Source organism: Nigerium sp., assembly GCF_039811905.1.
GTDB lineage: Bacteria > Actinomycetota > Actinomycetes > Propionibacteriales > Propionibacteriaceae > Propioniciclava.
In genome coordinates, this window is the sequence record NZ_JBDHZL010000015.1 from 1 (window position 1) to 45,381 (window position 45,381).

At 70.6% G+C, this 45,381-nt stretch carries 34 protein-coding genes and 1 riboswitch; of the genes, 12 read left to right on the forward strand and 22 right to left on the reverse strand.

The window, feature by feature from the left end:
- From WMJ97_RS04850 to WMJ97_RS04875, 6 genes are all read right to left on the reverse strand, one after another.
- Positions 1–447 (reverse strand): hydroxyethylthiazole kinase (locus tag WMJ97_RS04850; protein ID WP_347347842.1); only part of this gene is annotated, 447 nt, incomplete at its 3' end.
- A complete protein-coding gene (locus tag WMJ97_RS04855; protein WP_347347843.1) occupies positions 444–1,883 on the reverse strand; it encodes an MFS transporter in 1,440 nt (479 codons plus the stop codon). The genes WMJ97_RS04855 and WMJ97_RS04850, both read right to left, overlap by 4 nt.
- Positions 1,876–1,984: riboswitch (TPP riboswitch) on the reverse strand. (Overlaps the previous gene by 8 nt.)
- 18 nt (positions 1,985–2,002) lie before the next feature.
- Positions 2,003–2,404 carry a hypothetical protein gene (locus tag WMJ97_RS04860; protein WP_347347844.1) on the reverse strand — a complete coding sequence of 134 codons (402 nt, stop codon included), beginning with the start codon at positions 2,402–2,404 and terminating at the stop codon, positions 2,003–2,005.
- Positions 2,405–2,432: 28 nt separating this feature from the next.
- Positions 2,433–3,065, reverse strand: a complete 633-nt coding sequence (gene pdxH, locus WMJ97_RS04865; RefSeq protein WP_347347845.1) for a pyridoxamine 5'-phosphate oxidase — start codon at positions 3,063–3,065, stop codon at positions 2,433–2,435.
- A gap of 78 nt (positions 3,066–3,143) precedes the next feature.
- Positions 3,144–4,493 (reverse strand): hypothetical protein, encoded by a 1,350-nt coding sequence (locus WMJ97_RS04870; protein ID WP_347347846.1) that lies wholly within the window; start codon positions 4,491–4,493, stop codon positions 3,144–3,146.
- The gene (locus WMJ97_RS04875; RefSeq protein ID WP_347347847.1) at positions 4,490–5,011 is read right to left on the reverse strand and encodes a SigE family RNA polymerase sigma factor; all 522 of its coding nucleotides are present in this window, start codon (positions 5,009–5,011) and stop codon (positions 4,490–4,492) included. The genes WMJ97_RS04870 and WMJ97_RS04875 overlap by 4 nt, the downstream gene beginning before the upstream one ends.
- Positions 5,012–5,239: 228 nt before the next feature.
- Here WMJ97_RS04875 and WMJ97_RS04880 point away from each other — a divergent pair, with 228 nt between their 5' ends.
- Positions 5,240–6,748 carry a DUF2252 domain-containing protein gene (locus tag WMJ97_RS04880; protein WP_347347848.1) on the forward strand — a complete coding sequence of 503 codons (1,509 nt, stop codon included), beginning with the start codon at positions 5,240–5,242 and terminating at the stop codon, positions 6,746–6,748.
- Between the two features lie 877 nt (positions 6,749–7,625).
- Here the strand turns inward: WMJ97_RS04880 and WMJ97_RS04885 are convergent.
- Positions 7,626–9,119: an aldehyde dehydrogenase family protein gene (locus WMJ97_RS04885; protein ID WP_347347849.1), complete on the reverse strand. Its 1,494-nt coding sequence runs from the start codon at positions 9,117–9,119 to the stop codon at positions 7,626–7,628.
- A 197-nt stretch (positions 9,120–9,316) separates the two neighbouring features.
- Here WMJ97_RS04885 and WMJ97_RS04890 point away from each other — a divergent pair, with 197 nt between their 5' ends.
- The 6 genes from WMJ97_RS04890 (at position 9,317) to WMJ97_RS04915 (ending at position 19,629) form a co-directional block, all read left to right on the forward strand.
- Positions 9,317–12,040, forward strand: coding sequence for a PEP/pyruvate-binding domain-containing protein (locus WMJ97_RS04890; RefSeq protein ID WP_347347850.1), 2,724 nt, complete (start codon positions 9,317–9,319; stop codon positions 12,038–12,040).
- Between the two features lie 382 nt (positions 12,041–12,422).
- Entirely contained in the window at positions 12,423–16,373 is a 3,951-nt protein-coding gene (locus WMJ97_RS04895) for a Pls/PosA family non-ribosomal peptide synthetase (protein WP_347347851.1), read from the forward strand.
- Positions 16,370–17,689: a heparan-alpha-glucosaminide N-acetyltransferase domain-containing protein gene (locus tag WMJ97_RS04900; protein WP_347347852.1), complete on the forward strand. Its 1,320-nt coding sequence runs from the start codon at positions 16,370–16,372 to the stop codon at positions 17,687–17,689. Before WMJ97_RS04895 ends, WMJ97_RS04900 begins: the two co-directional genes overlap by 4 nt.
- Entirely contained in the window at positions 17,686–18,327 is a 642-nt protein-coding gene (locus WMJ97_RS04905; RefSeq protein WP_347347853.1) for a BPL-N domain-containing protein, read from the forward strand. Before WMJ97_RS04900 ends, WMJ97_RS04905 begins: the two co-directional genes overlap by 4 nt.
- Positions 18,324–19,076: a hypothetical protein gene (locus WMJ97_RS04910; protein WP_347347854.1), complete on the forward strand. Its 753-nt coding sequence runs from the start codon at positions 18,324–18,326 to the stop codon at positions 19,074–19,076. Before WMJ97_RS04905 ends, WMJ97_RS04910 begins: the two co-directional genes overlap by 4 nt.
- Positions 18,970–19,629: a hypothetical protein gene (locus WMJ97_RS04915; RefSeq protein ID WP_347347855.1), complete on the forward strand. Its 660-nt coding sequence runs from the start codon at positions 18,970–18,972 to the stop codon at positions 19,627–19,629. The genes WMJ97_RS04910 and WMJ97_RS04915 overlap by 107 nt, the downstream gene beginning before the upstream one ends.
- A gap of 12 nt (positions 19,630–19,641) precedes the next feature.
- Here the strand turns inward: WMJ97_RS04915 and WMJ97_RS04920 are convergent, their stop codons facing one another.
- A complete protein-coding gene (locus tag WMJ97_RS04920) occupies positions 19,642–20,262 on the reverse strand; it encodes a hypothetical protein (protein ID WP_347347856.1) in 621 nt (206 codons plus the stop codon).
- Positions 20,263–20,522: 260 nt separating this feature from the next.
- On the opposite strand from WMJ97_RS04920, the gene WMJ97_RS04925 reads away from it, so the two are divergent.
- The gene (locus WMJ97_RS04925; protein ID WP_347347857.1) at positions 20,523–21,929 is read left to right on the forward strand and encodes a sugar porter family MFS transporter; all 1,407 of its coding nucleotides are present in this window, start codon (positions 20,523–20,525) and stop codon (positions 21,927–21,929) included.
- A 115-nt stretch (positions 21,930–22,044) separates the two neighbouring features.
- Here the strand turns inward: WMJ97_RS04925 and WMJ97_RS04930 are convergent, their stop codons facing one another.
- From WMJ97_RS04930 to WMJ97_RS04970, 9 genes are all read right to left on the reverse strand, one after another.
- Entirely contained in the window at positions 22,045–22,836 is a 792-nt protein-coding gene (locus tag WMJ97_RS04930) for a phosphatase PAP2 family protein (protein WP_347347858.1), read from the reverse strand.
- Between the two features lie 187 nt (positions 22,837–23,023).
- Positions 23,024–26,401, reverse strand: a complete 3,378-nt coding sequence (locus WMJ97_RS04935; RefSeq protein ID WP_347347859.1) for a pyruvate carboxylase — start codon at positions 26,399–26,401, stop codon at positions 23,024–23,026.
- A 190-nt stretch (positions 26,402–26,591) separates the two neighbouring features.
- Entirely contained in the window at positions 26,592–27,935 is a 1,344-nt protein-coding gene (locus WMJ97_RS04940; RefSeq protein ID WP_347347860.1) for a sn-glycerol-1-phosphate dehydrogenase, read from the reverse strand.
- Positions 27,932–28,210 (reverse strand): HPr family phosphocarrier protein, encoded by a 279-nt coding sequence (locus tag WMJ97_RS04945; RefSeq protein WP_347347861.1) that lies wholly within the window; start codon positions 28,208–28,210, stop codon positions 27,932–27,934. Before WMJ97_RS04945 ends, WMJ97_RS04940 begins: the two co-directional genes overlap by 4 nt.
- A gap of 14 nt (positions 28,211–28,224) precedes the next feature.
- Positions 28,225–28,593, reverse strand: coding sequence for a PTS glucitol/sorbitol transporter subunit IIA (locus WMJ97_RS04950; RefSeq protein WP_347347862.1), 369 nt, complete (start codon positions 28,591–28,593; stop codon positions 28,225–28,227).
- Between the two features lie 18 nt (positions 28,594–28,611).
- Positions 28,612–29,655, reverse strand: a complete 1,044-nt coding sequence (locus WMJ97_RS04955) for a glucitol/sorbitol-specific PTS transporter subunit IIBC (RefSeq protein WP_347347863.1) — start codon at positions 29,653–29,655, stop codon at positions 28,612–28,614.
- Positions 29,652–30,209 (reverse strand): PTS glucitol/sorbitol transporter subunit IIC, encoded by a 558-nt coding sequence (locus WMJ97_RS04960; protein ID WP_347347864.1) that lies wholly within the window; start codon positions 30,207–30,209, stop codon positions 29,652–29,654. The genes WMJ97_RS04955 and WMJ97_RS04960 overlap by 4 nt, the downstream gene beginning before the upstream one ends.
- 42 nt (positions 30,210–30,251) lie before the next feature.
- Complete coding sequence (locus WMJ97_RS04965; RefSeq protein WP_347347865.1) at positions 30,252–30,704, reverse strand: transcriptional regulator GutM; 453 nt, start codon at positions 30,702–30,704, stop codon at positions 30,252–30,254.
- Between the two features lie 9 nt (positions 30,705–30,713).
- Complete coding sequence (locus WMJ97_RS04970; RefSeq protein WP_347347866.1) at positions 30,714–32,603, reverse strand: PRD domain-containing protein; 1,890 nt, start codon at positions 32,601–32,603, stop codon at positions 30,714–30,716.
- Between the two features lie 165 nt (positions 32,604–32,768).
- Here WMJ97_RS04970 and WMJ97_RS04975 point away from each other — a divergent pair, with 165 nt between their 5' ends.
- The gene (locus WMJ97_RS04975) at positions 32,769–33,533 is read left to right on the forward strand and encodes an SDR family oxidoreductase (RefSeq protein ID WP_347347867.1); all 765 of its coding nucleotides are present in this window, start codon (positions 32,769–32,771) and stop codon (positions 33,531–33,533) included.
- A gap of 98 nt (positions 33,534–33,631) precedes the next feature.
- On the opposite strand, the gene WMJ97_RS04980 is transcribed toward WMJ97_RS04975, so the two are convergent.
- The 4 genes from WMJ97_RS04980 to WMJ97_RS04995 all read right to left on the reverse strand — a co-directional run bounded on the left by WMJ97_RS04980 (position 33,632) and on the right by WMJ97_RS04995 (position 37,171).
- Positions 33,632–34,255, reverse strand: a complete 624-nt coding sequence (locus WMJ97_RS04980; RefSeq protein ID WP_347347868.1) for a DUF3618 domain-containing protein — start codon at positions 34,253–34,255, stop codon at positions 33,632–33,634.
- On the reverse strand, positions 34,252–34,770 hold the full coding sequence (locus WMJ97_RS04985; RefSeq protein WP_347347869.1) for a phage holin family protein: 519 nt from the start codon (positions 34,768–34,770) through the stop codon (positions 34,252–34,254). The genes WMJ97_RS04980 and WMJ97_RS04985 overlap by 4 nt, the downstream gene beginning before the upstream one ends.
- Entirely contained in the window at positions 34,757–35,644 is an 888-nt protein-coding gene (locus WMJ97_RS04990; RefSeq protein WP_347347870.1) for a hypothetical protein, read from the reverse strand. Before WMJ97_RS04990 ends, WMJ97_RS04985 begins: the two co-directional genes overlap by 14 nt.
- 282 nt (positions 35,645–35,926) lie before the next feature.
- Positions 35,927–37,171 carry a TIGR04053 family radical SAM/SPASM domain-containing protein gene (locus WMJ97_RS04995; protein WP_347347871.1) on the reverse strand — a complete coding sequence of 415 codons (1,245 nt, stop codon included), beginning with the start codon at positions 37,169–37,171 and terminating at the stop codon, positions 35,927–35,929.
- Positions 37,172–37,268: 97 nt separating this feature from the next.
- Here WMJ97_RS04995 and WMJ97_RS05000 point away from each other — a divergent pair, with 97 nt between their 5' ends.
- Entirely contained in the window at positions 37,269–38,027 is a 759-nt protein-coding gene (locus tag WMJ97_RS05000) for a D-alanyl-D-alanine carboxypeptidase family protein (RefSeq protein WP_347347872.1), read from the forward strand.
- Positions 38,028–38,093: 66 nt separating this feature from the next.
- On the opposite strand, the gene WMJ97_RS05005 is transcribed toward WMJ97_RS05000, so the two are convergent.
- Complete coding sequence (locus tag WMJ97_RS05005) at positions 38,094–39,296, reverse strand: amino acid aminotransferase (protein WP_347347873.1); 1,203 nt, start codon at positions 39,294–39,296, stop codon at positions 38,094–38,096.
- Between the two features lie 122 nt (positions 39,297–39,418).
- Here WMJ97_RS05005 and WMJ97_RS05010 point away from each other — a divergent pair, with 122 nt between their 5' ends.
- Both WMJ97_RS05010 and WMJ97_RS05015 read left to right on the forward strand, forming a co-directional pair.
- Entirely contained in the window at positions 39,419–42,757 is a 3,339-nt protein-coding gene (locus WMJ97_RS05010; RefSeq protein WP_347347874.1) for a transglutaminase family protein, read from the forward strand.
- 18 nt (positions 42,758–42,775) lie between these two features.
- A complete protein-coding gene (locus WMJ97_RS05015) occupies positions 42,776–45,310 on the forward strand; it encodes a circularly permuted type 2 ATP-grasp protein (protein WP_347347875.1) in 2,535 nt (844 codons plus the stop codon).
- The last annotated feature ends 71 nt before the right edge of the window (positions 45,311–45,381 follow it).

Genomic DNA, 45,381 nt, shown 5'->3' on the forward strand with positions numbered 1-45,381 from the left:
GGCGGCCGCCGCGTCCTCGGGCCGGGCCGTCGAATCGGCCCCGCGGCCGCCCTCGCCCGCGCGCGCCAGCACGAGGATCTCGGACGCGTTCCCCCTGATCACCGCGGGGCCGCGCCCGGCCAGCTCGTGGGCGAGCGGCGTCCGGACGGGCCCACGCCCGATCGCGGCCGGGTCGAGCACCCACGGGGCTCCCCGGTCGCGCGCCGCCGCGACCGTCGGCGGGATGCCCGCCGCCCCGTCGGCCGACAGCGTGCCGAGGTTGATCAGCAGGACGTCCGCGACGGCGTCCACGACGGGCGCCTCCGCCTCCGTCTCGGTCATCATGGGCCGCGCGGCGGCGGCCAGCAGGGCGTCGGCCACGAGGTTCATCGACACGGTCGCCGTGATGCAGTGCACCAGCGGGGCCGCGGAGCGCACGGCGTCCACCACCGACGCGACCCCGCTCACCGCGCGCCTCCGTCGGCACGCTCGCCGCGCCCCGACCCGGCCTCAACCGACCCGGCCGGGACGCCTCCGCGCACGTCCGCGCGGGCGGCGACGGCCTCGAGGTCGTCGTCGATCTCGGCCGGGGACAGCCGCGGCCCGAGCGCCCCGCCCACGGCGACGAGCAGCGCGCCGAGCACGATCAGGGCCGCGGGCGCGCCCTGGTGGCCGAGTACCCGCTCGAGCGCGGGCAGATAGTACGGGTACAGCGCCGGGATCACGATCGACAGCGAGTACGCCGTGCCGTAGCCGGTCGCGCGCACGTGCGTCGGGAAGCGCTCGTTGATGTAGGCCCCGACCGGGCCGTAGGCGCACACGGTGACGACCTGCAGCAGCGCGGCGCCCACGCCGGCCACGAGCGCCGGACGCGGGCCCGCGGTGATCCAGAGCCACAGCGGCGCACCGGCGCCCACGGCGAGCAGGCCCCAGCCGATGAAGAAGCGGCGGCGTCCCGTGCCGGTGGAGAGGTGCCCCGCGAGCGCCATCACGATCGCCTGGGCGATCGAGGCGAGGGCCATCGCGACGGACGCCCCCCGCGCGTCGAGCCCGACGTCGCTCACCATGCGCTGCGTCAGGACGATGACGGTCATGTTCGTCAGGAACCACAGCCCGCTCATCAGGGCGAACACCTGCCAGAACTGGCCGGCGTACCGCCCGGCGAGCACCTGCGCGAGCCGGGGGGCGCCGGTCGTCTTGGCCGGGTGCCGCCGGAAGATCGGGGCGTCCGCGACGTGCCGCGTGTAGTAGATCAGCATGAGCACCGACGCCGTCCCGCCCGCCGCGAACGACGCGCGCCAGCCCCAGGCGGCGTAGGCGTCCGGCCCCAAGACGGTCAGCAAACCCACCGTGACCAGGGCGATCGTCGCCTGCGCCCAGGCGGCCATCGACATGATCAACCCGGACGCCAGCCCCCGCCGCGTCGGCTCCGACCACTCCATCGCCAGCGGGATCGCCGACGTGTACTCGCCGGCCAGGAACACCCCACCGAGGAACCGCAGGCCGATCACGATGCCGATCGACAGCAGCCCGATCGACTCCGCCGGCGGGACGGCCGCGATGCCGAACGTGCACGCCGCCGTCCCCGCGATCGCGACGCGGGTGGTCGTGGTGCGACCGACGGCGTCCGAGATGCGGCCGAAGATCATCGCGCCCAGCGGGCGCCCGATGAGGGTCGCCATCACCACGAACGCGACCGTGGACGCCACCGCGTCGCGCCCCGCGATCGTCGGCAGCGCCGGCGCCAGCGCGGTGACGGGCAGAAAGATGTTGAGCTGATCGACGTAATTGCCCCAGACGCCCCCGGTGACGGCGGCGCGGCCGGGCGCGGGCAGGTCCGCGGCGAGCAGGTGCTGCCGGGACGCCGCTCCCCCGGACGCCCGCGTGCGTGACTGAGTGGGCATGGACTTCACTTCCTTCGCCGGCATGACCCGGACAGGTTCGACGGTCCAGACGGCGTCAGCCTGATCTCAGCCTCCTGCCGGAGGCTCCCGTGGGATTTCGGCGCCCAGCCTAGCCTTCCCTACCGCGCGACCCGCCCGGGTTTGCGGTAGACGAGGGTGACGAGCGCCACGGCGTCCAGCAAGAACAGCAGCCCGACGACGATGTGGATCATCGTGACGCCCAGCTCGCCCAGCGCCCACTGGGCGACAGCGAGCAGCGGAAGGCTGACCGCGTGGCCGGCGAGCCCGCGGTTGCCGCTCGCGCGGGCCCACCGTCCGGCGGCCACCGCGGCCACGACGGACGCGACGAGCGCGATGCCGGCGACGGCGGTGTGCGCGTGGAACGCGGGGCTGGTGCGCAGGTACAGGCCCAGGATGGCCTGGATCGCGGCCGCGACGGCCGTGATGACCGCCATCGCGCGCAACAGGGTCAGCGCGCGCGGGGTCGCGGAGGTCTTCGGGGACGTGTTCGAGCTAGCCACGCGGCCAGCCTAGTCGACGCCCGGACGCCTACGGCGCAAGCCGCCGACGCACCCACCGGCCGTCCTCGCGGGTATACCGCAGCCGGTCGTGGAGGCGGCTGCGGCGTCCCTGCCAGAACTCGATCGCGTCGGGAACGAGCCGGTAGCCGCCCCAGTGCTCGGGACGCGGCGGCTTCAGCCCGAACTGCGCGGACGCCTTCGCCGCGTTCGCGACGAGCACGGCCCGCGACGAGATCTCCTGCGACTGCGGGGACGCCCACGCTCCGATGCGGCTGTCCAGCGGACGCTGCACGAAGTAGGCGTCCGACTCCTCGGCCGAGACCTTGCCCACCGTGCCCTCGATGCGCACGACCCGCTCCAACTCCACCCAGTGGAACTGCAGGGCCGCGTGCGGGTTGCCCGCCAGCTCGCGCCCCTTGCGGGAGTCGTAGTTCGTGAAGAACACGAAGCCCTGCTCGTCGTAGCCCTTCAGCAGGACGACCCGCGTCGACGGCCGCCCGTCGGGCGCGACCGTCGCCAGCGTCATCGCGCTTGGCTCGGGCACCTTGGCCTTGACGGCGTCGTTCAGCCAGGCGTCGAACTCCTTGAGCGGCTCGGACGCGGCCCCCGCCTCGTCGAGCTCGCCGCGTTCGTAGCTCTTGCGCATCCCGGAGACGTCCATGGCCGCAGTATACGAACGGGCCGCCGGCGCCGGACGCCGGTTCGGACGCCGACCCCGGCGGCCAGCTGGGGACGCGGTTCAGAGGCGTCCGAGGGCCTCGGTCAGCAGCGCGCGGGCCTGGGCGACGGGCGCCTCTCCGCCCGGGTCGGGGCGGTCCACCTGGACGGCCACGATGAGGTCGCCCTTGCGCCCGATCGCCGCGGCCCGGCCCTGGCCGGTCGCGACGAGGACGTCGCCGGAGCCGGTGACCGTCCAGCCCGCGCCGAACGCGCAGTAGCCGATGTCGGCGGAGACGCGCTCGAACTCGGCGCGCGCGTCGCCCCAGCGCGTGACGTTCTGCCAGACCGTCCACTGCGCGGTGTTGCTGTTCTCCTGCGCCCAGCCCCAACTGCGGCCGTCGGTCGGGCGGGCGGCGTCCGGGTTCTTCGGCGGGTCGCACGACATGCCCGTCGACGTTGGCAGGTTGGCGTACTCGCCCAGGTCGGACAGCAGGATCATCCGGACGCCCACCCCGCGGCCGGCCGCGGCGGCGCCGAGCGCCGCCGTCGCCGGGATCGGGGTGGGCGTCGGGGTCGGCTGGGCGGTCGTCGGCGGTGGGGCGGACGGGGTCGACGGGCCCGTCGAACCGGACGCCGTCGGCGTCGGCTCGGACGCCTGCGGCCCCGTCACGCGGAAGCCCCTTGCGGTCGAGGTGAACCCGTTGCCGGACGTCCGGTTCGTGCAGCGGACGCCGCCGGCCGCGGTCGCCGTGCACGAGACGTCGCCGAACCGCAGCGTGGAGCCCTGCGGCAGGACCGCGGCGCGGAGCCCGCCCAGGTCGAGCGTGGGCGTCCCGTACTGCCGCTGCCAGGGTTGATCGGTGACGGCGGCGGGGTCGAGGCGGGACGCCGCGCAGGCGTAGGAGAAGCGGGCGGCGAGCGTCCCCTGGAGAATGTCGCCGCTCGCGGCGTCCGGGCAGGCCTGGGCGACGGGCGGCAGGGCCGAGGCGGGGGCGTCCCGGTGCGGGTCGCAGATGACGGAGCCGTCGCGCAGCAGGCACCGCGCCTTGCCGCCGGCGGTGACGAACCCGGCGGAGGCGACGCCCTGCACGACGAACTGGGTGGCGGAGAGGCGGGCGGACGGCGTCCGGGTGGCCCGGGGCGTGGCGCCCGACATCGTGGGGACGGTCGGCGCCGGGGAGTTCGTCGCCGTCGGCTGGCCCACCCACGGCGCCGGCTCGGGCACGGCGCGGTGGCCGATCGGGCCGAGCGCCTGCCACACCAGGACGCCGACGACGGCCACCGTCAGCGCGACGACCGCGAGGCCGACGCGCAGCCGGCGCAGGTGTTCGCTCCGGCGGACGACCCGTTCGGCCAGGTCGTCGGGAAGGTCGGGCCCCCTGACCGCGCGCAACTCCTCGCGGAGGCGGGTTTCGTTGAACGCGTTCATGCTGTGCTCCATGCTCCGTTGACCGGCGGGCCGGTCAGGTTCCGCCTCATGCGGGCCAGCGCCCGCGAGCAGGTGGACTTCACCGTGCCCACCGAGACGCCGAGGTCGCGGGCCACGTCGGCCTCCGACAGGTCGGCGTAGAACCGCAGCACGACCACCGCGCGCTCCCGTGGCGTCAGGGCGGCCAACTGCCGAACGATGTCGTCGCGCGCCTCGACCGCCTCGTACCCCCGCTGCCCGGACGCCGCGGCCCGCTCGGGCGCCTCGTCGGGTGACTCGAACCGCCGCCGGCGCCACCAGTCGGTGCACTGGTTCGCCATCACCTTCCGGGTGAACGCCAGCGCCCTTCCGGGAGCGATCCGGCCCCAGTTCAGGTACGTCTTCACCAGCGCCTCCTGGACGAGATCGTCCACGCTGCTCGCGCGCCCCGTCAGGAGGTAGCCGTACCGGGACAACGCCGCCCGGTTCTCCTCGACGAACGCGGAGAACTCGGCCTGAACGTCTTCCCGGGTGGGCACACTTCATTAACGCGTCGCCGGGGTCAAAGGTTGAGCGCGCGGCGTCCGATCTTTGGGGACGCGGCGTCCCGCTCGGTGGGCGGCGGATCCGAGCGCCCAAGTGCCTGCCCGGGCGCGCCCCGCGGGCGACGCGACGGAGGCGTCCGTCGGGGTGTGGCGCGGCCGGCCGCGGCCGCGGTTGACTGAGAGATGGTGCAGCGCGCCCGTCCGCTAGGCAATACTGCGGTCATGCCCAGGACCGCCCAGCACACCGTGCTCGCCACGACCGACAGTTCGGCCTTCCGCTCGGTGCGGGAGCAGTCGACGACGCGCGAGGAGCGGTACCAACTCGGCCGGGATCTGCGCAACATCGTGCCCGTCAAGACGCTCGGCCGGTGGAAGGCCACCTCGCACCGCACCGACCCCGTGACGCTCATCGAGCAGTCACACGTGGGGCGGGTGCCCGAGCTGATCGCCGTCCGGGTGGGGCGGATGGCGTCATCCCCGTACGGGTTCTTACGCGGGGCGGCGGTCGTCCAAGCGGCGGACTCGGCGTTTCTCCCGTCGACCGGCATCATGCCGGTCGTCTGCGGCGACAGCCACCTCGGCAACTTCGGCTTCTACCGCTCGCCCGAGGGCGAGCAGGTGATCGACCTCAACGACTTCGACGAGGCGCATCCGGGCTCGTGGGAGTGGGATCTTCGGCGGCTGACGGCGTCCGTGTACGTGGCGGGCCGCGAGAACGGCTACAGCGAGGACGACTGCGCGGACGCCGTCCGGACGTGCGTGCACGCCTACCGCGACGAGATGGTGTACCTCGCCGAGCAGCCGCTGTTCGCGCGCTCGTTCAACCGGCTGGACACCGACCGCATCCGGGAGACCGTCACCGAGAAGGGGCTCCGCGCGGAGATGAAGCGGGCGCTGAAGGCAGCCCGGAAGCGGACGTCCGACCGCGCGCTCCCGAAGTTCACCGATGAAATCGAGGGAAAGCGGAAGATCGTGGAGGATCCTCCGCTCATCACGCGCCTGCCGGAGGCCGAATACGAGGCCGTCGCGGCGTCCCTGGATGGTTACCTAGACACCCTCGCCCCGCACTGGAAGACGGTCGTCGGGGGCTACACCCTGGTGGACATCGCGCACAAGGTCGTCGGCGTCGGGTCGGTCGGGCTACGGGCGTACGTCGCGCTGCTCGAGGGGAGCTCGCCCGACGACGTCCTGTTCCTGCAACTGAAGCAGGCGCGGCGGTCTGTGCTGGCGCGATTCGTGCACGGCGAGCACGCGCTGCACGACCACCAGGGGCACCGGGTCGTGGAGTACCAGCAGGCGCTGCAGACCGTGTCGGATCCGCTGCTCGGCTGGACGTCGATCACCCTGCCGCAGGGCGCCGAGCTGCTGGGCCTCGACGGGCAGGTGAGCACGGAGCCGGTGACGATGGACTTCTACGTGCGGCAGTTCCGCAACATGAAGGGGACCGTGCCGCTGGACTCGATCAACGCCCAGGGCCTCACCGACTACGCGGGGATCGTCGGGCATCTGCTCGCGAAGGGGCACGCGCGGACGTCCGGGGCGTCCATGGTCGCCGGCTACCTCGGCAAGGCCAACGCCGCAGCGGACGCCTTCGCGCACTTCGCCCGGCTCTACGCCGACCAGACCGAGGCCGATCACGCCGAGTTCGTGGACGCCGCCCGGTCCGGACGCCTCCCCATCGAGCCGTCCGCCCTGGAGAACATGGGTTCCGCGTTTCGCCCGGGGGGATAAGCCGGAGTGGTCTGCGTCTGCGGGCCGGACCGTCATCCGACGGGCGCTCCCTCCACGGCGCCCCCCACGGACGCTCCCCCGCGCACAGGCCGTCCGCCCACGGACGTTCCCCTCGCGCACAGGCCGTCCACCCACGGCCCCCTCACGCAGGGCCCTCACTCACACGCGGCCCCTCACACGCGGGCCCGTCCCCCACGCCACGGGCCCGCGAAGCTGTGCGCACTCGATCCCGGCCGATCCAGTGAGAACAGTGTCATCGCGCATCCATTGCGCACCCGTTCGCGGACGCCGCGTCCGGCGACCGGCGCCGGCGGCGTCCAAGACGAACGTCCGTTCGCTGTGGTTTGCCCACGGGGTGTGAGCAAACCACAGCGCCGGGCACACGAACCCCGTCGCCAGCGCGCGACGGCATCCACCCCACTCGGGGATCTGGGTGTGATGAGCCCGCCCATGCTGCAACTCGTGCAGCCGACGGGGGGCGAGGCGGGGCAGACCGTGGCCGGGGTGCGAACCGGTGCGCGCCGGATCCACGATGACGCCGTTCTCACTGGGACGTGCCTGAACGACATCACCCCCGTTCGCGCGCGGCCGCACCCTTGCGGCTGTCTCGAGACGGGGCCTCCTCGAGACGGTCGTGATCCGGTCACCCACGGTGACCTCGACCCACCGAGCCAGCGGCAGCGTTGCTCCGAGGCGGGGGCCGCTGGGCCCGTCACGCGCGTCCGGGGCCGTGTGACGTTGTCCACCTCAGAGTGTGGAGAACGTCAGGTAGAAACGCACCACCGGGAGAAATGCACCACGGGGTGGAAGAGGACGCCCACGGCGCCGAGAGACCACCCCAGGGCGCGCGACAGCCACGCGCCCCGGGGTCGTCACGTCACTTCGCGAACGGCAACCCCGCGGGCGACCCGGAGAGGTTCACAAGAATGTTCTTGGTCTGCTGGTAGGCGTCCAGGATCATCTTGTGGGTTTCGCGTCCGATGCCGGATTCCTTGTAGCCGCCGAACGGCGCCCCCGCCGGGAAGGCGTTGTACTGGTTGACCCAGATGCGCCCGGTCCGGACGCGGGTGGCGACGCGAATCGCCCGCTCGAGGCTCCGGCTGAAGACGCCGCCGCCCAGCCCGTAGGGCGAGTTGTTGGCCATCTCGACGACCTCGTCCTCGTCCTTGAACGGGATCACGACGCCCACCGGCCCGAAGATCTCCTCCTGCGCGACGCGCATGTCGTTCGTGCCGACCATCAGCGTCGGCTCCATGAACGCGCCCTTCGCCAGCGCACCCTCGGTGGCCCGCTTGCCGCCGACGGCGATACGGGCGCCCTCCTCGCGGCCGACGTCGACGTAGCCGACGATCTTCTCCAACTGCGACACGTTGATCTGCGCGCCCATCTCGGTGGCCGGGTCGAGCGGGTCGCCCATCTTCACGGCGGCGAACGACTCGGTCAGGCGGTTCATGAAGTCGTCGAGCACCTTCTGCTGGATGAAGATGCGCGAGCCCGCCGAACACACCTGACCCTGGTTGAACAGGATGCCCATCTGGACGCCGTTCACCGCGACCTCGGGGTCGGCGTCGTCGAAGAACACGTTCGCGCTCTTGCCGCCGAGCTCCAGCGTGGCCGGGATGATCTTCTCGGCCGCCGCCAGCGCGATCTGTCGGCCGACCTCGGTCGAGCCGGTGAACGCGAGCTTGTCGACGTCGGCCTTCTGCAGGTAGTCGCCGGCGCGGCTGCCCGAGCCGGTGACCACGTTGAGCACGCCCTTCGGCAGGATGCCGGCCTCGTCGATCAGCCGCGCCAACTCCAGGATCGACAGCGACGTCGCGCTGGAGGGCTTGAACACCACCGTGTTGCCGGCCACGAGCGCCGGCGCGAGCTTCCAGGCGCCCATCAGGAACGGGAAGTTCCATGGCACGATCTGCCCGATCACGCCCAGCGGCTCGCGCAGGATGATGTTCAGCGTGTTCGGGTCGAGCATCGTCGCCGCGCCCTCGTCGGCCCGCATGCAGCCCGCGAAGTAGCGGAAGTGGTCGACGGCCAGCGGGACGTCCGCCGCGCTCGTCTCCCGGATCGGTTTGCCGTTGTCGAGCGACTCGACCGTGGCGAGGTACTGCAGGTTCTCCTCGATGAGGTCGGCGATGTCGAGCATCGCCTGCGAGCGCTCGGCGACCGGCTTCTCGGCCCAGCCGGCGAACGCGGCGCGGGCGGCCGCGGCGGCGGCGTCCACATCCTCCTTCGTCGCGTCGGCGATCTGCGCGAGCGGATCGCCCGTCGCCGGATTCTCGGCGTCGAGCGTCTGGCCGCCGGACGCCTCCCGCCATTCGCCGCCGATGTACAACCCGAAGTGGTCCCTCGACAGTTCGTGCTTCTCGGACATGCGTGCTCCTTCATTGGATCGTCCGGGGGACGCGGCCGACGCGGAGCGCTCCCGGCCCGGACGACCATGCCCGGGCGGGGACGACGGCGTCGCAGCGTCCCGATGGTTGCCCTCCACGGTAACCCAGAGCGGGCACGGACGGGAGTGGCAGGATGGGGCGGTGGGTGACGAAGCCCCTTGTCGAGATCGGAGTTTCCATGGCCGACAGCATCGCTCGCAGCCTCGCCGAGGACGATCCGTGGGGGCTCGCCACGCTGGGCGGGAAGGGTGCGAACCTCGTCCGGCTCGCCGACGCGGAGCTGCCGGTGCCGCCGTTCGTGATCGTCCCGACGGCGGAGTACGACGCGTTCGTCGCCGACCATCCGGGCGTCCGGGAGACGCTGGACGCCGCCGTCGCCGCCCACGCGGCCGGCGAGATCACCCCCGAGGACGCCTCCGCGCGCATCCGGTCCGCCTTCCGCGCCCAGCCGCCCACCGACGCCCAGCGGGCGCGGTTGGCCGGCGTTCTGGAGCGGCTGAACCTGGACGCCCACGCCGTCGCGGTCCGGTCGTCGGCGACCGCGGAGGACCTCCCCGACCTCTCGTTCGCCGGCCAGCAGGACACCTACCTCGAGGTCCGCGGCCTCGACGACGTCGTCGCGCGCATCGTGGACGCCTGGGCCAGCCTGTGGACCGAACGGGCCATCGCCTACCGGGCCCGCAACGACGTCGGCGGGACGCTGAGCCTGGCCGTCGTCGTCCAGCGCATGGTGGACGCCGACGTCTCCGGCGTCCTCTTCACCGCCGACCCGCTCACCGGGCAGCGGTCCGTCACGACGATCGACGCCGTCGAGGGTCTCGGCGAGCAGCTCGTGTCGGGCCAGGTCACGCCCGAGAACCTGCGCGTCGACACGGCGTCCGGACGCCTGCTCTCCCGCACCCCCGCGCCCGGGCGCGACCGCATCCTCAGCCCGGCCGAGGCGTCCGCCCTCACCGCGCTGGGGCGGCGGGTGGCCGAGCTCGACGGCGTCCCGCAAGACATCGAGTGGGCCATCGACGGCGACCGCGCGTGGCTGCTGCAGGCCCGGCCGATCACGAGCCTGTTCCCGATCCCCGACGGCCCCGCGACCGCCGTCTGGATGAGCTTCGGCGCCGTCCAGGGCATGCTGGAGCCGATCACGACCCTCGGCCGGGACATCCTCGTGCGCCTGCTGTCGAGCGTGCCTCGGCTCGGCGGGATCGAGGTCGACGCGGCGACCAATCCCTACCTGCGACCCGCGGCCGAGCGGCTCTGGCTTCGGCTGGACCGCGTGCTCGACGGGCCCCTGCGTCCGCTCGCCGCGCGTTTCCTGCCCCTGGTCGAGCCGACCGCGGCGGCCATCGTCGGCACGCTGCTGACCGAGCGCCGCCCCGCCGGCCGGCGCCTGCCGCGTCCGGGCGTGCGCGTGGCGGCCGCGATGGCGGGCCGCGTCCTGCCGCGCGTGCCGGTGAGCCTGGCTCGCCCCGAGCTGACCCGCGCGAACCTGGACGCCGCCGTCACCGCCTACCTCGACGGCCTCGACACCCGCCTGGACGCCGCCGCCCGCCCGGACGACCCCGACGCCCGCCTGCTGGCCCGCGTGGCGGCCGCGCGCGAGTTCGCCCGGTCGGCGTTCCCGATGTTGCTGCCGCGGTTCGGACCCGTGATCGTGCCCGCGCTCGCGATGCTGCGCCGGCTCCAGGCGCTGGCCGCGCGCTCCCCTCTCCCGGACGCCTCCGCCCTGACCCTCACCATCCTGCGCGCCGTCCCGGGCAACGTGACCACCACGATGGACCTTGACCTGTGGCGCGCCGCCCAGACCATCCGCCGCGACCCGGACGCCCGCGACGCCCTCGCCGGAGCCGAACCCGCCCAGCTCGCCGCCCGGTTCCGCGCCGGGACGCTGCCGCCGGTCGCCCAGGACGCCGTCGCCGGATTCCTCGCCGACTACGGCATGCGCGGCGTCGCGGAGATCGATCTGGGCACCCCGCGCTGGCGCGAGCAGCCGGACGCCGTCTTCGCCACCCTCGCCTCCTACAACGCCCTCGACGACCCGTCGCGCGCCCCCGACGCCGTCTTCGCGCGCGGCGAGGCCGCCGCCGGGCGCGCGATCGAGACGCTCGCGTCCTCGCTCGGACGCCGGGACGCCGCCCAGCTCCGCTTCCTCGCCGGACGCCTCCGGCGCCTGATCGGCGCGCGCGAGACCCCGAAGTTCGCGTTCGTGCGGGGGCTCGGGGCCGTCCGGGAGGCGCTGCTCGCCTCCGGGGACGACCTCGTCGCCGCCGGCGTCCTGGGCGAGCGCACCGACGTCGTCCACCTGACCCTCGACGAGCTCGCCGCGCTCGCCCGCGGCTGGCGGGCGGCGTCCACCGATCCGGCGGCGACCAGGGCCCTCGTGGACGCCCGCGCGGCCGCCCGGGCGCGCGAGGCGCGGCGCGTCCGCGTCCCCGTGGTGCTCGCCGGGGACGGCCGCGCCTTCTTCGAAGGCGCCACGGGGGCGCCCCTCGGCTCCCCCGCCGGCGGGAGCACTCGGGGCGCCCCAGATGCCCCAGATGCCCCAGGCGCCGACACCGCCGGCGCGACGCTCCACGGCACCGGCGTCTCACCCGGCGCGGCCGAGGGCCGGGTGCGGATCGTGCGCGATCCCCGATTGGCCCGCCTTGAGCCCGGGGACATCCTCGTCTGCGCCGGCACCGACCCGGCGTGGACGCCCCTCTTCCTCACCGCCGGCGGGCTCGTCACCGAGGTCGGCGGGCTCATGACGCACGGATCCGTGGTCGCTCGCGAATATGGGATCCCCGCGGTGGTCGGAATCCCACACGTGACGCGGATCCTGAAAGATGGTGAGCCGATTCGCATCGACGGGACTGCGGGTGTCATCCTGCGCGCCGCCCCGCAGAACGGGCCCGACCCCGTTTCCTGAGGGCTTCGTCAGGGTTTTCTCAGCTTTGTTGCCATGTTGCCATCCCGAAGGAAACCGGAAACCTCCCGGCGGAACCCCTCCCAAACCACCGGAAGAACGGAATATTTCAACTTCGTTACACGCGTGTCGCCAAAGATTTTCGTGTTTCGGGGGCAGTCCCCCTGCAGGGTGACTGTTGTGGGCCCCTCGTCCTGATATATTTCCTGTTGTTCGTTCTGGGGGGAACAAACCGCGCACTGACCATGCGCACCGACCAATGACCATGCCCCCCAGCGAAATTTGCTGAGGGGGAATCACGGTGGCAGCACCGCCAATTAACTCGCTGGCGCCTGCGAGCACGCAGACGCCGCAGTCGCTTGACCACGATCGCCATGCGTCGTGGATGCCCGGGGAACCGCCCCGCCGGCTCTTCTACTTCCTGGAGCGCATCGCCGACACGGCGCCCGGCTCCACCGCGCTCGAGTGCAACGGCGTCGTCCGCTCCTATGCGGAGTTCGACGCCGACGGCAACCGGGTCGCCCACTACCTGTACAGCCTGGGCGTCCGGCCCGGCGACACCGTCGGCATCCTGATCGACCGCTCGCTCCCCATGTACCAGGCGATCCTGGGCGCGCTCAAGAGCGGCGCCACCTACGTGCCGATCGATCCGAACGCCCCGCACGACCGCGTCGAGTACATCGCGACGGACGCCGGCGTGAAGGTGCTGCTCACCACGAGCGACAAGGCGTCCTCGTCGGAGGGGCTCGACCTGCAGCCCGTCTTCATGGACGAGGTGGCCGCCGAGCTCACGCAGCAGCCGTCGAGCCGCCTGCCGATCGACGACTCCGACGACCCGGTCGCCTACATCATCTACACGTCCGGCTCCACGGGCCGCCCGAAGGGTGTCGCGGTCGCTCACTCGAGCATCTGCAACTTCATCAAGGTGGCGTCCGAGATCTACGGCGTGAAGGCGACCGACCGCGTCTACCAGGGCATGTCGGTCTCGTTCGACTTCTCGATGGAGGAGCTCTGGACGACCTGGGCCACCGGCGCCGCGCTCATCGCCGGCCCGACGGACGGCCGCAAGGTCGGCACCGGCCTCGCGGACTTCCTCGAGGAGAACCGCATCACGTTCATGCACGCGGTTCCGACCGTGCTGTCCACGATGGACCGGACGCTGCCGCGCATCCACACGCTCAACCTGGGCGGCGAGGCCTGCCCGCCCGAGCTGGTGGAGCGCTGGGGCTCGCACGGCCGCCGCATCCTGAACACCTACGGCCCCACCGAGTGCACCGCGTCGTGCACCTGGGCCGAGCTGCACCCGGGCGAGCCGGTCACGATCGGCAAGGCGCTGCCCACCTACGGGGCGACGCTGCGCGACCCGGAGACCTTCGAGATCGTTCCCGACGGCATGCCCGGCGAGCTGTGCATCACCGGCGTCGGCGTGGCCGTGGGCTACGTCGGCCGTCCCGACCTGACCGCCGAGAAGTTCGTGCTCGACGAGGAGGGCCGCCGCACCTACAAGACCGGCGACCTGGGCCGGTTCGACGAGAACGGCAACATCGTCTACCTCGGCCGCAAGGACGCCGAGGTCAAGGTCCGCGGTCACCGCGTCGACCTGGGCGAGATCGAGGGCGTCCTGCTCGAGAACGACATCGTCTCGACGGCCGTGCTCAACAAGATCGACAGCGAGGCCGGCGGCGAGCTGGCGGCCTACCTGCTGCTCAGCAAGGGCGTGGAGGGCAAGCGCGAGTTCGCGACGTCCCTGCACGATCACGCCCGCAAGCGGCTGCCGCCGTACATGGTCCCGGACTACATCGAGTTCGTGGACGACATCCCGCTCATGCCGTCCGGCAAGCCGGATCGCAAGGCGCTGCCGCTGCCCGCTCACCCTCGCCTCATCGGCGGCGGTGACGCCTACCGTGCGCCCGAGACCGAGACCGAGCAGTCGATCGTCGAGGTCTGGGCCCAGGTCATGAAGCTTCCGGCCGACCAGTTGTCGACCGAGGCTGACCTGTTCACCGACCTGGGTGGTCACTCGCTCATCGCGGCGACCCTCGTGTCGAAACTCCGTGCTTCCGGCCTGCCCGGGACCGAAGACCTGTCCATCCCCGATCTCTACGGACACCCGACGATCCGGGGCCTTTCCTCCTTCCTGGACGACAGCGGTGCCGTCGGTCATGAAGAGGTCGAGGATGCGGAACGGGTTCGGTACCCGGGGGGCCGGATTTTCCTGTTCGGCCTCGCGCAGTTCGCCTACCTGTACTTCATCGTGCTGGTGTCGATGCTGCCGATCGGCATTCTGTACTCGCTGCACGACGGGCGTCCGTCGATGGAGATGCTGTTCCAGTTGGCCGCCACGCTTCCGTTCAGCTACCTGTTCGGACGCTGGGTGCTCCCGCTGTGGACCGCGCGCTTCTTCGGCGACGGCATCGCCGAGGGCGAGTACCCGCTGTACGGCAAGGAGCACCTGCGGGTGTGGGTCGTCCAGCGCTCGATCTCGCTGTCGCCGCTGCCGAACCTGGCGGGCTCCCACTGGATGGCCGGGTACCTGCGGGCGCTCGGCGCGACGGTGGGCGAGGGCTCGCACATCGGCACCGCGCAGATCCCGCTGCCGACGATGGTCACCATCGGTGACAACGTGACGGTGGGTTACGAGACGCACCTGCGCGGCTTCGAGATCGCCGACGGACGCCTCCGCATCGGTCGCGTCACGCTGGAGAACGATGCCACGGTCGGCGCGAACGCCGTCCTGGCCGGCCCCTGCACCGTGGAGCACCACGCCGTCCTCCGCGCGCAGTCGCTGCTCGCCGAGGGCCAGACGGTGCCCGCCCGCGAGGTGTGGTCCGGTTCTCCGTCCGCCAAGATCAAGACGGCCAACGACCCGGCGCTCGAGACGATGATGGAGTGCGACAAGGCTCCGCGCGAGTGGTCCTACGACCTGCGCCGCAAGTTCGCCTTCGGCATCGCGTTCCTCGAGTTCCTGCCGATGCTGGCCATGCTGCCGATCGTCGCGCTCGTCTGGCTGGTCATGCTGGCCTACGAGGACGGCACGGCGCTCATCGTCACGCTGTTCACCGGCCCGGCCTTCGTCCTCACGGCGTGCGCGCTGATCCTCTGGTTCCGCCGCTTCGCGCTGCAGAAGACGCCGGTCGGCGTCCACCACCTTCGCTCCGAGCTGGGCGTCGAGAAGTGGTTCGGCGACAAGCTGCTGGAGGCGTCCCTCGGGCTCACCAACCAGCTCTACGGCACGATGTACACCGCCCACTGGCTGCGCGCCCTCGGTGCGCACGTGGGCAAGGACTCCGAGATCGCGACCATCGCGAACATCGATCCCGACCTGCTCACGCTCGGCGACGGCACGTTCGTCGCGGACATGGCGTCCATCGGCTCGGCGACCTACTCCAACGGCCACGTGGCCTTCCGCCGGACGGTCGTGGAGGACCGCGCCTTCGTCGGCAACGCCTCCTTCGTCCCGTCGGGCACGCGGATGGGCGGCGACTCGCTGCTCGGCGTCCTCTCGACCCCGCCGGTGCGCGGCGTCGGCAAGGGCACCTCGTGGCTCGGCAACCCGGCGATCTTCCTGCCCAAGCGTGAGGTCTTCGAGGAGTTCACCGAGGAGACGACGTTCGCGCCGCCGCGCTGGAAGGTGACGCTGCGCTACTTCGTGGAGTTCTTCCGCGTCGTGCTGCCGCCGACCATCCTCGGCCTGTCGACCTTCGGCACCCTGTGGGTGATCGCGATGCTGTCGCGCACCTGGCCGATGTGGGCCATCATCCTCATCTCCGCCGTCGTCGCGCTGGCCGGCAGCCTGGCCGTGACGCTCGTCGTGGCGCTCATGAAGTGGATGCTCCTCGGTCGCTACAAGACCCGCGTCGAGCCGCTGTGGGGCAACTTCGTCCGCCGCACCGAGTTCATGACCGGCGTCTTCGAGACCACCGCCGTCCCCGCGCTGCTGTCGCTCGTCAGCGGCACGCCGATGCTCGGCCCGCTCCTGCGCCTCTTCGGCGCCAAGGTCGGCCGGCGCACCCTGATCGACACGACCTACCTCACCGAGTTCGACCTCGTCCGCATCGGCGACGACGTCACGGTCGGGACGGACGTCTCGCTTCAGACCCACCTGTTCGAGGACCGCGTCATGAAGATGGGCGAGGTTCACCTGGAGTCCGGCTCGAGCGTCTCCAGCCGCGCGGTCGTGCTCTACGGAGCCACCGTCGGCGAGGACACCCGCGTCCAGCCGCTGACGCTGATCATGAAGGGCGAGTCGCTGCCCGCCAACACCCGCTGGGTCGGCATTCCCGCCCGGCGCGACCGCGGCACCGTGACCCAGCCCGTTGAAGGAGTTTCCGCATGAGTTCCGTCGCCCTGACCAACGCGACTGCTCTCCGCGCGAGTTCGACCTCGCGTCGCAGTGCCACCACGACCGAGCCGCGCCGTGCGGCCACCGACGGTGTCGACCTCGCCGAGGTTCCGCACATCTGTGAAGACCCGACCGAGTTCGAGCCGTCGACCCGGACCGCCAACCGCATCGTCGGCATCGACGTCGCCCGCGGCGTCGCCCTGTTCGGCATGATGATCGTCCACATCATCAGCGGCGAGACCGAGGACGGGCTCATGCCCTTCTCCTGGCGCATCAGCTCGGGCACCGCGTCCGCGCTGTTCGCCACGCTCGCCGGCGTCGGCATCGCGCTGAGCTCCGGCCGGCGCCGCCTTCCGACCGGACGCCGCTGGTTCGCCTCGGCCGCGTCCCTGGTCGTCCGCGCGATCATGATCGCGCTGATCGGCCTGACGCTCGGCATGGTGATCCCGACCGACATGGCGAACGTGATCCTGCCGTACTACGCGGTGCTGTTCATCCTCGCCATTCCGTTCCTGCGGATTCCCGCCCGGCTGCTCGGGGCGCTCGCCCTGGTCGTGGCCGTCGCGGTCCCGTTCTGGAGCTACGCGGCGCGCATGGTGTTGCCGGGCGGTGACGCGGTGAACCTCAACTTCATCAACGTCGCGGCCGACCCGGTGTTCGCCGTCCAGCGGCTGTTCCTGACCGGCGTCTTCCCGGCGCTGCCGTGGATCGCCTACGTGATGGTCGGCATGGCCATCGGACGCCTCAACATCCGTCGCTGGACGGCCCTGACCCTGACGCTCGCGGGCTCCGCGCTCGCCTTCGTCACGGCCGTGGCCAACTGGCTCCTGATGAACCCGCTCGGCGGGCTGCAGAACCTCGCCGACGTGGCGAGCCAGTCGATGGCGCTCGACGACTTCACGACCTGGCTCGTCTGGGGCGGCGACGGCACCGTGCCCACCACGTCCCTGTGGTGGCTCGGCATCCTGGCCCCGCACACGGGCACTCCGTTCGACATGCTGCTCACGATCGGCGTCGCCACCGCGGTGCTCGGTCTATGCATGATGCTCGGCGTGGTGGCCCCGAAGCTGGTCCGTCCGATCGCCGTCATGGGCTCGATGCCCCTGACCATGTACACGTTCCACCTGCTCATGACGATGATCCAGCCGGACACCGACTGGGAGTGGACGAAGTACATGATCGAGGTCGCCCTCCTGCTGACGTTCGCCCTGCTGTGGAGCCGCAAGTTCACGCGCGGCCCGCTGGAGGAGCTCATCAACGGGCCGGCGAAGTTCACCCGGGACCTCGTGATGGGGAAGAAGGCCCGATGAACCGCGCACTCGTCTACCGCGGGAAGGCGTCCACCGAGGGTTGCCCGGAGGCGGTCGCCCGCCTGCTGCGCGACGCCGGCTTCGACGTGGCCTACGTGGGCGAACGCGAAGACCTGCCGCTCACCGCCGAAACGCTGGCCGGGGCGTCCGTGTACGCCCAGCCGGGCGGCGGGGACCTCGACAAGGCCTGGAAGAAGATCCGCAAGAACGCGGACGCCGTGACCGACTACGTAGCAGGCGGTGGCCGATACCTCGGCTTCTGCCTCGGGGGATACCTCGCCGGTCACACGCCCGGGTTCGGGCTGCTGGACGGAGACACCGACTCCTACATCAGCTCCAAGGGCGCCGACGTCCACGACGAGGACGCCGCAATCGTCCAGCTCGACTGGAACGGTCAGCGCCGTCACGTCTACTTCCAGGACGGTTGCCGCTTCATCACCGGGAAGAACACCCAGGTGCTGGCGCGCTACACCAACGGCGAGCCGGCCGCGGTGCTCAACCGCTTCGGCGCCGGCTGGGTGGCGGCCGTGGGGCCCCACCCGGAGGCGACCGACGACTGGTACATCGACGACGGTCTGCCGGCCGTCCGCAACGACGACCTGGCGCTCGACCTCGTCCGGCGGTTGGTGTCGGCATGATCGACGTGTGGTTCGCCCACGCGACCGTCGTGCGCGAGGCCGACCTGGCGCTCTTGGACGCCGACGAGCTGGCCCACCTGGGCTCGCTCCGGCGCTCCGATGAGCGGGCGTCCTACGTGGCGGGGCACGCGCTGCTCCGCCGCGCGGTGGGCGCCGCCCTGGGCGCCGACCCGGCCGGCATCGAGTTCGGTCGCAGCTGCCTGACCTGCGGCTCGACCGACCACGGCAAACCGTTCGCGACCGCGGACGCCGCCCTGGCGTTCAGCATTTCGCGGACCCGAACCATGGTGGGCGTCGCCGTCGGCGGCGACCATCCGCTCGGGCTCGACCTGGAGGCGTTCGACGCCGTCCCGGTCGGGGCCGCCGAGCTCGTCGGCCTCCCAGCCGACTCGTCCACCGAGGACGTCGCGCGCCAGTGGGTGCGCGTCGAGGCCGTCCTCAAGGCGTCCGGTGCGGGCCTGTCCATCCCGCCCGACGCCGTCCGACTGACCGGGCCGGGCGCAGCCCCCCGGCTGCTCTCCTGGCCCTTCCCGGACGCCGCAGGCGTCCACGTCGCCGATCTCGCTTCCCCCAGCGGATTCGCGGCAGCCCTCGCCGTCATCGGCGGGAACCGACCGACCATCGCTATCCACAGGGGGAATCATGAAGAAGAAGACCTTTGCCATTCTGGCGCTGCTCGCGCTGATGTTCGGGGTGCTGACCGGCTGCACGGTCGACCCGGATCAGGCCGTGCCCACCAAGTACGTTGAGCGCGTCAATGTGACGCCGGAGGCCAAGGCCTCCGTCGGCGAGCAGCGTGCTCGCCAGGCCGCCAAGGTCGCCAGCGACTTCACGCTGGCCCACGGCACCAACCCGAAGCTGCTCGACCCGCAGAAGTCCCACTACACGGCCGACGAGCTGACGAAGGGCGTCGAAGGCTCGCTGACAACGGGCGCGCTGAACAGCTGGCGCAACCGCGTCAACAAGGCGCTGGCCGGCGACGAGGACGCCGTCGACGCGCTCGACGGCCTGCAGCTCTACTCGATCAAGGAGCCGACGTGGCAGGTGCCGACGAACGGCAAGCTGATCGTGAGCCAGCTGCTGACCAACGTCGAGGTCGACGCCGAGAACGACACGAAGAACGTGATCGTGACGATGCACCACCGCACCGTCGCCCACTACGAGACCGACAAGAGCCCGGTCGAGGTCACCTTCGACCGCGACCTCACCTACACCATGGCGCCCAGCGCCGATGGCAAGACCTGGCTGATCAGCGAGTACACCGGCCCGTACCGCCTCGATTCCGAGGCGCTGCTGCGCTGAGCTGAACCGTTGTCAGCCGAGTAACGCCCGAGCAGTTCCCCAGACCGACTCGGGAGAACCGGTGGCCGGCATCCCGCCCGCCCGCATCGACCAGGCCGTCAGGTCTGCGGTGAGGGCAACCTTGCGGGTGCCGGCCTCCGTGAATTTGGCGACCTCCACGACGAAGGGCAGCGGGATGGCCTCGCTGGACGCCATGCCCGACACCACGTCGAAGATGAGCGCCAGGATGTCCTGCCCCGGTTCGAGCGGCTGCGCCGCGTGGACGCCGAACTCGGTCATGTCGAGCAGGAACGCACCCTCGGGGGCCGTGATGAACACCGTGCGGACCGCCGGCTCGGAATCCTTCGTGATCACCAGCCGGACGACCTCGGTGCACTCCCCCATGATCGCCGCCACCGCGTTCGCGAAGTGCTGCGCGACGATGAGCTCGCCCTCGATGCCCGCCAGGTCGCGGACGAGCAGCGTGGCGTACCCCGCCCGCAGGGACGGTTCGTCGTCCAGCATCGGGAGGATGCCGATCGCGTCGAGGGCCCGGCGGCCCCCGTCGGTGGGGCCCATGTCGACCAACGCGACCAGTTCGTGGTCGGTGATGCCGACGGGGCCTTCGGCCTCGTCCTCGATGTTCTCGCTCATGCTGCTCCCTTGGTCGTCCTGCAGGTCTCTCCGAGCCTAACGGAGCGTTTCTACCTGACGTTGTCCACACTCGGGTGTGGGTTTTGTCACACACCCCGAGATGACGCCGCCGGTGCGGCGTCCCTGGACTCAGAACGGCAGAAGCGTCTCACCGAAACCTCTCCCGGCGTCCACGGGTGGAGCGATCTCCCCGGGGGCGTCCGGACGACGTACAGTCGCCCCGGCGGCCCAACGTGGGGCCCTGGCCGCTGGAGGCGTCCATGAACACTGAGAGCCCGAGCGACGAGCGGGTCCGTCCGCTGCCCGTGCGCGTGGTGGCCCTCATCGCCACGCTCGGCGGGCTGCTGTTCGGCTTCGACACCGGCGTCATCTCGGGCGCGCTGCCCTTCCTCAAACACCCAACGGACGCCGGCGGCCTCGGCCTGACCGACGCCGAAGAAGGCCTGGTCACGTCCGCATTGCCGGCCGGCGCAGCGATCGGCGCGCTCATCGTCGGCGGCCTCGCCGACCGCCTCGGACGCCGCACCATGCTGCTGTGGCTCGCGGCGCTTTTCCTGGTCGGCGCGCTGGGCACCGCGTTCGCCCCCGACCTGACGGTGCTCGTCGCAATGCGGTTCGTGCTGGGCCTGGCGGTCGGCGGAGCGTCCGCGACCGTCCCGATCTACCTGGCCGAGATGGCCCCCGCCGACCGCCGCGGGTCGATCGTCGCCATCGACCAGGTGATGATCGTGACGGGGCAACTGCTCGCCTACACCTCGAACGCGGCCATCGCGGAGCTGACCCATCACGCGGCGTCGTGGCGGCTGATGCTGGCGCTGGCGTCACTCCCGGCGGTCGCCCTCTGGATCGGCATGCGCGCCATGCCCGATTCGCCGCGCTGGTACGTCGCGCGCGGACGCGAACCCGAGGCTCGGCACGTCCTGCTGCGCCTGCAGACCGACGACGTCGAGCACCAGTTGGACGCCGTCCGCGCGACCCTGCGCGCGGAGCGCGCGGCCGGGAGCGCCAAACTGGCCGAGCTGCGGCGTCCGTGGGTTTTGAAGATCGTGGTGATGGGCTTCTCGCTGTCGCTGATCCAGCAGATCACCGGCGTGAACGCGATCATGTATTACGCGCCGACGATCCTGGCGTCCACGGGGCTCGGGACGAACGCGGCGCTCACCGCCACGATCGCGAACGGCGTCGTGAGCGTGCTGGCGTCCCTGCTGGGACTCGTGCTGGTCGGAGTCCTCGCGCGCAAGCGCCTGCTGCTGCTCGGCCATTGCCTGATCGTGGCGTCGCTGGCCGGGATCGGCGTCCTGTCGGTCGTGACGCAAGGCACGGGCGCGACGTGGCTCGTGCTCGCGCTGATGTTGGTGTTCCTGGTCGGGCAGCAGGGGTCTGTGTCGCCGGTGACGTGGGTGATGCTGTCGGAGATCTTCCCGCTACGCATCCGCGGGCTCGGCGTCGGGTTCTCGGTGCTGGGCAACTGGGTGACGAACACGCTGATCAGCTTCAGCTTCCCCATTCTGCTCGGCACCGTCGGGCTGGGCCCGGTCTTCGCGGCGTTCGCCGTGATCAACGTCGTCGCGATGGTGCTGGCGCAGCGGTTCCTTCCGGAGACGTCCACACAGACCCTCGAGGAGATCGAGGAGGCTCTCCGCGAGCCCGTGGGCGTTTCTACCTGACGTAATCCACCGTCTGAGGTGGATTTCGTCACACACCCCGTGTGGCGTTTCTACCTGACGTTTCCCACCTCCCAGGGTGGAGAACGTCAGGTAGAAACGCCCACAGGCACGTCCCTCACCCGGACGCCGGCCCCGGTCGCAGGGCCGGTGCCGCGCGCTCTTCTTCGATCGGACGCCCCTCCTCGCGATGCCGGACGGCCCGCCAGATGCGGTGCAGCGCGATCACCACGGCGACCCACGCGAAGCCGAGCAGCCACCCCGCGAATACGTCGGTCAGCCAGTGGTGCCCGAGGTAGACGCGCGTCAGCCCCATCGTCAGGGCATACAGCCCGAAGAACGCGACCCAGAACAGCCGCACGCCCCACCCGTACGGTTTCGTGTGCCGCAGGATCAGGTAACACAGAATCCCCGCGATCACCGTCGCGTTCAACGTGTGCCCGGACGGGAAGCTCGGCGAATACTCGTACGGCGGGATCGCCTCGGCCAGCGGCGGCCGGACGCGTCCCACCGCCCGCTTCCCGAAGTACGTGATCGCCAGGGCGCCGCCCGCGGCGACGGCGGTGAGGACGAAGGGCGTCGCGTCCCGCCAGCGCCAGCACAGGAACGCGACGACGATCACGCTCACGATCGGCTGCCACAGTGGCCCGCCGGTGTTGGAGTACCAGGCGATGACCCCGTTCAGCGTCGGCGTCCGGACGGATTCGGCCCAGGTGAGCACCGGCCGATCCCACAGCGCGATGCCGTTGCCCTGGCTGACCGATTCGAGGACCTCCTCCGCGCCGTGCGTCAGCCAGATGGCCAGGCCGAGGCAGACCACGAGGGCAGTCGCCAGGATGACCGCGGCCGACCGCCGATCGGGAGGACGCCGGGCGAGGCGGGCGTCCGGGCGGGGTGCAGGAGTGCTCACGCCCCCAGCCTGCCACTGGTGACAAGGGAGGACGCCCCTCCTCGGGCCGTTTTGGTGGAGCACTTCGTCGGCCCGTAGGGGGATGCGGCGCGAGGTCGCGACCCAGAGGGGCAGCGGCGTCCCACCGCCTGTGTGACAAAACCCACCTCAGGGTGTGGAGAACGTCAGGTAGAAACGCCCCACGGGGCTACTCGACCACCACCAACAGATCGCCGCCCTCGACGGCCTGGGCGTGTCCGATGGCGAGGCGCTGGACAGTCCCGCCGACGGGGGTCGTGATGGCGGCCTCCATCTTCATGGCCTCGATGGTCGCGACCTGCTCGCCGGCCGCCACCTCCTGGCCCTGCTCGACCACGAGCGTCACCACGCCGGCGAACGGGGCGGCGACCTGGCCGGCCACCGAGGCGTCCGCGCGCTCGCGCGTGGCTACGGTCGACTCGATCGCGTGGTCGCGGACCGCCACCTGACGCATCTGGCCGTTGATAGTGGCCATGACGCTCCGGAACCCGCGCTCGTCGGGCTCCCCGATCGCCTGCAGGTTCACCAGCAGGGTCTTGCCGCGCTCGATCGGCACCTCGTGCTCGACGCCGAGCTCCAGCCCGTGCAGGAACTGCCGCGTGGTCAGCACCGACAGGTCGGAGTACTCCTCGGACGCCTCCTCGAAGTCCTTGGTCGGGCCGGGGAACAGCAGCCGGTTCAGCGTGGCCCGGGGGTCGCTGCCGAGGGCGGCGGCGTCCTCGTCGGCGAGTTCGGTGACCACCGGACGCGTGCGGCGTCCGGCGAGCGCCTTCGTCCGGAAGGGCTCCGGCCAGCCGCCGGGCGGGTCGCCCAGGTCGCCGTTCAAGAACCCGATCACCGAATCCGGGATGTCGTAGCGCTGCGGGTCGGCCTCGAAGGCGTCCGGGTCGATGCCCTGCCCGACGAGCGCGAGCGCGAGGTCGCCCACCACCTTCGAGCTCGGCGTGACCTTCACGATGTTGCCCAGGATGCGGTTGGCGGCCGTGTACATGTCTTCGATCGCCTCGAACCGCTCCCCCAGCCCGAGCGCGATGGCCTGCTGCCGCAGGTTCGACAACTGGCCGCCGGGGATCTCATGGGCGTAGACGCGTCCGGTCGGGCCGGGCAGGCCCGACTCGAACGGTCCGTACAACAGCCGGACGGCCTCGAAGTACGGCTCCAGGGACGTCGCGGCATCCAGCGACAGGCCCGTGCTCCGCTCGGTGTCGTCGGTCGCCGCGATGAGCGCCGACATCGACACCTGCGAGGTCGTGCCCGCCCAGGCCGCCGAGGCGACGTCCACGGCGTCCACCCCCGCGTCGATCGCGGCGAGCAGCGTGCCGAGCTGCCCGCCGGCCGTGTCGTGGGTGTGCAGGTGCACCGGCACGTCGAAGTTCTGCCGCAGCGAGGCGACGAGTTTCGCGGCCGCCGGGGCGCGCAGCAGCCCCGCCATGTCTTTGATCGCGAGGATGTGGGCGCCCGCGTCGACGAGTTGTTCCGCCAGCCGCAGGTAGTAGTCGAGCGTGTACAGCTTCTCGCCGGGGCTCGTCATGTTGCCCGTGTAACACAGCGCAGCCTCGGCGACGGCGTGGTCGGTTTCGAGGACGGCCTCAATGGCCGGGCGGATCTGCTCGACGTTGTTGAGGGCGTCGAAGATCCGGAAGATGTCGATGCCGGAGCGAGCCGCCTCCGCGACGAACGCGTTCGTCACGGCCAGCGGGTACGGGGTGTACCCGACCGTGTTGCGGCCGCGCAGCAGCATCTGGATCGGCAGGTTCGGCATGAGCTCGTGCAGCGTGTCGAGCCGCTCCCACGGGTCCTCTTTCAGGAACCGCAGCGCCACGTCGTACGTCGCCCCGCCCCACGCCTCGACCGAGAACAGGCCGGGCAGCATGCGCGCGAGGTGCGGTGCGACGTTCATGAGGTCGCGCGTCCGGACGCGCGTCGCGAGGAGCGACTGGTGGGCGTCCCGGAACGTCGTGTCGGTGACGCCGACGGACGTCCGCCCGCGCAGCTCGGCCGCGAAGCCGGCCGGGCCGAGCGCGAGCAGGCGCTGGCGGGAGCCGTCCGGCACGGGCGCATTCAGGTCGAGGGGCGGCAGTTTCTCGCGGGCGACGATCGGCGTCCGGGGCTCGCCGAACGGCTTGTTGACGGCCGTCTCGGCCAGGTAGGCGAGCAGCTTGGTGGCGCGGTCGGCCGGATCCTTCGCGTGCAGCAGCTCCGGACGCTCGTCGATGAAGGACGTCGTCGCGCGCCCCGCGAGGAACTCCGGGTCGGCCAGGACGCCTTGCAGGAACCCGATGTTCGTCGAGACCCCGCGGATGCGGAACTCGCTCAGCGCGCGGCGCGCCCGTCGGACGGCCGTCGGGAAGTCGCGCCCGCGGCAGGTGAGCTTCACCATCATCGAGTCGAAGTGCGCGCCGATCTCTGCCCCGGCGAACACCGTGCCGCCGTCGAGGCGGATGCCGGCGCCGCCCGGCGTCCGGTAGACGCTGACCCGGCCCGTGTCGGGCCGGAAGCCGTTCGCCGGGTCTTCCGTGGTGACGCGGCACTGCAGGGCGGCCCCGCGCGGGTGGATCGAATCCTGGGTGAGGCCCAGGTCGGCGAGCGACTCCCCGGACGCGATGCGCAGCTGGCTGCTGACCAGGTCGACGTCGGTGATCTCCTCGGTGACCGTGTGTTCGACCTGGATGCGGGGGTTCATCTCGATGAACCGGTACTCGCCGTCCTTGCCGAGCAGGAACTCCACGGTGCCGGCGTTCTCGTACTGGATGTGCCGGGCGAACTTCACGGCGTCCGCGCAGATGCGCTCGCGCAGCCCGGGGTCGAGGTTCGGCGCCGGCGCGAGCTCGACGACCTTCTGGTGCCGGCGCTGCACCGAGCAGTCGCGCTCGTACAGGTGGACGACGTTGCCCTGCCCGTCGGCGAGGATCTGCACCTCGATGTGCCGAGGATCGACCACCGCCTCCTCCAGGTACAGCCGCGGATCGCCGAACGCCGACTCGGCCTCGCGACGGGCCTCCTCGACGGCGGGCCGCAGCAGGTCCGGCGCGTCGACGCGGCGCATCCCGCGGCCCCCACCGCCGGAGACTGCCTTCACGAACACCGGGAACCCGATCTCCTCGGCCGCGGCGACCAGGGTGTCGACGTCGTCGCTGGGCTCGGACCCGCGCAGCACCGGCAACCCCGCCTCGCGGGCGGCCGCGATGGCGCGCGCCTTGTTGCCCGTCAGGTGCAGCACCCGCTCCGACGGCCCGACGAACGTGATGCCCGCCTCGGCGGCGGCGCGGGCCAGATCGGGGTTCTCCGAGAGAAACCCGTAGCCGGGATAGATCGCGTCGGCGCCGGCCGCCACAGTGGCCTTCACGATGCCCTCGACGTCGAGGTAGGCGCGGACGGGGTGGCCGACCTCGCCGATCAGGTACGACTCGTCGGCCTTGAGGCGGTACTCGGCGAGGCGATCCTCGTGGGGGTAGACCGCGACGGTGCGGGCCCCCAACTCGGTGGCCGCGCGGAACGCCCGGACGGCGATCTCGCCACGGTTGGCGACCAGGACTTTGTTGAACATGGGGATCCCTCGAATCGAGCGGTGGGGGGACCCGGCCCAATCTACGGGGTCGCCGGGGCTGGGGAACAGTCCCGGACGCCGTGACATCCCGCTCCAGCACGGCCCGCGTCTGTGAGGAGCGGACCGCCGGCGGCGTATGGAAGGGAAAACCGCCCTGGAGACCGGGGCGGTTCCCCATCCGCTCAAAGGGTTAGGTCCACAGGCCGCCGGGGGCGAAGACTTCCTCGACCAGGTCGTCGAACCAGCCCAGCTCGCGGGCCACGTCCAACACCGTGTACCGCGACCGGTAGTACATCGCCCGCGGGAACGTCGCCTTCACCGCAGCCGCCGTCAACCCGATGTCCTCCGGCCGCGACGGCGCCCCCGCCCTGGCCAACATCCCCTGCAGCTCCTTCGCCGGCACGACCTGCGCCGCCAACTCCCCCTTCAACGACGGCCACGCCGCCACGAGCCGCTCCACCCGACGACGCAGCCCTTCAGCATCCACATACTTCTCCCGCGTCTCGGTCAACCCCTTCTCCACCAACGGGCCCGACATCGTCGCCCGAATATCAGCAGCGATCTCCTTCCACGTCGGCCACGCCGCCACCACCGCCTCCACATCAACACCCGCGACATCCCGCGCCAAGAACCGCTCATAAAACGCGCACATGGCCAACGTCCCGATCGCCACCTTGAACCCATGCGACAACGGCGGATCCAACTCCGCCCCCAGATGATCCAACTCCCACAAGTGACTGAAGTAATGCTCCGCGCCCGACGCCGGCCGCGTCCCCCGCGCCACCTGCATCGCCAACCCCGACAGGACAAGCCCCGAGCACAACCCCTCAAACGCCTCCGGAACACCCGCCGCCAACTCCGCCGGCCGCGACAACGCCTCCCGCACACCCCCCTGCACCAACCCCCACGCCAACTCATTCAACGGATCGACACCGACCGCGTCCGCGATCAACCAATCAGCACCACCGGGCAACTTCGCCGACAGGTCCCCATACCCCGAGGCCGCCATCGGCGCCGGAGCATCCGCGACCACATCCAGATCGAACACGACCGCCAACGGTGCCGGGCACGGCATCGTGATCTTCACACCGTCACGCGTCATCGGCGCCCCAAAACCCGTGTACCCGTCCATCGACGCCGCCGTCCCGACCACCGCGTACGGCTGCCCCAACTCCCCCGAGGCCAACTTCACCAGGTCATTCAACGTGCCCGACCCGACCGCAACCCCCAACGCGCCCGTCGCCACCAAACGCTGCTTGATCTCCACACAATGCTCGTAAGCGGCGTACAACGTCGGCGACCCCGGAAAAATCATCGGCTCGACCACCTCAGCCCCCACCTCCCGGAGACGCTCAGCGACCACCGCACCCGCCGCAGCCCACGTCCGCTCATCAGCGACCAACAACACCGGCCCACCATCAGCCAACAACGTGCCCCCGATCGTGCGGCCGGCATCCGCCAGCACCCCACGACCCACCTCCACCACTCGCGTGGTCTCCGCATGCTCCAACGCACGCGCCAACGTCTCGTTCATGACTGTCCTTTCCTGCCCGGCGCCTCGCCGGATTCCTCGGATGTGCGGGTCAATGCGGCCACGACGGCCGCGAGGGCGTCCCCCTCGTCGAGACCGTCGGCCCACACATCGACGGCGCTTCCTCGCTGCAACCCGAGCGCGAGGACGTCCACGGCCCGCCGCAAGCTGGCGGTCTGACCGCCAGCTCGCAGATAGATGCTGCTGTGGAAGCCCGCCGCCAGCGTCACGAGCTCGTGAGCCACGAGCGCGTGGACGCCGTGCGGGCGCGCCACCACGACACTTTCTCGGATCAAGGCTTCTCGATCACGATGCGGCTGCCGACCTGCACCGTCGGGATGTCCCCGCCGGCATCGACATGAATCGCCCCGTGCATTTTCGGGACGGAGGCCCCGTCCAGGTTGACGGTCACGTGCCCCAGCGAATCGAGGTTCTGCTGAGCGACCTCACCGACCGCCGTGATGGGGAGCGGACGTCCGTCGATCACGAGTCGCTGGCCTGCGGCGATCGTGTCGGTGGAGGCGGTGACGTCGATGAGGAAGCAGAAGTCGCGCAGCGCGGCGGGTGCGTTCTCGCCGAACGTCACGAACATGCCCTCGGGAAGGAATGCTGTTGCGTCGTCACCAGCCCCGACGACGGTGGTGCGATAGATCTCGGTCATGCGTTGTCTTCCTTTCGGTCAGCTGCTGTACAGGCCGATGCTGGCGAGCCACGCGACGGCCACCCGCGGGACACCGGTGAGGAACCGGGAGTAGAGCACCGACGGGACGCCAACCTCGACCGTCTCCGGCTGTGCCTCTGCCAGACCCAAGCCGACCGGGATGAAGTCGCAGGCGTTCTGGGTGTTGATCGCGAACAGAGCGGGCAAAGCGAGGCTGGGATGAATGTTGCCCTTGCCGATCTCGACGCCGATGAGCGTCCCGATGATCTGGCCGATGACCGCGCCGGGCCCGAGCAGCGGGGAGAGGAACGGCAGCGAGCAAATGAACCCGAGCACGATCAGTCCGATTCCGGACCCGGCCAGCGGGGTCAGCATCTTCGAAAACCACGTGCCGAATCCGGACGCGTTGATAATGCCGATGAGCATGGCCACGAATCCCATGAACGGGATGATCGTGTTCAGCATGGTTTGCACTGCGTCGCGGCCGGCCTGGTAGAAGACCGACACGACGCGACCGGCCCCCAGACCGATCCGCTCCAGAAGGGACTTGTCCCGCTTGGCGGCGATCGTCTGGGAGATCTTCTTGTCGGTTGACCACGTCACGGACGCCTTCGTCTCACCCTGCCCGGGTTCGGCGGCCTCGTCGGTTGCCTGGGTCGCGGCTGGCACCGCGCCCACCGCAGCCCCGTCGGCCAGTTCGACCTGCTCGGCACCGACCGCCGACACGTAGATTCCCTCGTGGATGTACTGGGCCAACGGCCCCGTCTTTCCCGTCGGCATGACGTTGATGGTCGGGATGTTCTTGCGCGGGTAGAGCCCGCAGCGCAGGGTTCCGCCGCAATCGATGACGACGGCGAAGATCTCCTCGTCGGGCACCGACGTGGCGAATCCGTTGACGGGCTCGGCCCCGGTGAGTTCGGCGATCCGGTCGACCACCTCGGGGCGCATGCCGCCGCCGACGATGTAGACCAGCTTGTTCTTCTCGGGTGTCGGAGTCAGGGTCAGGGGTCCGCCGAATCCTCCATGGCCCCGCTGAACAACGACGGTATGGAACTCGGTCATTTGTTCCCCTCCACGTGGGCGACCTTGCTGAGGGTCACGCCCTGCTGCTTACTGACATAGGCCGTCGTCAAGTCGGTCACCCAACCGGCGACGAAGTTCATCACGAGGCCCACCAGCAGGTAGCGAATCGCGAGCGGACCGGTGCTCAGCCCGAGCTGCGTCACCCCTTGGGCGATCCCCAACCAGATGAAGAGCTCGGCGGGGTTGATGTGCGGGAACACGCCGTTGCTGGTGTGGCAGAACTGTCCCGCGGACGCGAAGTAGCTCGGCTTGTAACGCTCGGGCAGGAAGCGCCCCAACGAATGAACCATCGGGTTCGTCAACATGAACGAGCCGATGAACGGCAGCAGCAGGTAACGGCTCACCGGGTTGTTGCCGGCCTTGGCCGCAAACCCGTTGATCTTGTCTTCGCCGATCAGTTGGATCAGCGAGTTCATGGCGATCAGCAGCATGAGCACAAGAGGCACGATGCTGCCCATCCATCCGACGAACGTTTCGGCACCAGCCTGGAAGAGGCCGACAAACCATTCCGCGGCGTGCACGAGGATGTCCATGATCACTCCTTTCAACAGTGGGTGGTGATGTCTCCGCCGGGGTCAGGCCGCAGCCGGACGCCGACGGATCTTCTTGACCGAGGCGCCGAGTTGCGCCAAGGGAGACAAAGGCTCGGGGGCGGTGCCCCCGTCGGTGACGATGCGGTAGTTGTCGCGGGCGTTGTCGACGGCCTGCCGGAGGCTCTTGGTCCAACGGCGGTCACCGGATGCGTCCACGTCGAGGAGCGTCTGGCCGTTGAAGCCGTCGAACTGTCGGAAGCGCGCCAGCACGGAGACGCCGGCCAGTCGGCGTCCGTCGCGGATGAACCCCTCCTCGTCGAGGAGAAACATGACGATCGCGCCGGCCGTCAGGAGGCCTTTCCTTTTCCCGATGGCGACGCGCCCGCGGATACGCAGCGCCCGAAACTCGGATGCGAAGTTCTTCATCTGCCGGAGCCCGAGAATCGTGTTGAGCCCGTAGATCACGGCGAATGCGATGGCGATGGTCCAGAACATGAGGGCTCCTCAGCGCTCGGGGGGACGGAAGTTGTTCTCCATGAAGTAGAAGAACTGTTCGTATGAATGGAGACGCGAAAGCCGGTTGAGCAGCGACCGGTCGGACGCGAGCCGGATGATGTCGTCGTAGGCCTCGATGAGAACCGTGTCGTCGAATTCGTTCTTGTGGGGCAGCACCATCAGAAAGACCGCGCGGATGCCGGGTTCGTCGTCAAGGTGCGGCACGACCCCGAGTGCGAACAAGATCGAGTGCATGGTTGACGAACTCACATGAGGAAATGCGACGAATTCGTCGAGCCGCATCGTCCCGCGGGCCTCGCGCTCACGCACGGCCGCAGCGGCCTCGCGTTCGAGACGGCCGGATTCCTCCAGGGATGTCAGCATGATGTCCAGCGCCTGCGGGTAGCCTGTCCCCTCCGGTAGGGAGAAGAACCCCCAGTCGGCGAGTGCCGACGTCAACACGGACGCCGGGCTACTCCCGAGCGTGCGTACGCGTGGTGAATAGCGAAGACGTTCGACCTGCCGCAGCAGCTCGTCGCCGTCGAAGACCTCACGCAGTTCAACCGTTGTGGTCGACGTGGCGACAGGCTGCCCAGCCGTCGTGATCACCACATCGAAGTCATCCGCCGACTCGCTGGGAGCGATCGGCACGAAGGTGGTACCCCGGGGGAACACCCGTTCGAGCTGCGATTGGAGAAGTCGGGCCGACGCGCGCCCCGAACCAGTGGCGATCGCGATCTTGAGCGTGCGCCCCTGGTGCGACGAATACTCCTCGAGGAACACCTGGAAATAGGTGGCCATGTAGCCGAGTTCGCTGTCGACAACGTCGATGCCGGTTTCTCGGGCGATCACGCGCGCGGCGATCGTGGCCATCGTGTGTGCCAGCGGGTAGCGCTGGCCCATCTCCGTCGGCGAGGCCTGCTCCAGCCTGATGCGGTATCGCAGTCGGTTGAGCATGAACGCGAGGTGGTGCACGAACTCGCGCAGCAACTCGTTCGGCATCATGTGGACGTCGAGTTCGCGCCCGATTTCGCTGAGAATTTCGGTGACGAGCGCGCTCGTGTCATCGTCGGCGATCAGGCCGTCCAGGGCGCGTACGTCCCCGGGCGTCCGCATGCCTGCCGCGGGCAGGCTCAAGAACAGCTCCTCCTCTGGAGGAAACTCCTCCCCGAGAAGGCGTCCCACACGCTGGGCGACCTCGCGCGCAAAGTCGTGCGCAGGCGTCCCCGCAAGGTCGGCGTAGCGCTGCGGCAGCGGCCCGAGATGATGCCCGTTGAGGTGCCGATCGATCATGACGGTGCACCAGCGCAACACGTTCGCGACCGTGTCGGGGTTCAGGAGGCGCTGGTCTCCGGTGTGGGCGACGTCCAGTGCGATTTCCTCGTCGAGCCCGTAATCGCCATAGGCAGCGTCGAAGGCGCGCTGCAGGATGAACTGACGCCACTCCAACTCCGGGCCGATGGCACGTAGGCCGACGTGGGTGCGCCCCTCGATTCCGAGGGTGTAGGACGCCAATTGCTCACGAAGCCGGGCCAGATCAGCCGTGACGGTCGTGCGGCCGACGCTCATGGCCGCGGCCAGTTCTTCGGCACGCAGCGGGATATCGGCTCGGAACAGACGGGCCGCCAGGTAGCTCGTGCGCCGATCCAGGTCGTTGAAGCTGGAATTCTGCGTCAGCAGCGACGTCCGGACGCTCTGGAAGCGCTGCTCGTCCACCACTAGCAGCCGATAGCGACCGTCCCGCAGCCGCACCGAGCCGGCCGATCCGAGGGCCGCATTCAGGTGCTCGATATCGGAGGCCACGGTTCGCGGGCTGACATTCAGGCGAAACGAGAGTCCCTCGACAGAGGCGCTCAAGGCCGTTTCGAGATGCCGTAGAATCACCGCCCGCCGATCCATGACGCCCCCTCTTCACACCGTTGTCGAGTCCATGCATTTTGAACGTAACATCGTCTGGCTATGGGGGATACCGCGGAATAGCTCGCCTTCGCGGCGCAATTGTGCGTCGGCCTGACGCAATGCGGGTGGCCGACGACGACCACCCCGGCGTCTAGGCTGCCCACCATGACCGACACCACGCTCATCACCGGAGCCACCGGCGGACTGGGGCAGGCGTTCGCGCGGCGGGAGGCGTCCCTGGGGCATCGGCTCGCGCTCACCGGACGCCGGACCGACGTCCTCGACCAGCTCGCCGGCGAGCTCCGCCGGCGCTACGGGGTGGAGGTCGACACGTTCGCCCTCGACCTCGCCGACCACGACGCCCGTCAGCACCTGATCGACCGGCTCGCCGAGCGCGAGCTCACGGTCCGCACGCTGATCAACAACGCGGGCTTCGCGTCCATCGCGGACACCCGCGACACGGACGCCGACCGCCTCCTCGGCCAGGTCGAGGTCAACTGCGCGGCGCTCACGCACCTCACGCGCGCCGTTCTCCCCGCGATGCTGGACGCCCGCCGCGGCACGATCATCAACATCGCGTCCACGGCGGCGTTCCAGCCGATCCCGGGTATGGCGGTCTACGCGGCGACCAAGTCGTTCGTGCTCAGCCTGTCGCAGGCCTTGTGGGACGAGGTGCGCCGCGACGGCGTCCGGGTGCTCGCCGTGTGCCCCGGGCCGACCGAGACCGGCTTCTTCGAGGCCGCCGGCGCGTCGACGGCGATGAGCAGCCGACGGACGCCCGACGACGTCGTCGCCTCCGCCTACCGCGCCCTCGACCAGGGCCGGCCCGTCGTCATCGACGGACGCCTCAACGCGGCCATGGCGCGCCTCGCGCGCCTCACGCCCCTGCGGGTCGTGCTGCCGTTGGCGAAGGCCGTCCTGCGCCACTGAGCGCTACAACAGACGCACGGACGCCCACGGGGCCCCGGCGTCGCCTCGACCTCTCGGCCGAACCGTCGTCGGAGCCCCGTGGGCTCGCTGTCAGGCGCTCAGCCCTGCTGGGCGTCCTTGGCCTCGGCCCGCACGTTCTCGGCCGAGCTGCGGGCCTGGTCGGTGACGTCGTCCTTCGCCTGGGTGGCGTCCGACTTCACCTGCTCGCCGGCCTGCTGCGCGGTCTCCTTGACCGAATCGGCGGCCTCCTGCGCGGCGGGCTGCAGGTGCTCCTTCGCCTCGGTCGCCATCTGCTTGACCTCGTCGGTCAACGGTTCGGCCCGGTCGCGCAGGTCGGCCGCAGCGTCCTCCTCGACGCGCGACGCGGGCAACAGCCCACCGATGAGCGCGCCGACGCCGAGCGCCACGAGGCCGGCGGCGATCGGGTTGCCGCGCGCGGTCCGCTTGAGCCGGGCGGGAGCCTCGGCGACGTTCTGTCGCGCGTCGTCGAGTTTGCTGCCGGACACGTGGCCCTGGTCGCCCGCGAAGAACGTGCGGTCGTCGTAGTCGTCGTCGGAGCCGAAGACGCGCTCGCGAAGCCCGCGGGCGCGGCTCTTCGCCTTGTCGACCTGGCTCCGCGCGATGTTGCCCGGATGCGTCGAGTCGGACAGTGCGTTCACGTTGTCGGACAGATCGGTGCGGGTCCGCTCGATGTCGCGGCGAATCTCGTCGGGGTTGCTCATCGGTTCTTCTCCTCGTTGCCGGTCGCGGCGTTCGGAATCTTGGTGACGGTCTCCTGGGTCTGCTCCAGACCCCGGATCTTCTTCAGCGCGCTCCTCCCCGCGGCGGCGAGGATGGCGGCGATCACGGCCCACACGACGCCCGTCAGGACGCCGCCCCAGCCGTACGACGGGTCCATCCGCGTGCCGAGCGCCACGGACAGCGCCCACCACAGCGCGAGCGTCAGGGCGATCAGCATCATCAGCGCGGCCACGCCGGCGCCGGCCAGCAGTCCGACGCCCTTCCCCGCCCGGGACGCCGACTGTTGCGCCTCGGCCTTCGCGAGTTCGATCTCCTGCCGGACGAGCGTCGACGCGTTGCCCATCAGGTCCGAGGCGATCTCGCCCAGCGAGCGGTCCTCGGCTCGGTAGCGGGCGTAGCTGGCGTCCGCCTCGTCGTGAACGACGGCGTCCTCCACATCCGGCGCCTTGGACGCCCCCGCCGTCCAGGCCGTCCGGTCGTCGTCAGCGGAGGTCATCGGCGCCCCCCGTCAGGTTCGTCCGGCCGGTCGGGTCGATGACCGCGCGGCCCTCGTTCGTGCCGGTGCCCTCGGTCGGGTAGGCGTCGCCACCCACCGTCGGCTCGGAGGTGTCCCGCTCGCCGGAGAGCTTGCGCTCCGCCGGCCCGGACACCTCGCTCCGGACGCCGTCGGCGCCCTGGCCGAACCCGGTGCCCTGGCCATACGGGGTGTCGCGATCGTACGTGGCGTCCTGCACGTAGCCGGCGCCGGCCGGATAGCCGGCGTCGCGCGCGGTGTCGGCCTGCGCGTAGCCGGGGCGTCCGGATGCGCCATAGCCGGCGCCGCCGGTGAGCTGCTTCTCGTCCTGAGACGCCCCCTGCAGCCCACGCACGAGGCGCGAACCGAGCAGGCCGACCCCGGCCGAAATCGCCATGAACGCCCACGGACGCCTCGCCGCGAACCGCCGGACATCATCGAGGATCCCCTGGGGATCGTTGCTTTCCAGCCAGCGGGCCGCGCGGTCGCCGACGCCCTCGGCGTTCGAGGCGAACTTCGCGACGGGCCCGTCGGTGTTCGACGAGCGCACCATCTCGGACAGCTCGTCCGTGAGCGACCGGACGATGCCGGCGATCTTCTCCTGCCCGCTGGACGCCTGCGAGCGCAGTTCGGAGACGCCCTGGTCGAGCAGCCGCTGGCCTTGGTACTTCGCCTCGTCGACGACGTTGCCAGCCTGCTCCTTGGCCGATGCAACGACGTCACCGCCGGCCTGCTGGGCGGTGTTCTTGACGTCGGCCGCCTCGGCGCGGGCGGTGTCCTTCACGTCCTGCGTGCGATCGGTCGGGACCCCGGCGGCCAGACCGCGGTCGCTCGAGGCGTCGTTGGGGTACGCCATGTTGTCCTCCAGTGTCGTGGTGCAGATCAGTGCGGTGCTGTGCAGATCAGGGCGATAGGACGCCCGGGCCTGCGGCCGCGCCGGTCTGCCCGACCGGCGCCGCGTAGCTACGTTACGGACGGCGTCCGGGTGGCTTCCTCCCCCCAAAGAAGGGTGGCGGATCACAACTCGACCACGGCCCCTGAGAGAGCCGTTAGCGAACTGAAACAACTGACCAGAGACGGATCGACCGCCCGGACGAGTCCGGGGCGGTCGGTGGGCGGTGATGCTGGACGCCTGCGGTCAGACCCGCGGACGCCCCGGCTCGTAGGCGCAGAACGGCTCCTCCGCGAGGTAGTCGCCGGTCATCGCGTAGGCCCGCGCTCGGGACCCGCCGCAGGCGTCCCGGAAGCCGCAGACGCCGCACTTGCCCTCCAGAAGCGTCCGGTCCCGCAGCTCCCGGAAGACCGGCGCGTTGCGGTAGATGTCGATGATGTCGGTCTCGCGGATGTTGCCCGCGTTCACCGGCAGGAAGCCCGACGGGTAGATGTCGCCGGTGTGGCTGATGAAGATGAACCCGTCGCCGTCGTTCACGTTGCGGGCGCGCCCGATGCCGTCGGACTGGCTGTAGTGCATGCCGCGGGTCATGACCTCGTCGACGTCCTCGTCCGCCCCTGCGCGCACCTCGGCGCGCTTGCGTTGCATCACGACGCGGCTGTACTGCGGGGCCGCTGTCGCCTTGATGTCGAACGGCGCGACCTTGCTCAGGTCGTAAAGCTGGTGGAAGACCTGCTCGAACTCCTCCGCGGACGCCACGTCGTCGGCCTTCGCGCGGCCCATCGGCACGAGGAAGAACACCTCCCAGAACACCACGCCGAGGGTGGTCATGAGCTCGGTCATCGCGTCCATGTCGTCGATGTTGGCCTTGCGGATGACCGTGTTGACCTGCGTCGACAGGCCGACCTCCTGCGCCTCACGCAGAATGCGCAGCCCGTGGTCGAAGCTGCCCTGCACCTGCCGGAACTCGTCGTGGATCGCGGCATTGCTGCCGTCGAGCGAGACGGCGAGGCGGGTGAGCCCGACGTCCTTGAGCTGCTGCAGCAACTCCTTCGTCGCCAGGGACGTCGTCGCCGGCGTGATGCCCATCCGCATCCCGAGCTTCGCGCCGTACTCGACCAGCTCGACGATGTCGGGCCGCTTGAAGCAGTCCCCGCCGCTGAACACGAACACGATCGGGCCGAACTCGCGCAGCCGATCCATCATCGCCTTCGCCTCGGCGGTCGACAGCTCCCCCGGATGGCGCAGCGGCTGGGCCATGGCCCGGCAATGCTTGCAGGCCAGGTCGCAGGCCTGGGTGGTCTCCCAGATCGCGATGAACGGGGCCTTGTCGAAGTCGAGGTGGCGGCGCGACGGCGCTGCGCCGGGGTGCCCACCGGGATGGCCCCCAGGGTGCCCCCCGCGGCCGTGCGGGTGCCCGCCCGGATGCCCGGAGGGACGCCCGCCCTGCGGGATGCTCGTCGGGGAGGGTCCGATGGTCTGCTGCGCCATGGCTGCACTGTACCTACTACTAGCCGTAGTAGGCAGCCGGAGCGAGGAATTGAACAGGGATGATCGGACAAAATCCTGCCGGGCTAAAGTGGCCCCGATGCACATCCGGACCTTGGCGGCGGCCAGCGCGCTCGCCGTCCTCACGCTGACTGGCTGTTCGGCCGTCCAGGCCCTTCCAGGGCCGGCGACGCCGTCCCTTGCGGCGCCCACCCCGAGCAGCCGGGCGACCGCGTCCGCGTCCGAGACGACCGCGGGGGCCGAGACGCCGCCCTCGCAAACGTCCCCCGCCCCCGCGGACACCCGCGCGGGTGCGCAACTGAACCGGCCGTACGTGGTCGACGGCATCCTCGTGGTGAACAAGAACCACCGCCTCGGGCCCGGCTACGTGCCGGCGTGGGCCTCGCAGCCTCAAGGGCTGCGCCCCGACGTGCGCGCAGCCGCCGACCGGCTCATGGCCGCCGCGAAGGCCGACGGCGTCCCGCTGAAGATCCGCAGCGGCTACCGCAGCTACGCGACGCAGAAGGCGTCCTTCGATCGCGCGATGCGCACCCAGGGCGCGGCCAAGGCCCGCGCCTACTACGCGGAGCCGGGCGCGAGCGAGCATCAGACCGGCCTCGCGTTCGACTTGTGGGACGGCCGGAACCGCGGCGACGCCTTCAAGCGCACCCCCCAGGCCGCCTGGATCGCGCAGCACGCCGTCGAATACGGCTTCATCGTGCGCTACCCGAACGGGCGCGAGTCCGTGACCGGCTACCTGTGGGAGCCCTGGCACCTGCGCTACGTCGGCACCGACGTCGCGCGCCGGTTCGGGCCGAACGCGACGCTGACGCTGGAGGAGTTCCTCGGGCTTTCCTGAAAACCCGGACGCCCGCGGCCACAGCCGCGGGCCTCCGGCGTTCGTCACACCTGACCAAGGGCCGGACTAGCCCTTCATCACCTCCGCGATGGCGTGGGCGACGTAGTCGATGTTGCCCTGGTTGAGGGCCGCAACGCAGATGCGGCCGGCGTTCGTGCCGTAGACGCCGAACTCCTCGCGCAGGCGGATCATCTGATCCTTCGTCAGGCCCGAGTAGCTGAACATACCGATCTGGTCGGTGATGAAGCTCATGTCGTCCTCGACGCCGGCGGCCTTCAGCCCCTCGACCAGCGCGGCGCGCATGGCCTTGATGCGGGTGCGCATCTCGGCGAGTTCGGCCTCCCACTGCGCCCGCAACTCCGGATCCGCGAGCACGGTCGTCACGATCGCCGCGCCATGAGTGGGCGGGTTGGAGTAGTTGGTGCGGATCGTCACCTTGACCTGCGAGAGGACCCGCTGGGCCTCCTCCGCGTCGGTGCAGACCAGCGACAGACCGCCGACCCGCTCGCCGTAGAGGCCGAAGCTCTTGCTGAACGACGTGGAGACGAGGAACGAGCCCACCTGCTCGGCGAACTTCCGGACGACCGCGCCGTCCTCGTCCAGCCCGTAGCCGAAGCCCTGGTACGCCATGTCGAGGAACGGGATGAGGCCGCCCTCCTTGATCGTCTCGATCACCCGATCCCACTGCTCGGGGGTGAGGTCGTAGCCGGTCGGGTTGTGGCAGCAGGCGTGCAGCACGACGATCGTGCCGGGCGTGGCCGCCTGCAGATCGGCGAGCATGCCCCCGACGTCGATCCCGCGTGCCTCGGCGTCGTAGTAGCGGTACTTCGCCACGTTGAAGCCGGCGCGCGTGAACAGCGCCTGGTGGTTCTCCCAGCTCGGGTCAGAGACGAGCACCTGCGCGTCGGGGGTGAGCGTGTGCAGGAAGTCGGCGCCGATCTTCAGCGCGCCCGTGCCACCGAGCGCCTGCGCCGTGATGACCCTCCCGGACGCCACCGCCTCGCTGCCCTCGCCGAAGACGAGGAACTTCACGTCGTCGTCGTACAGCGCGAGGCCGTGGATCGGGAGGTAGCCGCGAGGCTTGGGATCCTCACTCAGTCGCTGTTCCGCCAATCGGACGCAACCCAGCAGCGGAAGCTTGCCGTTCTCGTCCTGGTACACCCCGACGCCGAGGTTGACCTTCTGAGGGTTCTTGTCGGCAACGAAAGCCTCAGTCAAACCAAGAATGGGGTCGGCCGGAGCGGCCTGGACGGCAGTGAAGACGGACATCGGAGCACCTTTCGTCGAGCCCTCAGAGAGTATCCGCATTCACCATCGCCTGCGGACCTGTAACCCAAGCGGAACACCGGCGGCTGTCGGCGGGTGAGACCACCCCGGTAGATTGCGCGGTTGTGACGATCCGAGTAGCGCTGGAGCACCGCACCACATACACGTTCGACGAGCCGGTGAAGGTCTTCCCGCACACCGTCCGGCTGCGTCCCGCACCCCATTCGCGGACGCCGATCCCCTCCTATTCGCTGACGGTCAGCCCCCGCGACCACTTCATCAACTGGCAGCAGGATCCGTTCGGCAACTACCTCGCCCGGCTCGTCTTCCCCGATCCGGTGAAGGAGCTCGACATCACCGTCGACCTCGTCGCCGACATGACGGTGATCAACCCGTTCGACTTTTTCGTCGAGGAGTACGCGGAGAACTACCCGTTCACCTACCCCGACACTCTGGCCCACGACCTGGCGCCCTACCTCGACACGGTCGAGTCGGCGCTCGTGGACGGCTGGATCGAGCGCAACGTGTCCGTCCCCGAGGAGGGCATGCGCATCGTCGATTTCCTCGTGGCGCTCAACGCCGCGGTGAACCGCGATGTCGCGTACACCGTGCGGATGGAGGCGGGCGTCCAGACGCCCGACGTGACGCTCGAGCGCGCGATCGGCTCCTGCCGCGACTCGGCGTGGCTGCTGGTCGCCGTCCTGCGCAAGCTGGGGCTCGCCGCCCGGTTCGTCTCCGGCTACCTGGTGCAGTTGTCGTCCGACGTCGAGTCGCTGGACGGTCCGTCAGGGCCCGAGCAGGACTTCACGGATCTGCACGCCTGGGCCGAGGTCTACATCCCCGGCGCTGGCTGGATCGGGCTGGACGCCACGTCCGGCCTCTTCGCCGGCGAGGGTCACATCCCGCTCTCCGCGACGCCCGAGCCGGCGTCCGCCGCGCCCATCACGGGCGCGACCGCGCCCGTGGGCGTCCAGATGTCGTTCTCGAACCAGGTGCGTCGTGTCCACGAGGATCCGCGGGTCACCCTGCCTTACACCGACGAGCAGTGGGACGCCGCGAACGCGCTCGGCGATCACGTCGACGAGCTGCTGGCAGCGGGGGACGTCCGGCTGACGATGGGCGGCGAGCCCACCTTCGTGTCGTCCGACGACACGTCGACACCGCAGTGGGAGGGCGCGGCCGACGGGCCCGACAAGCGCAAGCTCGCCCGCGTCCTGGCGCGGCGCCTCACCGAGCGCTGGGCGCCCGGCGGCGTGGTGCACCACGGTCAGGGCAAGTGGTACCCCGGGGAGCCGCTCCCCCGCTGGCAGATCGCGATCACCTGGCGCAAGGACGGCGTCCCGATCTGGGGCGAGCCCGATCTGTCGGGCCACCCGTGGGACGATCCGGTGGTCGCCCCGGGCTCCGAGGAGGCCCAACTCGCCGCGCGCGATCTGGCGCTCTACATCGGGGCGAAGCTCGGCGTCCCGGCGTCCTTCACCCAGCCCGCCTACGAGGACGCGCTCAACGACGCGCTCAACGAGGCCCGCTCGCCCGAGGGCGACGCCCGTCCGACGGTGGACGCGGAGCCCTCCGAAGACACGCCCGAGCGCCGCAAGCAGCTCGTCGACGCGTTCGACGAGTCGTCGCGGACCGCCCCGGTCGGCTGGGTCGTCCCGATCTTCCGCACCGAGGACGAAGAGCACTGGGGCACCACGCAGTGGCGGACGCGGCGCAAGTACCTGTTCCTCACCCCGGGCGACTCGCCGATGGGGCTGCGCCTCCCGCTGTCGTCGCTGGCGTTCGCCGAGCCCCCCTACGAGCCGGAACGCTCGCCGTACGAGTTGCTCGCCCCGCTGCCCGAGCTGCCCGAGTCCCCCACGGGGCCCGCCACGGTGCTCGACATCGAGGACGCCCCGCGGCACGCCCTGTGCGTCGAGGAGCGCGAGGGGCACCTCTACATCTTCCTGCCTCCGCTCACCCACCTCGAGGACGCGCTGGCGCTCGTCGCGGCCGTCGAGGAGGCGGCGTCCATCGTGGAGCTGCCGGTGATCCTCGAGGGCTACCCGCTGCCCTTCGATCTGCGCACCAAGACGCTGTCGGTGACGCCCGATCCGGGCGTCATCGAGGTCAACACGCAGCCGACGTCGTCGTGGCAGGAGCAGCGCAACCTGACCCTCTCGCTGTACGAGGACGCCCGGCAGTCGCGCCTCGGCACGGAAAAGTTCGACATCGACGGCACGCACACAGGCACCGGCGGCGGCAACCACTTCACGCTCGGCGGTGCGACGCCGGAAGACTCGCCGATGCTGCGGCGTCCCGACCTGCTGCGCTCGCTCATCACGTACTGGCAGCATCATCCGGCGTTGTCGTACGTGTTCTCGGGCCGGTTCATCGGCCCGACGTCGCAGGCGCCGCGCATCGACGAAGGCCGATTCGAGACGCTGTACGAGCTCGAGATCGCGTTCAGCGAACTCGAGCGGCTCGGCGACGACGTGCGCCCCTGGCAGGTCGATCGCCTGCTGCGTCACCTGCTGACCGACCTCACGGGCAACACCCACCGCGCGGAGTTCTGCATCGACAAGCTGTACTCCCCCGACTCCCAGCGCGGACGCCTCGGCCTGCTGGAGATGCGCGGGTTCGAGATGCCGCCCCACGCGCAGATGGCCCTCGTGCAGGCGCTCCTGGTCCGGACGCTCGTCGCCCGGTTCTGGGACGAGCCGTACGCCCACGACCTGGTGCGCTGGGGGACGCGGCTGCACGACCGCTTCCTGCTGCCCGAGTTCGCGGCCGAGGATCTGGAGGACGTGGTGGCCGACGCCAACCGCTTCCTGGAGAAGTCGGGCGACCTCCGCTTCGACGACGCGTGGCTCGCGCCGTTCCTGGAGTTCCGGTTCCCCCGCCTCGGTGAGGTGAACATCGACGGCGTCGACATCGAGCTCCGGCAGGCGGCCGAGCCGTGGCACGTGCTGGGCGAGGAGGCGACCTCGTCGGGCACGGCGCGGTACGTCGATTCGTCGGTCGAGCGCGTCCAGGTGCTCGCTCGGGGTCTGATCGAGGGGCGGCACCGCATCACGTGCAACGGCGTCCCGCTGCCGATGCGGCAGTGCCGGCCCGACTTCCAGGTGGCGGGCGTCCGGTACCGCGCCTGGGCGCCGCCGTCGTCGCTGCACCCGACGATGGGCGTCCACAGCCCGCTCACCTTCGACCTGGTCGACACCTGGAACGGTTTGTCGCTCGGCGGCTTCACCTACCACGTCGTCCACCCGGGCGGCCGCAGCTACGACACCTACCCGGTGAACGCCGTGGAGGCGGAGTCGCGGCGGTCGTCCCGCTTCCAGCCGATCGGCATGACCGGCGGAACGATCGACACGACGGGGTGGGCCGACCCCGCCTCGGTGATCGCCAACGACCCCAACGAGTACCCGTACACCCTTGATCTGCGGCGTTTCACGCCTGGGTCGGTTGTGGAACGGCACCAGTGAGGTCGTAGGCTCGAATCCATGACCGCTGCCGAAAGCGAACTCCTCGATGAGTTCGTCGACGACTACCGCGCGCTCACCGAGTCCTCGGGCGGTGTCGACGAGTTCGTGACCCCCGAGGGTGTCCGCCCCGGTAGTGAGCCACTGGCCGACGCCCTCCGCGCCGGTGGGTTGACGCGCCTGCTCACCGCGCTGCGCGACGTCGAGCGCTTCACCGACGACGACGGCATCACCTACGGCAGCCACGGCCCCGACGAGCCGGGCGACCCGTGGCTCATCGACCCGCTGCCGGTGATGCTCACCGGCGAGGAGTGGGCGCGCATGGAGGCCGGGCTGGCCCAGCGCGCCGTGCTGCTGCACCAGGTCTTCGACGACCTGTACGGGCCGCGGCGGCTGATCCACGACGGCATCCTGCCCGCGTCGTTGGTGCTCGGGCACGAGGGCTTCATCCGGCCCGCGCACGGCATCCGGCCCGAGTGGCGGCGGCTCGTGCAGACCGCCACCGACCTGGCCCGCGACCGCGACGGCAACTGGGTGGTTCTCTCCGACCGCACCCAGGCCCCGTCGGGGGCCGGCTACGCCATGGCGACGCGACGCATCGTCACGAAGGCGCTCCCCCGGCTGCACCGGGCGACCGACCTGGCGAGGCTGCGTCCGTTCTTCGACACCGTCACGGCGGCGACCCACGCCGCAGCGCCGTGGAAGGACGACACACCGCACGTCGTCGTCCTGACGCCCGGCTCGAACTGCGAAACGGCCTACGACCAGGCGTTCTCGGCGTCCCTGCTCGGCTTCCCCCTGGTGGAGGCCGACGACCTCGTCATGCGCGAAGGCCGCGTATGGCTACGCACGCGCGACCGCTTCGACCAGGTCGACGTGATCCTCCGCCGGGTCGACGAGCTGTTCGCCGACCCGCTCGATCTGCGCGGCGATTCCCAGCTCGGTCTGCCGGGGCTGGTCGAAGCGAATCGCAACGGGCACGTCGCCCTCGCGAACCCGATCGGCTCGGGGCTGCTGGAGAACCCGGCGCTGCACGCCTACATGCCGCAGCTCTCGCACGCGCTCCTCGGTGAGGACCCGCTGCTGCCCTCCGCGCAGACGTGGTGGTGTGGCGACGATGCCTCCCGCAGCCACGTGCTGGCGAACCTGGACTCCCTGGTCATCAAGCCGATCTCGCGCGGGGTCGGGCAGGCCGTCGCCGGGTGGAGCCTCGACCGGGCGACCCTCGACGAGTACCGCCGCCGCATCGAGGCCGAGCCGTGGGCGTGGGTCGGGCAGCACGCGGTCCAGACGTCGACGGCCCCGACCGTGACCCGCCACGGGTTGGAGGCCCGCCCGTTCGTGCTGCGCACGTTCGGCGTCCACCACCGCGGCAATTACGAGGTCCTGCCGGGCGGCCTGGGCCGCGTGTCGGACGGCCGGGAGGACTTCCCGGTCACGATGTTCCACGGCGCGATCGCCAAGGACGTCTGGATCCTCTCCTCCACCGACCCGGCGAACCGGCCCTGGCTGACGCTGCCGACCGCCGACGAGCGTACGAGCGTCGCCCCGCGCGGCGGCCACGACCCGGCCCTCACCCCGCGCGTCGCCGACAACCTGTTCTGGTTCGGCCGCTACTGCGAACGCACCGAGTCGACCACGCGTCTGCTGATGGTCGCCGACGATCTCGCCGAGGACCACGGCTCCCGGGCCGGGACGCCGGGCGAGCGGGCGATGCAGGGCGTCTTCTCGGCCCTGGACGCCCTCACGCTCGTCGGCCCGCGCCTCCCCGACGAGTCCGCGGTCGAGTACCTGCGCAACGCCGTCCTCGACCCCGACCGGCGCGGAACGATCGCGACGTGCTCGCGCCGCCTGGTCCACGCGGCCCAGCAGGTGCGCGAGATCGTGTCGGGCGACACCTGGGCGGTGCTGGCGTCCCTGGAGCGGGTGATCGAAGACATCCCGCCCGACGAAGACCAGTTGCAGCCCCGCCTCGAGCGCGTCCTCGAGCGGCTGCTGGCGCTCGCCGGCATCGCCGCGCACGGCATGGTGCGCGACGCGACGTGGGCGTTCGTGAACGTCGGCGTCCGACTTGAGCGGGCGCAGTCCACGACCAACCTGCTGCGCATCGCGTTGGCCGCCGACCTGGCACCCAACGTGGAGAGCCTCATCACTGAGGCGGTCCTGCGCGTCGGCGACTCGACCCTCACCCACCGTCGGCGCACGGCGATGGGCACGGGGCCGTCCGACCAGGTGGAGTCGACGCTCGACCTGCTGCTCGCCGACCGCCAGAACCCGCGGTCGGTGGGCTACCAGCTCGACCGGCTCGTCGAAGGCTTCGCGCTCATCGGCGATCCGGCGCTGGTCACCCAGGCGGCCCTGGTCAACCAGCGCCTGAGCGAGCTTGATCTCGCCGAGCTCACCGAAGACCGGGCGGCACTCGGCATGGCCCTCTCCGGCGTCCGCGACGAGCTCTTCCAGCTCAACGACGCCATTCAGTCCGCCCACTTCGTCCGGCAGCCGTCGCGGCAGCAGGCCCCGGGCACGCAGTGGTCCAACCCCTGGCAGGTGGCGTGATGACCCAACGAGACGCGATGACAGACGACAACTCCGCAGGCTCTCAGTCCCAGTCGCAGAGCCAGTCCCAG

Excerpts from the sequence above, each read along its gene's own strand:
- WMJ97_RS04855 (WP_347347843.1), bottom strand. The coding sequence starts at position 1,883 with ATGCCCACTCAGTCACGCACGCGGGCGTCCGGGGGAGCGGCGTCCCGG.
- pdxH (WP_347347845.1), bottom strand. The coding sequence starts at position 3,065 with ATGGACGTCTCCGGGATGCGCAAGAGCTACGAACGCGGCGAGCTCGAC.
- WMJ97_RS04870 (WP_347347846.1), bottom strand. The coding sequence starts at position 4,493 with ATGAACGCGTTCAACGAAACCCGCCTCCGCGAGGAGTTGCGCGCGGTC.
- WMJ97_RS04880 (WP_347347848.1), top strand. The coding sequence starts at position 5,240 with ATGCCCAGGACCGCCCAGCACACCGTGCTCGCCACGACCGACAGTTCG.
- WMJ97_RS04885 (WP_347347849.1), bottom strand. The coding sequence starts at position 9,119 with ATGTCCGAGAAGCACGAACTGTCGAGGGACCACTTCGGGTTGTACATC.
- WMJ97_RS04890 (WP_347347850.1), top strand. The coding sequence starts at position 9,317 with ATGGCCGACAGCATCGCTCGCAGCCTCGCCGAGGACGATCCGTGGGGG.
- WMJ97_RS04895 (WP_347347851.1), top strand. The coding sequence starts at position 12,423 with ATGCCCGGGGAACCGCCCCGCCGGCTCTTCTACTTCCTGGAGCGCATC.
- WMJ97_RS04900 (WP_347347852.1), top strand. The coding sequence starts at position 16,370 with ATGAGTTCCGTCGCCCTGACCAACGCGACTGCTCTCCGCGCGAGTTCG.
- WMJ97_RS04905 (WP_347347853.1), top strand. The coding sequence starts at position 17,686 with ATGAACCGCGCACTCGTCTACCGCGGGAAGGCGTCCACCGAGGGTTGC.
- WMJ97_RS04910 (WP_347347854.1), top strand. The coding sequence starts at position 18,324 with ATGATCGACGTGTGGTTCGCCCACGCGACCGTCGTGCGCGAGGCCGAC.
- WMJ97_RS04915 (WP_347347855.1), top strand. The coding sequence starts at position 18,970 with ATGAAGAAGAAGACCTTTGCCATTCTGGCGCTGCTCGCGCTGATGTTC.
- WMJ97_RS04920 (WP_347347856.1), bottom strand. The coding sequence starts at position 20,262 with ATGAGCGAGAACATCGAGGACGAGGCCGAAGGCCCCGTCGGCATCACC.
- WMJ97_RS04925 (WP_347347857.1), top strand. The coding sequence starts at position 20,523 with ATGAACACTGAGAGCCCGAGCGACGAGCGGGTCCGTCCGCTGCCCGTG.
- WMJ97_RS04935 (WP_347347859.1), bottom strand. The coding sequence starts at position 26,401 with ATGTTCAACAAAGTCCTGGTCGCCAACCGTGGCGAGATCGCCGTCCGG.
- WMJ97_RS04940 (WP_347347860.1), bottom strand. The coding sequence starts at position 27,935 with ATGAACGAGACGTTGGCGCGTGCGTTGGAGCATGCGGAGACCACGCGA.
- WMJ97_RS04950 (WP_347347862.1), bottom strand. The coding sequence starts at position 28,593 with ATGACCGAGATCTATCGCACCACCGTCGTCGGGGCTGGTGACGACGCA.
- WMJ97_RS04955 (WP_347347863.1), bottom strand. The coding sequence starts at position 29,655 with ATGACCGAGTTCCATACCGTCGTTGTTCAGCGGGGCCATGGAGGATTC.
- WMJ97_RS04960 (WP_347347864.1), bottom strand. The coding sequence starts at position 30,209 with ATGGACATCCTCGTGCACGCCGCGGAATGGTTTGTCGGCCTCTTCCAG.
- WMJ97_RS04965 (WP_347347865.1), bottom strand. The coding sequence starts at position 30,704 with ATGTTCTGGACCATCGCCATCGCATTCGCCGTGATCTACGGGCTCAAC.
- WMJ97_RS04970 (WP_347347866.1), bottom strand. The coding sequence starts at position 32,603 with ATGGATCGGCGGGCGGTGATTCTACGGCATCTCGAAACGGCCTTGAGC.
- WMJ97_RS04975 (WP_347347867.1), top strand. The coding sequence starts at position 32,769 with ATGACCGACACCACGCTCATCACCGGAGCCACCGGCGGACTGGGGCAG.
- WMJ97_RS04980 (WP_347347868.1), bottom strand. The coding sequence starts at position 34,255 with ATGAGCAACCCCGACGAGATTCGCCGCGACATCGAGCGGACCCGCACC.
- WMJ97_RS04985 (WP_347347869.1), bottom strand. The coding sequence starts at position 34,770 with ATGACCTCCGCTGACGACGACCGGACGGCCTGGACGGCGGGGGCGTCC.
- WMJ97_RS04990 (WP_347347870.1), bottom strand. The coding sequence starts at position 35,644 with ATGGCGTACCCCAACGACGCCTCGAGCGACCGCGGTCTGGCCGCCGGG.
- WMJ97_RS04995 (WP_347347871.1), bottom strand. The coding sequence starts at position 37,171 with ATGGCGCAGCAGACCATCGGACCCTCCCCGACGAGCATCCCGCAGGGC.
- WMJ97_RS05000 (WP_347347872.1), top strand. The coding sequence starts at position 37,269 with ATGCACATCCGGACCTTGGCGGCGGCCAGCGCGCTCGCCGTCCTCACG.
- WMJ97_RS05005 (WP_347347873.1), bottom strand. The coding sequence starts at position 39,296 with ATGTCCGTCTTCACTGCCGTCCAGGCCGCTCCGGCCGACCCCATTCTT.
- WMJ97_RS05015 (WP_347347875.1), top strand. The coding sequence starts at position 42,776 with ATGACCGCTGCCGAAAGCGAACTCCTCGATGAGTTCGTCGACGACTAC.